The sequence below is a fragment of the Mesorhizobium neociceri genome (assembly GCF_013520985.1).
GTDB classification, from domain to species: domain Bacteria; phylum Pseudomonadota; class Alphaproteobacteria; order Rhizobiales; family Rhizobiaceae; genus Mesorhizobium; species Mesorhizobium neociceri.
Genome location: NZ_JACDTY010000006.1, coordinates 57,672 through 112,522 on the forward strand (window position 1 = coordinate 57,672; position 54,851 = coordinate 112,522).

Below are 54,851 nucleotides of genomic sequence, written 5' to 3' on the forward strand. Positions count from 1 at the left end.
CCGCAAGCAGAGCGACAATCGCCAGCACCCACAGGAAGGCCGGCGTTTCGACCAGTTCGAAATGATGGCCGGCCAGCACGGTCAGCAGCAGGACGAGAGCAAAAGCGCCCGTGCGCCGCGACCAGCCGGCCGCCTTCGATGTCTGCCGCTCGTCAACGTCCATTGTCTTTAGCACCGCCCCAACCCGCACAGAGGCTTAGAACGGTTCAACGGTTGATGGAACCGTTGAACCGTTCCAGCTCTTCTTTTTGCGCGCAATTCCGGACGGAAAACCGCTGCGCACTTTTCCTGGAATTGCTCTAGAGCAAAGGATGCTCAAATTGAACATCCCCTGCTCTAACGTTTTTGAGGTCAAGGAATCGCACGATCCCGGTCAATCCGTCGGCAGGCGGTAATCGCTGAACTGCTTGCGCAAGGTGATCTTCTGGATCTTGCCGGTGGCGGTGTGCGGGATTTCGCTGACAAAAGCGACGTCGTCGGGCATCCACCACTTCGCCACCTTGCCGTCCATGAAGGCCAGGATGTCGGCCTTGCTCGGCTCCCTGCCCGGCTTGGCGACCACGACCAGCAAGGGCCGTTCACCCCATTTCGAATGATGGACGCCGATAGCGGCTGCCTCGGCGACATCGGGATGACCGACGGCGAGGTTCTCCAGGTCGATGGTCGAGATCCACTCGCCGCCCGACTTGATCACATCCTTGGCGCGATCGGTGATCTGCATATAGCCACCCGGATCGATATGGGCGACGTCGCCGGTGTCGAACCAGCCGTCCTTGTCGAACTGCTCGGAGCCGACGCCGCCATAATAGGCTCTGGCGATGGCCGGACCGCGCACCTTCAGCCGGCCGAAGGTCTTGCCGTCCCAGGGCAGTTCCTTGTCGTCGTCATCCGTCACCTTCATCTCGACGCCGAAGGGCGGGTAGCCCTGCTTGCCCTGAATATCGAGCCGGGACTCGCCCTCGAGCTCCCGATATTGCGGCTTCATCGTGCACAGCGTGCCGAGCGGTGACATCTCGGTCATGCCCCAGGCATGGATGACCTCGACACCGTAATTGTCCTGGAATTTCTTGGTGATGGCGCGCGGGCAGGACGAGCCGCCGATAACGACTTTGCTCAGATGGGGAAGTTTCTTGCCGGTCTCTTCCAGATGCTGCAGCAGCATCATCCACACGGTCGGCACGGCGGCGCTGAAGGTCACTTTCTCGGTGTCGAGCAGTTCATAGATCGAGGCGCCGTCCATCTTGCAGCCAGGCATGACCAGCTTGGCGCCGATCATCGGCGCGCTCTGGCCAAGGCCCCAGGCATTGGCATGAAACATCGGCACGACGGGAAGAATCGTGTCTCGCGCGGAGATGCCCATGGCGTCGGGCATGGCGGCGATCATGGCGTGCAGCACGTTCGAACGGTGGCTGTAGAGCACGCCCTTGGGATCGCCTGTCGTGCCGGAGGTGTAACACATGCCGGCGGCGGTGTTTTCACCGAAAACCTTCCAGGCGAAGTCGCCATCGGCCTCGTTCAGCCAGTCCTCATAGGCGACCACATTCGGCAGCGTCGTCTCAGGCAGATGCGCCCTGTCGGTCAGCACGATCACCTTTTTCAGCGATTTGACCGCGCCGGCGATCTTTTCCAGCAATGGCATGAAGGTCAGGTCGACGAAGATCGCTCTGTCCTCGGCATTGTTCATGATCCAGACGATCTGCTCGGGAAACAGCCGCGGGTTGAGCGTGTGATAGATGGCGCCGATGCCCATGATGCCGTACCAGGCCTCGATGTGGCGCGCCGTGTTCCAAGCCAGGGTCGCGATGCGGTCGCCGAGCACAAAGCCGTCGCGTTCGAGCCTTTGGGCAACCTTCAGCGCACGGCGATGGATTTCGGCATAGGTTGTGCGCACGATCGGCCCTTCGATCGAGCGCGACACGATCTCTCGTGTTCCGTGCTGCCGCTCGGCATTGTCGATCAGCTTGTGGCAGAGCAGCGGCCATTCCTGCATCAGTCCGAGCATCTGGTTCCTCCCTTGGTTCCTCGTTCTCGCGTTTTTTATTCCATTGTGAGACGAACGGACAGATTGTCCAGCCATCATGTCTCCAACCGTTAACGGCTGAAGCAAGCAGTGATCGAAACCCCTGGAAAACCGCCACAATCCGGCCATCGTCGGTGTTAACGTTCGTTAATGGGGCAAAGGGTGCGATAGGCGACTGAAAGAGGTTCGCATGGACGCGCAGCTCGACGACAAGCAGCCAGAGAACGGGCAGTTGGACGACAGCCAGGCCGAAGACGTGCAGTTGGACGATATTCAACTCGACGACAAAGAGCTTGAAGATACGCTGGCCGCAAGCCTGGCCGATCTGGTGCCGGAGGCCAAAAAGGTTTCCGAAGACGAATTTGTCGAGGTGGTCGGCGGCGCCCTTGAGGCGGTCGGCGGCACGCTGCTGTTTAAAATGTGCGTCCAGAACGAAGGTGAGGGCCAGCATGTCGCGGCCGCATCCATCGGTGACGGCGGCAATCGGCAGTTCCTGCTGCTCACTTTGCCGACCGGCGGCGGCGCGCTGAAGGTCGAGACCACGTCAAGAAGCACTAATCCGGTGGCCGGTATTGCCGCAGCCTATGCCGGCCTCATGGACGTCTTCAAAACCGCAGCCTGAAGTTCTCGCATATGTGATCGTTTCAAGACCGACCAGGCACGCCTCGCCCGTTGCGACGGCCTTGCGCAACGGGTTCTCCGAACACACTTTAAAGACATGGGAAGCAATCCCCCGCGCTCCCAATCGGACAAGGAGAACCCCCGCATGGACCAGATCGCCAACCCCGCCCCCGGCTTCCAGAGCAATCCCGGCAAGGTCATCACCGTCGAGCCCTATCGCGGTGCCGTCGTCGTGCGCGCCGGCGATACGGTTATCGCAACGTCGACGCGGGCGAAGCTTCTGTCCGAACCGCCCTACCCCCAGGCATTCTACATCCCCTTCGAAGACATCGATTTCACCCAGCTCGGCAAAACCGCTCTGTCGACCCACTGCCCCTACAAGGGCGACGCCAGCTACTGGAGCGTGCTGCCGGCCGGCGAGACCGGCAAGGACGCGATGTGGGCCTACCAGCAGCCCTTCGACGAAATGGCCGAGATTCGCGATCACGGCGCGTTTTACGCGAATAGGGTCACAATCGAAGCCACGCCGGCTTGAGTAGACGGCTCAAGCGCCCATTGCTTCGTCATCCACGGGCGAAGCAAGGAGCGTAGCGACGCGGCGCAGACCCGAGGATCCATGCCGTCACGTCAGAGCGTTGCCACGGTGCAGGTCCTGCTCCGTGACGCTCTGGGTCGATGTCACGGCATGGATCCTCGGGTCTTCGCGACGGAGCTTCGCTCCTGCTTCGCCCGTGGATGACGAAGTTTGGAGGCCTCGGCTAATCTCCAATGTCGGCGATGGCTCTCTCACGTGACGATGAAAACCGCCTGCCGCGGCAACCTATTCGGTCGTCCCATCGTTGCCGATCCCATCCGCATCATCCAGCCTCACGAAGGTGAGACCCTTGGCTTTCAGCGCGAGCAGACCTTCCACAACGCCCTCGCCGGCGGCGTGAGTCGGCTGGTTGATGTGGGCGATGATGACGTCGCCATCCTTGGCGGCGGCGATGCGCCGGGCTGTTTCCTTGGCGCCAAGCAACGAGCCGCCATCGCCGTTGATCGAAAAGCCGGCGATCTTGAAGCCGAGCTTGCGGATCATGGCTATGGCCGACGGGCTGTATTCGGCGGTCGCGCCGCGGAACCATTTCGGCGCCGGCTCGCCGGTCCGGGCGAGAGCGGCCGCGCCCGACTCGACCTCGGCCTGCACCGCTTCAGGGCTGCCGGCGCTACGGATGCCGTAGATCTTGCGCGGCGTGTCGACGGCCGGGATGTGATGGCCGCCATGGTTTTCCAGTTCGAACAGATCGGGATGCGCGCGCATGATCTCGACGGCGGCGGCGTTGCGCTTCAGCCAGATGCCGGTGACGAAGATCGTCGCCGGAATCCGGTTTTCCACCAGGGCCGAAAGTATCCTCGTATCGGTCTGCCCGCCGCAGGCGTCGAGCGTGAGCGCGACGCGGCCGGCACTGCCACGGTCCTCAGCCTTCAGATGCAGCGTCGGCTCGACAAGCGGTGCGGCATGGACCGAGGACGCGGCCAAGATAGATAGCGCCAAGGCGCAAAGCAGCTTTTGCAAGGGATGCCTGTCTTGTCTGAGAATCGGCGCTGTCATAGCCGCATCCCAGGACCCGCAACAAGGCGGAAATCGGGATATCAGCCATGAGAAAAGCTGATATCCCGACAATGTGACCGCCACGCACCATCAGACAGCGTGTTCCAGCTCCACATGCGTCCGCGACAGGACTTCGCGCACCGCTGCGACGACCGGTTCGACCTCAAGACGCCAAACACAGCAGGCCTTGCTGGGATCGAGCGGATTGCACAGGCTGCCCGCCACGCAATTGCACGGCATGGACGGCTGCAAGGCGAGGCTGGGCACGCCGACCGGCCCCCAGACGACCGGGCTGGTCAGGCCATACAGGCCGACAACCGGCGTTCCCGCGGCTGCTGCCATATGCATGGGGCCGCTCTCATTGCCGACAAACATGCGCGCCTGCTGCAGCACCGCCAGCAGCGTTTCCAGCGACAGCGCGCCGACGAGGTTGACGATCGGCGACGCAACGCTGGCGAGGATCTGCTCGGCCGGCTTGCGTTCGTCCGGTCCGCCGACCAGCACAAAATCCAGTCCGGTCTCGCGCGCAATCGTGTCGATCACGGCGGCAAAGCGTTCCGGCTGCCAGCGCCGGCCGTGGAAGCTGGCGCCGGCATGCACGGCGATGAAGCCGTTTGGCCGCAAACGGTGTTTGTCCAGCAATGCCTGGGCCCTCGCCGTCTCCAGCGGCTGGGGCCGGATCGACGGCACGCGCACGCGCAGAGGGACGCCAAGCGGCTCAAGCGGCGACAGATAGCGGTAGAGATAGTGCTGCTCGCCAAAGCCGAACGGCCTGGCAAACAGATTGGCCGGCTGACGTTCATGCCAGCGCAGCGGCCTTTCCGAGGGATTGTAGCCGACACGGGTCCTGGCGTTGAGGAACCTGACGATGATGCGCGATGTCTTTGAATCGGTGAGGTCGATGGTCAGGTCGAACCGAAACTGGCGAAGCTTGCTGATCATCGAATAGAGTTCGCGCCCACGCTCGAGCGGGGTGCCGCGCATGGCCGCGCGGCGGAAGCTCACGACCTCTGAGGCGATGCCATGGGCGGTGACGAAACTGGCGAGGCGGGCCTCGCAGAGAAAAACGATCCTGACGCCGGGATATTCGAGCTGCAGGTTCCTGGCGAGCGTGGAGGAGAGAACAATATCGCCGATGAACTTGGTCTGGAGGATCAGGATCGAGCGGAAGGGTCTGGGCGAAATCTGCAACATGTGTTTCTCGGCACCGGGCGGGTTGGGGGACCGCAAAGGTGGGTAGAAACGATGTCCGGATTGCGTGTTAAAGCGGGCAAATCAGCGTGAATTTCCATACAAATTCGTAAGCTTAGCGCCAAACGGCTACCCTCGAGGTGGCCGTCTGTGCGGCGCGGAAAGAACTATGTCGAAATCAGGATGCCGCGGCGCTCTTTTTGGGGCGCGGCACAGCTGCCTTGGCAATCTGCACCGCGGCCTGCGCGGCAGCCAATCTTGCGATCGGCACGCGATAGGGCGAGCACGAGACATAGTCGAGGCCGACCTCTTCGCAGAACCGGATCGAGGCTGGATCGCCGCCATGCTCGCCGCAAATGCCGAGCTTGATATCGGGCCGCGTCGCCCTGCCCTTTTCGGCAGCCATGCGCACCAGTTCGCCGACGCCTTCGATGTCGAGCGAGACGAACGGATCCTGCTCGATGATGCCCTTCTGGCGGTAGGTCTCGAGGAAGGAGCCCGCATCGTCGCGCGAGATGCCGAAGGTGGTCTGGGTGAGGTCGTTGGTGCCGAAGGAGAAGAATTCGGCCGACTCGGCGATGACGTGCGCCCGGATCGCCGCGCGCGGCAATTCGATCATCGTGCCGGTGAGGTACTCGATCTTGACGCCGGTCTCTTCCATCACGCTTTTGGCCACGGCATCGATGCGCGCCTTGACGTAGTCGAGTTCCTTCACCAGGCCGACCAGCGGCACCATGATTTCGGGAACCACCAGCGCGCCGGCCTTCTTGCCGGCCTCGACGGCGGCTTCGAAAATGGCGCGCGCCTGCATCTCGGCGATCTCGGGATAGGAGACGGCGAGACGGCAGCCGCGATGGCCGAGCATCGGGTTGAACTCGTGCAAAGCCTCGGTGCGCTGCCTGAGCTTGTCCGGCGAGACATTCATGGCAGCGGCGACTTCCGCCACCTCGGCTTCAGTCTTTGGCAGGAATTCGTGCAGCGGCGGGTCGAGCAGCCGGATCGTCACCGGCAGGCCGGCCATGATCTCGAACAGTTCGAGGAAATCCGAGCGCTGCATCGGCAAAAGCTTGGCGAGCGCGGTGCGGCGGTCCTTCTCGGTGTCGGCCAGGATCATCTCGCGCATGGCGACGATGCGCTCGCCGTCGAAGAACATGTGCTCGGTGCGGCAGAGCCCAATGCCTTCGGCGCCGAAGGAGCGCGCCATGCGCGCATCGAGCGGCGTCTCGGCATTGGTGCGCACCTTCATGCGGCGCGCGCCGTCGGCCCATTCCATGATGGCTGCGAAGTCGCCGGACAGTTCCGGCTGCAGCATCGACACGGCGCCCTTCAGCACCTGGCCGTTGCTGCCATCGATGGTAATGATGTCGCCCTTGCGGAAAGTCTGGCCCATCGACATCAGGGTGCCGGCCTTGTAGTCGACGCGCAGCGAGCCTGCGCCCGACACGCAAGGCTTGCCCATGCCGCGCGCCACTACGGCGGCGTGGCTGGTCATGCCGCCGCGCGTCGTCAGGATGCCTTCCGAAGCATGCATGCCGTGAATGTCTTCGGGGCTGGTTTCGATGCGCACCAGGATCGCCTTGCGTCCTTGTGTCTTTAGTTCTTCTGCATCGGCTGACGAGAAGACGATCTCGCCGGTGGCGGCACCGGGGGATGCCGGCAGGCCGACGCCGATGACGTCGCGCGGCGCCTTCGGATCGATGGTCGGGTGCAACAGCTGGTCGAGCGAGGCCGGATCGATGCGGGCGACCGCCTCTTCCGTGGTGATCAGCTTGTCGCGCGCCATTTCGACGGCGATCTTCAGTGCCGCCTTGGCGGTGCGCTTGCCGGAGCGCGTCTGCAGCATCCACAATTTGCCGCGCTCGATGGTGAATTCGAGATCCTGCATGTCGCGGTAATGCTGCTCCAGGCGGTCGGAGATGTCGACAAAGGAGCGGAACGCGTCCGGCATCAGCTTCTGCAGCGACGGCTTGTCGGAGCCGGCGGCGATGCGCGCCGCCTCGGTGATGTTCTGCGGCGTGCGGATACCGGCAACGACATCCTCGCCCTGCGCGTTCACCAGGAACTCGCCATAGAGCATCTTTTCGCCGGTCGAGGGATTGCGGGTGAAGGCAACGCCGGTGGCCGACGTCTCGCCCATATTGCCGAACACCATGGCCTGGACATTGACCGCCGTGCCCCAGCTTTCGGGGATGTCGTGCAGGCGCCGGTAGGTGATGGCGCGGTTGTTCATCCAGCTCGAAAACACCGCGCCGATCGCGCCCCAGAGCTGCTCGTGCGGGTCCTGCGGAAACGGCTTGTCGAGTTCCTCCTCGACCTTGGCCTTGTAGAGCGCAATGACCCCCTGCCATTCCTCAGATGTCAGCTCGGTGTCGAGTTCATAGCCGAGGCTCGCCTTCTGGTCCTCGAGGATCTCCTCGAACACTTCGTGGTCGAGGCCCATGACGACATCGGAATACATCTGGATGAAGCGGCGGTAGCTGTCATAGGCAAAGCGGGCATCGCCGGAATCGGTGGCCAGCGCTTCGACCGTCTCGTCGTTGAGGCCGAGATTGAGCACGGTGTCCATCATGCCCGGCATCGAGGCCCGCGCCCCGGAGCGGACCGAGACCAGCAGCAGTTTCAACGGATCGCCGAAACGGCGCCCGGTCAGCGCGCCAATATGGTCCAGCGCTTTCACCACATCGGCTTTCAGCTGGGACGGATAGCTGTTGCCATTGGCGTAATAGGCGTTGCAGACGTCGGTGGTGAGGGTGAAGCCCGGTGGCACCGGCAGGCCAAGGCTGCACATCTCGGCCAGATTGGCGCCCTTGCCACCGAGAAGATTGCGGTCGCCCGCACGTCCCTCCGCGGCGCCATCGCCGAAGGTGTAGACCCATTTGGTCATGCTCGCCCTCCAAGTCCTTGGAAGATAGACAACACACCGGGGCCAAGGCCCGGTTCCCCCGCATTCCGACCCGAGCGTTATTATGCTGCAGTGCGAAAGGCAAGGCATGGTCAGCCAAGGCCGGCCACTACAATCGATTAAGCAAAAGCTGCGTCAAAAAGACTTGCCGAGCAGGCGTCTCCGATATAGAACATAAAGGGAACAAGTTGGGAGTAGCATGATGAAACTCAACGGAAAACTCGACTATCTGGAATTGCCGGCGACCGGCGGGACGCTGGACAGCGTCAAGGCTTTCTACAGCGCGGCCTTCTCATGGTCGTTCACCGATTACGGGCCGACCTATTCGGCATTTGGCGAAGGGCTCGACGGCGGCTTCCAGGCCGATGGCTCGGAGGCGCCTGCCAAACCATTGCCGGTGCTTTATTCGCAGGATCTGGAAGCAACCCTGGACGCTGTCGAAAATGCCGGCGGCACGATCGTCAAGCCGATCTTCTCGTTCCCGGGCGGCAGGCGGTTCCACTTCACCGATCCGGCCGGCAATGAGCTGGCGGTCTGGGGCGAATAGCGGTCACCGTGCCAAGCGGTGGATCAGTTTTGCACAGTGAGCAACTCGGCATTGAGCTTTCGTGCCGCTCGTCCTATAAGGCCGCGCGCAGCGGGCAAAGCTCGCCTGCTGGGGCGTCGCCAAGTGGTAAGGCATCGGTTTTTGGTACCGACATTCCCAGGTTCGAATCCTGGCGCCCCAGCCAATTCACATACCTTTTTAAATCAATGATTTACAGATGCCATGAATGGCTGCCGTCAGGGGCTATCTTGAACCCCACGCGACCCGACTCCATCCACAGAGCCGGGCCGTGCGAAGAGGATCAGTAGTCGTTGTCGTCCTGGATGATAACGCGATGATGCCGATGGTACCGATGATACCAATGATGGCGACTCTCGATCGAGCCGGTCACGATAACGGTATCCGGACGATGATGTCTGCGGCCGTGGTCGTAAAAGGCAACCGTGCCGTGTCTACGGTGATGAAGTCGTTGACCCTGGTCATTGATGATCTTGACGTTCTTGTGATGATGTCGATGGTGGGTTGTGATGATTACGTCGGCTTCGGCTGCCGAAGCTATCGCCGGCATCGCGATGAACAGCGCCAAAGCGCTCACGATCATTGTTTTCATTGCGATATCTCCATCTGCTAATATCCCTTCGCGGGGATAACCGCGCCCCATCTCTTTGGTTCCGGGTGGCGTCGTCGGTTCACGCGGCGCGATCAGTGGCGAATGCTCCCGCGCAACACGGCATGGCATACGCCTTCAGGATTTCCGGGAAGACGACCAATCAGGCCGTCTCAGATTCCGTAAGAAAGTGCAAAGTAGACCACCGGTGCCAAGACCAGAAAAATCGCCATTGCGATAACCACTATGATTCCCAGGCGCTCTGTTCGCCTGACGAGGTCAGCGACCTTGTCGTCGTCAGCCGACGGTATGAGGTCGAGGACCGAAGAAACTTCCGGGGTATGGGTATGACTGTCATTGTCGTTTGCTGGCCGGGTTGCGCCTTCACGCACTGATCTCTGGACAAAGGTCACTGTTAGCCTCGCTATTGAAACGCACGCCGTTTGGGGTGAACGGAAATCGGGTGCCCGCTAGTCTCTGAGGAATGGCGGGCACCCGATTGGCCGCCGATGAAGGGACTCACACTCGGCAGCCCGGTCCTAATGTATTGGGAGGGCATAGGTTGCCGCCATCAGACCTATGGCTCTGGCACCAAGACTTCAGTCATACCCCGTTCGGACCTTAGTCCGCCGGCGTAGGTGATGGCGGCCATTTGTTTCGACGCAGAAAAATGCGGGAACGTTAGCAGGCTCTAACGAGTTCACTCCCAGCAACAGATTTCGGGAGAGATATTATGAACAACATAATTTGGCTCGTCGGAGCAGTCGTCATCGTGATTGCGATACTGAGCTTCCTTGGCTTCCGATGAACGTGGCGTCTGCCGGTCGGCGACAAACACGAAATCGTTCGCGACACTTTTTTGGGTTGATAAGTTTGGGCTGGGCGCCATGCGTCCCATCATATTTCAGCAACCGAAGTTGCGCGTTGACCCGACAAGCGGCCGTCAGTTCGTCTTGCGGCCAAAGGCACGGGCGGCGCGTCCAAACAGGCCGAGGCCCGCTTCAGTCGGTTTGGCTGGCGAAGCTTGCACCGTCGTCTTCTCGTGCGCGCGATGATTTCTGGGGTCGGAGGCCATGGCCATCACCGCTTTGTTGGCGTCGAATTTCGATGCGGGCCGGGCGTTGCTCATTCTTTGCCTGGTCAGATCCGAGCATGTCGGCTTGCCGTTTGCATCGAGAATCTCGCCCATGGTCAGCTTCCTGGTGAAGAGATGCAGGTCATACACGGCGTAGCGGACGGCTTCCGCGCTATAAGCGCCACTGGCGGCCTTGGCATGGATTTCCATCGATTTGGGGATCAGGAAATGCGCCTTGCCGGCATCCGCTTCACCTTCATAAGGCAGTGTGCTCCAGTCCGCCTTTATGAACGACGATCTGAAGTCGGCGGTCTCTTGCCAAAGCGCAACGGCGGTTGCCGGATCGACAAAAGCGGCGACGTAGTTGCCTTTCATGTTGTGGGCGATCCCCTGCCCGTCGAGCAGCTCCTTGCACTCCGGGACAAGCCAGGCGGCTTTCGGAAAGATCGACTGCATTTCGAAGTCGTAGTTCAGGTCCACCGCAAGCCTCCCCGCGCTGTCGCCTTAACGCAGCGTCAGTCTCGCAGCTTGCGCTTAAATTTCCCTCTCTTCGGCCGCGAAAATCCCACCGAATGGACGGCGGGCAACTTGATGTTCCCGCGACCTGCCATTCCCGGCAATCAGCTCTTTGCCGACTTCACCATCCATTCCGAGCGGTACCAGTCGACGAATTTCTTCAGGCCGTCCTCGATCGAGACGCTGGGCCTGAAACCGAAATCGCGTTCGAGCGCCGTCATGTCGGCATAGGTCTGCTCGACGTCGCTGGTCTGCATCGGTTCGCTGTTGCGGATGGCAGTGACGCCGAGCAGACGCTCCAGCGTGGCGATGAAATCGTTTAGCCGCTCGGGCCGGTTGTTGCCGACATTGTAGAGCCGGCATGGCGGCGCCTCGACCGGCGGCTTGTCGAGCACGGCGACAATGGCGCGCACCACGTCGTCTATGTAGGTGAAATCGCGCCACATCTCGCCATCGTTGAAGACCCGGATCGGTCTGCCCTCCAGCATTGCCTGGGTGAACAGCCAGTAGGCCATGTCGGGCCGGCCCCAGGGACCGTAGACGGTGAAGAAGCGAAGGCCGGTCTGCGGCAGGCCGAAGAGATGGGCGTAGGTGTGGCTCATCAACTCGTCGGCCTTCTTGGTGGCGGCGTAGAGCGAGACCGGTCTGTCGACCTGATCGGTCTCGGCAAACGGCACCTTGCGGTTGCCGCCATAGACCGAACTCGACGAGGCATAGACCAGATGCTCGAAGCCGGCTGTTGCACGGCAGAATTCGAGCACTTCGAGATGACCGACGACGTTGGAACGGACATAGAGCCGGGGATTGTCGAGCGAATGGCGCACGCCCGCTTGTGCTGCCAGATGCACGACCTTGACGATGCCTTGTCCGGCCAGCGCATCAGCGAGCGCTCCGGGCTCGGCGATGTCGAGCTGGTGAAAGGAAAAGTCCTTGTGCGGCTTGAGGCGGGCGAGCCGACCCTCCTTCAGCGCCAGGTCGTAATAGTCGTTCATATTGTCGACGCCGACGACCGCCTCGCCGCGGTTCAGCAGATGATGGCAGACATGGCTTCCGATGAACCCCGCGGCTCCGGTGACGAGTACAGGCAACAACGTTCTCCAGGCACATGACCAAGCCAGCCATCAGGGGCGATTGGCTGCATTCCATTGCTGATATAATCGAAAGCCGAAATTGAGGCCACTGGCGACTAAATCAGTAGAGCATGATGTCGTCCGAAAACGGCTTCACACTTTTCGGCATCATGCTCTGACGCGTCAGCTCGCCTCGCGCATCGCCTCGGCGGCCTGCAGGTCGACCGAGACCAGTTGGCTGACGCCCTGCTCGGCCATGGTCACGCCGAACAGGCGGTTCATGCGCGCCATGGTGATCGGGTTGTGGGTGATGATAACGAAGCGCGTCTCGGTGGTGGCGGCCATTTCGTCCATGAGGTTGCAGAAGCGCTCGACATTGTGATCGTCGAGCGGCGCGTCGACTTCGTCGAGCACGCAGATCGGCGCCGGATTGGTCAGGAACACGGCAAAGATCAGCGACATCGCCGTCAGCGCCTGCTCGCCGCCGGACAGCAGCGTCATGGTCTGCGGCTTCTTGCCGGGCGGACGTGCGAGGATTTCGAGCCCGGCTTCAAGCGGGTCGTCGGATTCGATCAGCTGCAGCTCCGCCGTGCCGCCGCCGAACAGATGCGAGAACAGCCGCTGGAAATGGCCGTTGACGACATCGAAGGCGGCGAGCAGCCGCTCGCGGCCCTCGCGGTTCAGGCTCTGGATGGCTTGCCTGAGCTTGCGGATCGCCTCGATGATGTCCTCGCGCTCGGAAACGATGGTCTCCAGCCGGTCGGACAGTTCCTTCTGCTCTTCCTCGGCACGCAGGTTGACGGCGCCGAGCCGCTCGCGCTCGACCTTCAGCCGGTCGAGCTGACGTTCGATCTCGGCCATTTCCGGCATCGGGCTGTCGGCTTCCAGGCCGGTGTGGCGGATGACCAGATGCGGCGGCGTGTTCAGCGTTTCCTGGATGCGCGCCTCGACCTCCAGCCGGCGTTCGTCGGCAGCGGTCAGCCGCTCCTCGGCGCGGACGCGGGTTTCGCGGGAATCGGCCAGCGACTGGATCGCCGCGGTGGCCGCCTTGTCCAGCTCGGCCTGCTTGTTCTCGGCTTCCTGCAATCGGTCGGCCGCCGCCTTGCGTAGGGTCTCGGCCTCGGTCAACTGCGACAGCAGCGCGCGCCGCCTGGCGTCGATTTCGTCGGGAGCGTCGGCCAGCGTCTCGCGCTCGGCCTCGGCTTCGGCCCTGCGCTCGCCGAGCGAGGCGATCTGCGTCGAAGCATTTTCGGCCCGCTGCAGCCAGTTGCTGCGCTCGGCGCCGATGGCATCAAGCCGGCGCGCGCGCGCCTCGGCCTCGCGCCTCAGACCCTCATGGACGGCGCGCGCGTCGGCAAGGGTTGCGCGGTCCCTGCCGACATTGGCGGCGGATTGTTCGAGCTGCAATTGCAGGTCGCCGAGATCGGGCGCGTCTTGCAGCAGCATTTCGGCCTCGGCAAAGGCGGCGGCCGTCTCTTCATGGCTGTCGACGATGCGCGCACGCGCCTCGTCCAGAGCGGCGCGGCGGCTCGCCAACTCGCCGCCGGCCTTTTCGGCTTCGGCCAGCGCGTTGCGGGCGGCGTCCAGCCCGTGCTGGGCATCGCGGCCGGCCTGGCGGGCGTTGCGCTCGGCCTCGCTTGCCTGGCGCAGCGCCTGTTCCGCCTGGGCAAGGGCGGCTTCCGCCTCGCGCACGATCTGCGTCGCCTGCACCGCCTCGGCATCGAGCTCGGCCAGCCGGTTCTTCTGCGCCAGCCTTTGCGCGGCCGCGGTCGGTGCATCGGCGCTGGCGGTCAGTCCATCCCAGCGCCACAGCGCGCCATCGCGGCTGACCAGCCGCTGGCCGGGCGCAAGCAGGGCCTGCAACTTACGGCCGTCGCCGGCTTCGACAATACCGATCTGCGCCAGCCTGCGGGCAAGCTGCGAAGGCGCGCGCACGACACTGGCGAGGCTCTTGATGCCTTCCGGCAAAGCCGCATCGCCAGCCTGGACTTGGCTTTCGCCCCAATGCACCGGCGCGCTGCGGTCGAGCGGCACGTCGAGATCCTCGCCAAGGGCAGCACCTAGCGCCGTCTCATAGCCGCGCTCCACGCTGAGCTGTTCCAGCACCGATGGGAAAAGATCGCCGCTGGCGGCATTCAGGATCTTGGCCAGCGTGCGCGCTTCGGTCTCGATCCCAGCGAGTTCCGCCCTGGCGTCCTGCAGCGGCGGACGGGCGGCACTTTCAGCCGCGCGCGCCTCGGCAACCGCCTGTTCGGCAGCAATGGCGCCGGCCTCGGTTTCCTCCAGCCGGACGAGCGCGTCCTCAACCAGGGCACGCTTCTCGGCGGGATCGGGCAAGCCCGCGACCTTGGACATGATCTCCGACAGTTCGCGGTCGACGTCGGCCAATTGGCGGGCAAAACGGTCGCGGCGTTCGGCGGTCTCGCGCAGCGTGCGCTCGATCTGGTTGCGCGAGGCGGCGGCTTCGGCCCGTTCGGCGGTCAGCGCGGCGAGCCTGGCTTCACTCTGGGCGAGCGTGGCGCCGGCCTGCTCGAAAGCGGCCCGCGTGGTCGCTTCGCGTTCGGCGGCACCGGCATTTTCGGAATTGAGCGTGGCCTCTTCCTCGCGCAGGCGCTCAAGGATGTCGGCATTGTCGCGCACCATGCGCTCTTCGCGGGCGATGTCGCCATCGAGTTGCTGCAGCCGGCGCTCCAGCTCGGCCTGGCGGGCGCGAATACGGCCGGCCTCCTCCTCGATCTGCGCCTTGGCGATCGACAGCCGCTGGAAAGCGGCAGCGGCGGCGGCTTCAGCATCGCGCAGATCCGGCAGCCGGTGGGCGCCGATGCCTTGCTCCCTGGCGGCGTTCATCTGGGCCGAGGCGCGATCACCAACCAGAGCGGTCGCAACCGCCAGCGCCGAGCGCGCCTCGCCTTCCTGGGTCTTGGCCAGCGTCCAGCGCAGATGCAGCAGCGTGGCTTCAGCCTTGCGGATATCGGCCGACAGGTTCTTGAAGCGCGAGGCCTGGCGCGCCTGACGCTTCAGGCTTTCGATCTGGCTCTCCAGTTCGCCGACGACGTCGTCGAGCCGCTCCAGATTCTGCTCAGCCGCCTTCAGCCGAAGCTCGGCTTCGTGCCGGCGCGTGTGCAGGCCGGAAATGCCGGCGGCTTCTTCGAGCAGCGCGCGGCGCGCCTGAGGCTTGGCCTGAATGAGTTCGCCGATGCGGCCCTGGCCGACCATCGAGGGCGAGCGCGCGCCGGTCGACTGGTCGGCGAACAGAAGCTGCACGTCCTTGGCGCGGGCTTCCTTGCCGTTGATGCGGTAGAGCGAACCCGCCTCGCGCTCGATGCGGCGCGACACCTGCAATTCGTCGGCATCGTTGAAGGCGGCTGGCGCGGTGCGGTCGCTATTGTCGAGGAACAGCGTGACTTCGGCGGTGTTGCGGGCGGGCCGCGTTCCCGAACCGGAAAAGATCACGTCGTCCATGCCGGACGCGCGCATGTTTTTGTAGGAGCTTTCGCCCATCACCCAGCGCATCGCCTCGACGAGGTTCGACTTGCCGCAACCATTCGGCCCGACAATACCGGTCAGGCCGCGTTCGATGACGAACTCGCCCGGTTCGACGAAGGACTTGAAGCCGAGGAGGCGAAGGCGCGAAAACTTCATTCGCGCCTGCCTGGAAGACACAGAGGTGCGTAGACGCCAAAGCGCAGTCGCTCCGACGTCGCCTGGACGTCAGAGCAGAGGGTCGATGATGGCCGACATTTCCTCAATCGACATCGCACCTTTGTAGGTCTTTCCGTTGATGAAGAAGGTCGGCGTCGAGTCGACCTTGAATTCATCGGCGCCGCGCTTCTGGACCGATCTCACATCGTCCAGAAGTTTCTGGTCCGTCAAGCAGGCCTCGAAGGACTCCTGTGTAAAACCGGCGAGCTTGGAGATCTGCAGCAGGGCATCCTTGGTATTGTTGACGCCGACCCAGTTGGGCTGCTGCTTGAACAGCACGTCGACCATCGGGAAATAATTGTCCTTTGAACAGCGCGCCAGCATGAAACCGGCCTCGGCGCTCGGATCGAACGGGAATTCGCGCAGGATGTAACGCGCCTTGCCGGTGTCGATGTATTTGGTCTTCAACTCAGGGAAGGTGGTCGCGGCGAAATGCGCGCAATGCGGGCAGGTCATCGAGGCATATTCGACGATGGTGACCTTGGCGTCGTCCTTGCCGAGCTGCTTGTCGGGCAGAGCGCCGGGCTTCAGCAATTCCGCCATGTTGACGTCGCCCGTCGAGTCCGGCGCCTTGGCGGCGGCCGGCGTGGCAGGCGTCGCAGCAGGCACGGCTGGCGCCGCAGGCTTCACGTCCGCCGCCTTGGTGTCCTCGCCGGAATCGCTGCATGCGGCGAGCAGTGCCACTGCCGGAATAGCTGCCAGCGACGACAGGAGGTTTCTGCGGGACAAGCTACGGTTCATGCGAATCACCTGACAATGGTTGGATTTTGCAATGCAAAGGCTAGAAAAGGCGAGAGTTGGCGGGAATTAAGGCATCGCTGTCCCCATTCCAATCGCCTAACTCTATATGCATCATCACGAATGCGCGAGATTGGTGACGGGTTCATGACCGGCCGACTACCCTGGCCGCTTCCGCTCGCCGAGAATGGTGGCGCCGAGCCGCTCGAGCGAGGCGCGCAGGCCCTCATCCTCGATCTTGCCCACGGTATCGGACAATTTGGCCTTTTCGACAGCCGTCAGCGGCCTGGGAGCCGGTTTCGGCCGGGCTTTCTCTGACAGCACCGGCTTCTGCACGATCCTGATGCGGCCGATTGCGTTGAAGCCAAGGAAAGAATTGACGCGGTTGATGATTTCGCCCGTCTCGTGCTGCAAATGAAGCGCCGCCATGCCTTCGCAGGCGATGACCAGCGTCGCCGGCTCGAACGGGTCGTCCTCATGCATACGGCGCGGCCACTGGATTTTTTCCGGCCGTGAATGGTGGGCAAGACGCGGCCCGGCAATCTCTTCCCATGACTGCACCAGCCCGATCGAAATGCCCGCCCGCTTGCGCAGCACCGGATCGAGGATCTGGGTCGCGAGATCGCTCACCGGAACGGGATTGCCGTAAGGCGTTCTCCCTGCCATGTACGTCCTCCAGCCACGCTCCACACCAGCCTAGAGCCAGCCCGCGATCAATGGCACTGCACGAACAGACCCGCAAGGCCGCATCCGAAGACAGCGCTTCCCGCCTGCTTGCCTGGTACGACGCGCACCACCGCGAGTTGCCGTGGCGGATCACGCCGCGCGCGGCTGCCGGCGGCGCACGGCCGGATCCCTACCGCATCTGGCTGTCGGAAGTGATGCTGCAGCAGACCACGGTCGAAGCGGTAAAATCCTATTTTCGCGCTTTCGTCGGGAAATGGCCCGATGTGAAGGCGCTGGCTGCGGCGCCGACCGAGGATGTGATGAAAGCCTGGGCCGGGCTCGGCTACTATTCGCGGGCGCGAAACCTCAAGGCCTGCGCCGATCTCGTTGCGAGCCAAGGCGGGCGCTTTCCCGACAATGAAGGGGGATTGAGGGAATTGCCGGGCATCGGCGCCTATACGGCGGCGGCGATCGCGGCAATCGCCTTCGACCGCCCGGCGGCGGTCGTCGACGGCAATGTCGAACGTGTCATCACGCGGCTCTATTCGATCGCAACGCCGCTCAGCGAGGCCAAGCCTGAAATTCGCGCGCTGGTCGAAAGACTGGTTCCGCGGACAAGGCCGGGCGACCTTGCCCAGGCGATGATGGATTTAGGCGCCACGATCTGCACGCCAAAGCGGCCGCGCTGCATGCTGTGCCCGGTGCGCGAGGATTGCAGCGCCATTCTCTCGGGCGACCCCGAGCGTTTTCCGGTCCGCTTGCCCAGGGCCGACAAGCCATTGCGGCGCGGCGCTGCCTTTGTGGCCGAGCGCGCCGATGGCGCCCTCCTGTTGCGCAAGCGACCCGACAAAGGCCTGCTCGGTGGCATGACCGAAGTGCCGACCACCGGCTGGACTGCACGGATCGACGGCGCGACGACTGCGGACGCGGCGCCCTTTCCTGCCGACTGGCGGCGCACCGGCCAGATCGCGCATGTCTTCACCCATTTCGCGCTCGAACTCGACGTCTTTCATGCGCAGGTGAAAAGTGATGCGCCGGAAGGGCATTTCTGGTCGCTGGCCCATGACATTTCCGGGGAAGCGCTGCCAACCGTCATGAAAAAGGTAATCGAAGCGGCGATACCGGGCGCGACCAAAGCGCGTCCTAAATGACGCGCTTTGGATTCATTGTTTTATGCATGTCGTCCTCCCAAAACCGCTGCACACTTTTGGGCGACATGCAGCAAGCAGCGTCCGCATTGAAGGGATAAAAATGACTGAAATCCGCCACATCGTGTTCGACATCGGCCGCGTGCTGATCCACTACGATCCGAACATTCCGTTCAGCCGCCTCATTCCCGATGCGCAGGAGCGCAAGTGGTTCTTCGACAACGTCTGCACGCATGACTGGAACATCGAGCAGGACCGTGGCCGGACGTGGGAAGAGGCGGAAGCACTGCTGATTGCCGAGTATCCCGATCACGCTGAAAACATTCGCAATTTCCGCCGCCACTGGCACGAGATGGTGCCGCATGCCTATGAGGACAGCGTCGCCATCATGCTAGGCCTGATCGAGAGCGGCCACGACGTGACGATGCTGACCAACTTCGCCGCCGACACGCTTGCCGAGGCGCGGCAGCGCTTCGACTTCCTCAGCCGACCGCGCGGCGTGACGGTGTCGGCCGACATCCGCCAGATCAAACCGGACCGCGCCATCTACGATCACCACGTCGCCGCGTTCGGGCTCGAACCATCGGCCACATTGTTCATCGACGACAGCCCCAAGAATGTCGACGGCGCCAAGGCCGCCGGCTGGCACGCAGTGCTGTTCACCGACGCAAAAACGCTGCGGGCGGATCTTGAGCGATATGGCATCGCGGTGTGAACCGCGCAGAGGGCGGGAGGTAGCGCTCTACGGCGCCCCCCCTCTGGCCTGCCGGCCATCTCCCCCTCAAGGGGGGAGATCAGCAGCCTCTGCAGCCGCTCTCACCTTGCAACGTCAAAAATTGGCGAAAGCAATGATGACAGCTGATCTCCCCCCTTGAGGGGGAGATGCCCGGCAGGGCAGAGGGGGGCGCCGTAGAGCGCCGACTTTCACACCCTGGACTCAGGCCCCTGCCCGCTCCATGCCAAGCCTGGCGATGCGGCGCAGTTCGTCGATCGGGGTCAGGCCGCCGCTGCGCTCATAGTGCCAGAAGGTCCAGCCGTTGCAGGCGTCCAGCCCCTGCACTTCGGCGCCGATCTTGTGGATCGAACCGGCGCTGTCGCCGATCGCCACCGTGCCGTCGGCGCGCACCTTGGCTGACCAGCGTTTCTTGGCGTCGTAAAGCGTGGCGCCGGGCTGCATCAACCCGGTGTCGAGAAGGCTGACAAAGGCGACGCGCGGCTCAGCACGCTTGCCGGTGAGCACGGTGAGATCGGCGCTTTCCAGCGGCCGCACGGCGTCGATGCGCTCATTGGCGGCGTCGATATAGGCCTGCTCGCGCTCAATGCCGACGAAATGGCGGCCGAGGCGCTTGGCGACGGCGCCGGTGGTGCCGGAACCGAAGAACGGGTCGAGCACGATGTCGCCCGGCTTGGTCGAGGCCATCATGATGCGGGCGAGCAGAGCTTCCGGCTTCTGCGTCGGATGCAGCTTGTCGCCATTGTCGTTCTTCAGCCGCTCGCCGCCGGTGCAGATCGGAAACAGCCAGTCGGAGCGCATCTGGATGTCGTCGTTGGAGGCCTTCATCGCTTCGTAGTTGAAGGTGTAGCCCTTGCCCTTCTGATCGCGCGAGGCCCAGATCATCGTCTCATGCGCATTCTGGAAACGACGGCCGCGGAAATTCGGCATCGGATTGGTCTTGCGCCAGACGACATCGTTGAGGATCCAGAAGCCGAGATCCTGCATCTTGGCGCCGACCCGGAAAATGTTGTGGTAGGAGCCGATGACCCAGATGGTGCCATTGGGCTTCAGCACGCGGCGCGCCGCCAAGAGCCAGGCGCGGGTGAAGGCGTCATAGGCCTCGAAGCTCTCGAACTGGTCCCAGTCATCGTCGACGGCATCGACCTTGGACTGGTCGGGCCGGTGCAGGTCGCCGTCGAGCTGCAGATTGTAGGGCGGATCGGCGAAGATGATGTCGATGGATTTTTCCGGCAGCCGGTCGAGTGCGGCAACGCAATCGCCCTTGAGGATCGTGTCCAGCCATTCGGATTGCTGGGGGGCGTGGGAGAGGTCGTCGAGAAGACGCACGGCAGACATGTTTACACCCAAAGCACGCGTTACTGTTTACTCCCCGTTATGGTTACCGATCAGCGTAAATATTCCGTGAAGGTCGCAATCGAGTCGCCAGGTCCGGCCCGGTTCATTTGCGAAGCCCGGCCTGTTGGTGTATGCCGCGCCGCCTGAGCCCCTGTCAGGCTTGCCCCGCCCTCACCCAGTTCCGGATTGCCATGCCCCAGCCAGATCTTGTCATCTTCGATTGCGACGGCGTGCTCGTCGATTCCGAAATCATCGCCGCGCGCGTCGAAGCCGAATTGCTGACGCTCGCCGGCTTCGAAATATCGGCTGAGGAGATCGCGGAAAGCTATGCCGGGCTGACCTTCAAGGACATCATGATGCGGGTCGAGGAAAAATCCGCGATCCCGTTCCAGGCCTCGATGATCGACCGCGCCGAAGAGCTGGTCGACCGCAAATTGCGCAGCGATGTGCGCGCCATCGATGGTGCGCGCGAGGCGGTGGCCGCGGTGACGGCGCCGCGCTGCGTCTGCTCCAATTCACGCTCCGAGCGGATCGAATTCATGCTGGAAAAGGTTGGCCTGCTGCCGTTCTTCGCCGGCCGGATTTTTTCGGCGCTGGAGATCCCAAGCAAGAAGACCAAGCCGGCCCCGGACGTGTTCCTGTTCGCGGCGGAGAAACTCAACGCCAACCCGGCAAACACCTTCGTCATCGAAGATTCGGTGCATGGCGTCGCCGGCGCCAGGGCTGCCGGCATGCGCGTGATCGGCTTCACCGGCGCCGCGCACAGTTATCCCGGCCATGCCGATGCATTGACCGAGGCCGGCGCCGAAACGGTCATCCGCCGCTGGGCCGAACTGAAAAGCGTGATTGCCGCTTTGTCGGAGTGGTCGGACGCCTGACCTTACTCCTTGGCTTTGGCCGGCTTGGCGCGAGTCGGTTTCTTCTTCGCCTGGTTATAGGCGATGGCGGCGCGGACGAGCGCCTTCAGCGCGTCCGCATCGATCTCCTCGCCCTCGGAAACATCGATGGCGCGCCACACCTTGCCGCCAAAGCCGTTGTTGAACAGCTTGTCGGGGTCCGGCAGGCTGGCGCCGTGCGAAAAGGTCAGCTTCACCTTGTCCTTGTGGGCGTTGCCGACCGCGATCATGCCGTCGAGCGACCACACCGGGCTGCCCATCCACTTCCACTCCTCAACGATTTCCGGATCGGCGTCGAGGATGGTCTTGCGCAGGCTGGCCAGCATTTTCCCTCGCCAGTCATCCAGCTCCCGGATTCGGGCATCTATCCGCTCGGAGGGAGAGGGTCCTGCCTCTGACTTGTTCGCACCGCTGGTCTTCATGGTCTGCCTCCGTTCACATCTTCTCGCCGGGCAGTTTACTGGCCTGCTTCACCCAGGCGATAAAGCGGGCTTCGTCGATCTCCTCGCCTTCATGAATGTCGAGATAGCGCACGTCCTTTTGCCTGGAACCACCGGGAGGGACGGGATCCAGCGAGGCGCCGCGGAAGAAGGCGACCTTGACGTAGTTGGTGAAGCAATGAAGGCTGAGGAACCAGCCCTCGCCTTCGATGCCATAGAGCGGCGAGTTCCATTTGACGGCCTTGTAGACACCGGGGACGGTGTCGGTGATGAGCGCGTCGAGAAGGCGCCCAACATCGCTCTTCCAGTCCGGCATGGCCGCGATATAGGCCTGCACCGGGCCATCTCCATAGCCCTTGGCGATCTGCGGGTTGCCGCCTGAAAGCAGGGTCGGCTTGTCTGTCACCGGCTTGGCCGCCTTCGATTGCCCGGGCGCCTTGGCCATCGTCCCTACCCTTGCGCGCGCTGCTCGCCGCGCGGCCGGGCTACATAGGGCAGCACGAACATGTAGAGGCCGCTGAACAGCAGCAGGAAGAGCGGCAGCAGCGGCGAATAGACCACCCATGCCGGAGGCTCACCGAATGCCATAGTGGCGAAATTGGCGATGACGGTCGCCGAAAAGATGATCGACAGCCAACGGTGGGTTTGGCGTATCCATTTGCTCCAGTTCATTGCCACCTCCTCTTGAGCGCTTACCAGCGTGCCAGCTGGGTGATCTGGATGAGATTGCCGCAGCTGTCGTTGAGCTGTGCGATGGTCGAGCCGGTCACTTCGGTCGGCGCCATGGCGAACGAACCACCGCGCCCCTTGATACGCTCATAGTCGCTCTTGACGTCGTCGGTAAACAGCATGAGCGCTGGCTGGCCCTGCTTGAAGATGGCCTGCTGGTACGCCTTGGCCGCCGGGTTGTCGTTGAGCGCGAGCTGCAATTCGGTGCCGTCGGGCTCGTCGGGTGAGGTTACGGTCAGCCAGCGAAAAGGCCCATTACTGAAGTCGGCCTTCACGGCAAAGCCCAGCACGTCGGTGTAAAAACGCAGTGCGTTGTCCTGGTTGTCCACATAGACGCTGGTCAGCTTGATCTTCATTGATTTCTCCTTCGTGGTCGGTGGCCCCGCGATCAGGGCATGGCGTCGAATTGTGCCGACAGGCTCTCAATCAGGCTTCGCCAGAAGCTGCTCCAGCCTGGTGAGGAATTGCTGCCAGCCGACCCGGGCGCCGCCATAGGCCTGCTTCTGGCTCGGATGGAAGCCCGACTGCTCGACGCGCAGATGGGTTCCCGTGCTGGTGGGCGTGAGCGTGAACGTCACCACGCTCTTCAGATTGAAGGCGGCATCCTCATGGGCAAAATCCCAGCTGTAGGACAGCGTTCTGTTTTGCTCGATGGCGAGGACCTCGCAGTCGAGCACGCCGCCCCAGTCGCCGCGAAGATTGAAGCTGTGGCCGATGACAGGCTTGAAATCGTTCTTCATGAGCCATTCCTCCATCAGATGCGGCTGCGTCAGCGCGCGCCAGATCTTCTCCGCCGGCCAGGATATGTCACGTTCGACGACGACGGTGCGCAGCTCGGGATTGCTCACTGATCCATCCTTTTCAGCAGGTTCTCGAGATCATCGAAGCGGCTCTCCCAAAACCCAGTCATCTGAACTGTCCAGTCGGTCAGCGGACCAAGTGCCGCGGGCTGCGCGCTGTAATGGGTCTGGCGTCCGGCGTGGCGGTCGAGCACCAGGCCGGCTTGCTTCAGCACGCCGAGATGCTTCGACACCGCCGGCTGCGAGACGCCGGACTGTGCCGTCAGCGCCCCCACCGTCTGCTCGCCCTGGCGGCACAAGCGCTCGAAGATGGCCCGCCGGGTCGGGTCGGCAAGCGTTCTGAACAGAGTGTCGTGGGCGTCTGGCATCGGGATCAATAACCTGCGAGCTATTGATTGACGTATAACCGCCGGGATATGAATGAGTCAAGTGCGCTGGTGGAATAGATCAGGATTTAAGGCGCAAACGCCACCTGCCTGCAGGCGCATTCCTGCAGGGCCATGGCCAGATCGTCTTGATCTTTCAAAGAGTTAACAGTCGCAGCAGCGACGGCGTCCAGGCGACGCCTAGTTCGTCGCCGGAGCGCGCTTCTTTTTCTTGCCCGACTTCTTGTCCGCCGCCGCCGGCGCGGTGTCGTCATAGCCGGCATAGACCTGATAGTCCCTGGCGGAGGGCTCGGGCACGACGACATTGGAATCGGTGAAGACGAACTGGGTGGCGGTCGAGGGATCGCTGACCTGGATCTGATAGGGGTGGATCTGCGAATAAAGCACGTCGGCGCCATGCATGACGGCGACGCGGATCGGCATGGTGATGGTGCCGGGGGCGAACATCGGTCCCGGCACGATCTTGCCGGCAACGCCAACCTTCATCGTCAACTGGCCGTTTGCACGGCTGCAATCGCGGCTGACATCGCTGATCGAGGCCTGGTAGATGATCTTGGTGGGATCCTTGTTCGGGTCGACGATGGAGCCGTCAGGCGCCGTCTGCGCGGCGGCAGCGACCTCGCCATCCTGCGCGGCGTCAGCCTTTTTCTTTTTCGGTTGCGGCGCGCCCTTGGCGTAGGTGTTGAAATAGGCGGTGCCGTCGCGCACCGTCACTTTCGGGCAATAGGCCTGCAACTGGCTGGCGAGCACCTTGGGGTCCTGCGGCGGTATTGGCGCGTTCGGGTCGGTTTTCTTGCCTATTCCGAGGTTGAGGATGCCATTGTCGCTCGATTGGCAGCCGGCGGCGGCAAGCATAAAGCCGGTGAGCGCCAGACCCGCGACAAAGCGACGGTCGAACTTGTAAAACGCCATGAAACTGCACTTCCCTCTCGCAAAGCTGGTGACGTATAGCAACGGCGCGGCAAAAATGCGACTGAGCCAGCGCAGAAATTAACCACTCTGTGGTGAACGGAAACGCCAAGCGGCAACGGGTCTGTGACATGCAATATGTGAGTACTCGCGGGGAAGCGCCCGCGCTGGGATTTTCCGACGCGGTGCTGGCCGGACTGGCACGCGACGGCGGGCTCTATGTGCCGCGCGAGTGGCCGCAGTTTTCGGCAACCGAGATCCGCGCCATGCGGGGCCTGCCCTATCCCGACCTCGCCATCCGCGTGCTGACGCCGTTCCTCGGCGGCGAGATCGCCGCGCCCGTCTTCGAACGCCTGGTGCGCGAAGCCTATGCCACCTTCCGCCACCAAGCCGTCTGCCCGCTGGTGCAGACCGGCCCGAACACGTTCATCCTCGAGCTCTTCCACGGTCCGACGCTGGCCTTCAAGGACGTCGCCATGCAGCTGCTTGCCCGGCTGATGGACCATGTGCTGACCGAGCGCGGCCAGCGCGCCACGATCGTCGGCGCCACATCGGGCGACACTGGCGGTGCGGCCATCGATGCCTTTGCCGGCCGCGACCGCACCGATATCTTCGTGCTGTTCCCGCATGGCCGCGTCTCGCCGGTGCAGCAGCGGCAGATGACGACATCGACCGCCGCCAACGTCCAGGCGCTGGCCATCGAAGGCAATTTCGACGATTGCCAGGGCCTGCTGAAGGATATGTTCAACGACCACGCCTTTCGCGATGGCGTCTCGCTGTCGGGCGTCAATTCGATCAACTGGGCCCGCATCATGGCCCAGATCGTCTATTATTTTTCCTCGGCGCTGTCGCTCGGCGCGCCGGACAGGCCGGTGTCCTTCACCGTGCCGACGGGCAATTTCGGCGACATTTTCGCGGGTTACGCCGCCAAAAAAATGGGCCTGCCGATCGAGCGGCTGATCGTCGCCACCAACGACAACGACATTTTGGCGCGCACCTTCGCCACCGGCGAATACCGCACCAAGGGTGTGTTTGCGACGACGTCGCCATCGATGGACATCCAGGTGTCGTCGAACTTCGAACGGCTGCTGTTCGAGGCCTCGGACCGCAATGCCGAGACGGTGCGACGCTACATGGCCGGGCTCAAGCAGTCAGGCGCCTTCACCATCGAAACGGCTGAAATGGCCAGGATGCGGGCAGAATTCGACGCCGGCCGCTCTGACATGGATGAAGTCGCCGCCACCATCCGTTCGACGCTGGAATCAAGCAACTATCTGCTCGACCCGCACACGGCGGCCGCCGTGCATGTCGCCGCCGGCAAGGCTGACGGCGCGGTGCCGATGGTGGTGCTGGGCACCGCCCATCCGGCCAAGTTCCCGGCCGCCGTCGAAGCCGCTTGCGGCGTGTCGCCGGCCCTGCCCGCATGGCTGGGGTCCTTGATGTCAGTCGACGAAAAATACACGGTACTTCCATCCGACCTGAAAATGGTGGAAGATTACGTGAGCCGCCACTCAAGGGCAGCGCGTTAGGGAGTACTTGCCATATGGGTGTTGAGGTAAGCCGTCTGTCGAACGGCCTGACAGTCGCCACCGAAACCCTTCCAAGCCTCGAATCCGTTGCCCTTGGTGCCTGGGTCAAGTCGGGCGCTCGCAATGAGCGTGACGAAGAGCACGGAATGGCCCATTTGCTCGAGCATATGGCCTTCAAGGGTACGAAAAGGCGCAGCGCCTTCGAAATCGCCTCGGAAATCGAGGACGTCGGCGGCGAGATCAACGCCGCCACCAGCGTCGAGACGACATCCTACTATGCCAGGGTGTTGTCCGACGACGTGCCGCTGGCGGTCGATATTCTTGCCGACATCCTGCAGGAGTCGGAATTCGACCCGCAGGAGCTGGAGCGCGAGCAGCATGTGATCCTGCAGGAGATCGGCGCCGCGCACGACACGCCCGACGACATCGTCTTCGACCGTTTCACCGAAACCGCCTTCCGCCACCAGACGATCGGCCGCTCGATCCTCGGCACGCCGGAAACCGTCAAATCCTTCACCTCCAAGCAGCTGCACAATTTCATCGAACGCCAATATGGCGCCGAGCGCATGGTGGTTGTGGCGGCCGGCGACATCAAGCACGACAATTTCGTGCGCGAGGTGGAAAAGCAGCTCGGCGGCTTCCGCAGCAAGGCCGACAGCACGATGCCGCAATATGCGCAGTATGTCGGCGGCGATTTCCGCGAGGATCGCGACCTGATGGACGCGCAGATCGTGCTTGGCTTCGAAGGCCGCGCCTATCATGTGCGCGACTTCTATGCCTCGCAGGTGCTGTCGATGATCCTCGGCGGCGGCATGTCGTCCCGGCTGTTCCAGGAAGTGCGCGAAAAGCGCGGCCTGTGTTATTCCGTCTATGCCTTCCACTGGGGTTTTTCCGACACCGGCATTTTCGGCGTTCATGCCGCGACCGGGCAGAGCGATATCGCCGAACTGGTGCCCGTCATCATCGACGAGTTGCAGAAGGCCGGCGAGAGCATCCTGCAGGAAGAACTCGACCGGGCGCGTGCGCAATATCGCGCCGGACTGATCATGTCGGCGGAAAGCCCGGCCAGCCGCGCCTCGCAGATCGCCAGGCAGCTGCTTCTGTTCGGCCGGCCGATCGCCAAGGAGGAGTTGATGGAACGGCTGTCGGCGCTGACGATCGAGCGGCTGACCGACCTGTCGTCACGGCTGTTTTCGACCAAGCCGACGCTGACCGCCGTCGGCCCCGTGGGTACGCTCGCGCCCTATGAGGCGATCCTCGATTCACTTGCGGGCACGCACACCACGGCCCGCAAGCTCGCCGTCTAAGTCCCCCTAAAGGCGCCCCGTGTTCGCGCTCCCTTTCTTTCGCCGTGACCTGCCGGCACTGAAGGGCGACCGGGTCACGCTGCGCGTGCCCTACACCAACGACTATCGCGAATGGTCGGCGCTGCGCGGTGAAAGCCGCGGCTTCCTCGAACCGTGGGAGCCGCGCTGGACGCCCGACGAACTCGACCGCACCGCCTGGCGGCTGCGCATCGGCCGCTACCGCGAAGACTATGCACAGGGAACCGCGATCGCCTTCTTCATCTTCGAGAAGGCCAGCGGCAAGCTCGCCGGTGGCATTACGCTGGGCAACATCCGCCACGGCGTCTCCCAAAGCGGCCATGTCGGCTACTGGATCGGCGAGCGTTTCGGCGGCCGCGGCCTGATGACCGACGCGGTCAAGGTGGTCTGCCGCTTCGCCTTTGATACGCTGAGGTTGCACCGGATCGAAGCTGCCTGTATTCCCGACAATGCCCGGTCGATCCGCGTGCTTGAAAAAGCCGGATTCCGGCGCGAAGGACTTTTGCGATCCTACCTCAGGATCAACGGCATCTGGCAGGACCACTACCTCTACGCCCGGATCGCGGACGATCCGCCGGGCGGTGGAACGAAGGACTGATTTTTGACGAATTTCCTGCGAAACGGGTCGCTGTTGGCCTTCGTTCTGGCGGCTGTCGTCACGCTCTGCGCGGCGCTCCCGGCCTTCGCCGTCGAGCCGATCAAGATTGCCCGTGACGATGTCGCGCTCGACCTGTCGCGCGCCGTCGAAATCTACCGCAACCAGGGCGAAAACTTCCAGGTGTCGACCGCGCCCGGCCCCGACGGCATCGTGCGGCGCATCGAGGTCGAGGCCAATGACGCGCGCTCGAGCGGTGACTGGGCGGTGTTTGCGCTGGCCAACACCACCGACCAGCAGCTCGACCGGTTGATCGTGGCGCCGCATTTCCGGCTGGTGAATTCCGGCATCTTCTGGCCCGATCTCGGCGCCACCCGCATCGCCGCGATCACCCCCAGCGAGGGCTTCGCGCTCGACCGCCAGTCGAGCCCCGACGCCGACGTGTTCCGGGTGACGCTGAACCCGGGAACGGTGATCACCTTCATCGCCGAACTCGCCTCGCCCAAGCTGCCGCAGGTCTATCTCTGGGAGCCGGAAGCCTACAAAGACTCGGTCAATTCCTACACGCTGTTCCGAGGCATCGTCATCGGCATTGCCGGCCTGCTGGCGCTGTTCCTGACCATCCTGTTCGTCGTCAAGGGCACCTCGATGTTCCCGGCGACAGCGGCACTCGCCTGGGCCGTGCTCGCCTATATCTGCGTTGATTTCGGCTTTTTAAACAAGATCATAGAGATATCGCCCGGCAATGAGCAGATGTGGCGGGCGGGAACGGAGGTGGCGCTTGCGGCGACCTTCGTGGTGTTCCTGTTCGCCTATCTCAACCTCAACCGATGGCACGGCCATTTCAGCTATGGCGCGTTGGTCTGGATCCTCGGCCTGGTGCTGATTGCGGGTGTGGCGATCGTCGATCCGGCCGTCGCCTCAGGCATCGCCCGACTGTCCTTTGCCGCCACCGCGCTGACCGGGCTCGGCCTCATCATCCTGCTCGGTATTCGTGGTTATGACCGTGCGATCATGCTGGTGCCCAGTTGGGTGATGGTGCTGCTCTGGCTATGCGGCTCGTGGATGGCGATCACCGGCATGCTCGACAACGACATCGCCCAGCCTGCACTGGGCGGCGGGCTGATCCTGATCATTCTTCTGATCGGCTTCACCGTCATGCAGCATGCCTTTGCCGGCGGCGCGCTGCACCAGGGCCTGTTCTCCGACCTCGAGCGCCAGGCGCTGGCCGTGGCCGGCTCCGGCGACACGGTGTGGGACTGGGACGTGCTGCGCGACCGCGTCGTCACCAAGCCGGACGTCAGCATCCAGCTTGGCCTTGCGCCCAACAGTCTTGGGGGTGCGGCCCGCAACTGGCTGCCGGTGCTGCATGCCGACGACCGCGATACCTTCCGTACCACGCTCGACGTGGTGCTCGAACACCGGCGCGGCAGGGTCTCGCAGAATTTCCGCCTGCGCGGCGCTGACGGGCACTACCACTGGTTCTTGCTTCGGGCGCGGCCGGTGATCGGCTCGGATGGCGAAGTGATTCGCTGCGTCGGCACCATGGTCGACGTCACCGAGCAGAAAAAGTCCGAGGAAAGGCTGCTGCACGATGCCGTTCACGACAATCTGACCGGCCTGCCCAACCGCGAACTTCTGATGAACCGGCTGGAAGCCATCATCTCGATCGCGCGCACCGAAGAGAAGGTGCGCCCGACCGTCTTCGTCATCGACATCGACCGGTTCAAGCAGGTCAATGACGGGCTTGGCATCTCGGCCGGCGACACCATTCTGCTCACCATTGCGCGCCGCCTGCACCGGCTGTTGAAGCCGAAGGATTCGCTGTCGCGCTTTGCCGGCGACCAGTTCGCGCTGATGCTGCTTTCAGAACAGGACCCGTCGCGCATCGCCGCAGTGGCCGACGCTATCAAGCACGCGATCAACAACCCGATCACCTTCGCCAAGCGCGAGATCGTGCTGACCGCCTCGATCGGCCTGATCACCTGGACCTCGGCGCAGACGTCGGCCGAAGACATGGTCAAGGACGCCGAGCTTGCGATGCACCAGGCCAAGCGCTTCGGTGGCGACAGGATCGAGCCGTTCCGGCCGGCCTTCCGCACCGTCGGCACCGACCGGCTGCAGTTCGAATCCGATCTGCGCCGCGCCATCGAGCGGCGTGAATTCACCCTTGCCTACCAGCCGATCGTGCGGCTGGAGGATGGCAGCATTGCCGGCTTCGAGGCGCTGCTGCGCTGGGACCATCCGCGCCGTGGCATGATCCCGCCGGGCGATTTCATTCCGGTCGCCGAAAGCTGTGGCCTGATCGTGCAGCTCGGCCTGTTTGCCATGCAGCAGGCGGCCGAGGATCTCGCCGGCTGGCAAAAACAGATCGGCGACACGCCGCTGTCGGTGTCAGTCAATCTGTCCAGCCGCCAGCTGATCCGCCGCGATCTGGTCAGCGATGTCCGCTCGGTCATCGCGCGCGCCAATCTGAAGCCGCGCTGCTTCCGGCTCGAACTCACCGAATCGCTGGTGATGGACAATCCCGAGCAGACCTCGCATGTGCTGACGAAGCTGAAACAGCTCGGCATCGGCCTGTCGCTCGACGATTTCGGCACCGGCTATTCCTCGCTCGCCTATCTGACGCGCTTCCCCTTCGACACCATCAAGATCGACAAGAGTTTTGTCGACGACGCGACGCCGAAGCGCGCGGTGCTGCTCAAATCCATGGTCAACATGGCGCATGAGCTCGGCCTGTCGGTGGTGGCCGAGGGCATTTCGGATGAAAGCGATGCGCTGGAACTGCGGCAGATGGGCTGCGAATATGTCCAGAGCTTCATGTTCGGCGCACCGATGCCCGGCGACCAGGTGCTGAAGGCGTTGAAGGAACAGTATCCGATGACGCAGGCTTAGTGGGCCGACTCCAGCGTTTGGAGCCCTCTTGTTCGGGCTGCGACGATGGCGTCGGGTCTGCACGCCAAACGAATGGTTTTCATGCCCGGTTGTGCTCGGCGGTGGGTAGCCTGGAGGTCTGCAACGGACCGGAAGACGCTACGCTTGGGGAAGAATGGCCATGAAGCTCGGCTTTATTGGTGCGGGTGCAATCACCGAGGCCATCGTGCTTGGTCTGATGGAAGCGGAATTCCCACTTTCGGAGATTATCGTGTCGGCGCGTGGGGCTGCGACAGCAGCGCGATTGGCCGCATCTTTCGAAAAGGTGCGTGTTTGCAATGACAATCAGGAGATCGTCGATGTTTCCGATATCCTTTTTCTCGCGGTACGACCGCAAATCGCCGAGGAGGTCATTTCTCCTCTGGCATTCCCAGGGGGCACGGCGATCGTCAGTTTAATCGCCATGCTGCCGGCCGAGAAGATCGCAGAGTGGATCGAGCACCCGGTCGATGTCACGCGTGCGATACCCTTGCCGTCTGTGGCCAACCGATCTGGCGTGACCGTAATCTATCCCGCTTCCGACCGCCTTACCCAGCTATTCGGCGCCCTGGGCACAGTGGTCAACGCGACTTCGATTGAGGAATTCAACGGCTATAGCGCCGCAGGCTCACTGATGGCGACCTACTTCGGTTGTCTGGAAACCGCAGTCCAATGGATGGTGGACCACGGCGCAGAATACGGAAGGGCAAGAACGTATATCGCACAGCTCTTTTTTGGTCTGGCGCAAACTTCGATCAAAGGCCACGCGACGTTCGAGACTCTCGTCGGCGCTCATTCGACTCCGCAAGGCCTGAATGAGCAGGCCTATCGCGTCTTCGTCGAAAGCGGTGGCACGGATGCCTTGGCGGCGGCAATGGAAAGCGTTGCAGCCCGGATAGACTCATCCTTCGCTTAGTGTTGCGATCGTGCGCACTGCCTCCCCCGATCGGACTCTTTCGTCTCGGTCAAACCACCCGATCAGGCGTGCCCAGCCGCCAGGCTGAGATGCGCCAGGTCGATGCCGATGGACGCCAGGATGCGGTCGTATTTGCGTTCGATGTCGGCGTCGAACAGAAGCTCCGGCGTGGCCGGGCAGGTCAGCCAGCCATTCTCGGCGATCTCGGTTTCCAACTGGCCGGCGCCCCAGCCGGAATAGCCGAGCGCCATCAGCGCGCGCCGCGGGCCACGGCCCGACGAGATGGCGCGCAATATATCGACCGTCGCGGTCAGGCATATGTCGTCGGAGACGGTGAGCGAGGATTCCACCCGGTAGTCGCCCGAGTGCAGGACGAAGCCTCGGCTGCGGTCGACCGGGCCGCCATTGCGTACGACGAAGTCGCGGGCCTGCGCCGGCAGCCGGATCGCCTCCTGCTCGTTCATGATGCCGAGCTGCACCAGAAGATCGGGAAACAGCATCTGCTGCGTCTGGTTGATGATCAGGCCCATTGCGCCTTCGTCGCTGTGCGCGCAGATGTAGATGACCGAGCGCGTGAAGCGGTCGTCCTTCATGCCGGGCATGGCAATCAGGAACTGGTCGTCAAGAAAGCCGCGTCCGCCGGCCGTCTTTTTGTGGCGCAACAAGTCCATGGAAGGGAGCGTAACGCGTTTCCGACACGCCGAAAAGATGCGCCGCGCGCGATTCGCCCAAAGCCCAATGGCTGGAACAACGGATTCCTGATTACCAACTTCCCTCGGCTGATTGCTTGAACTCGACTGATCCTTGCCCGAAGGTCACGCAAATATGATACGCAGAGCGCCATGAAAACATTACGCGGCCATGAACTGACGATCAAATCACCGCCATGCAAAGCTTGAAAATCCTGCTGCTCGGCGCCGCCATCGGATGCGGAGCAGCCCTGCCCGCCGCGGCTTCCTCTTCGGACTGGTACAACAGCGAAGGCGGCAAGGTGCGCCTGGTGACCTCAGGGAAGGCCGATGAGGACGGGCGCATCCATGGCGTGCTCGACATTGCGCTCAAACCCGGCTGGAAGACCTATTGGCGCGATCCGGGCGATGCCGGCGTGCCGCCGCAGATCGATGTCTCGGCCAGCACCAACATCACCGATGCGGCATTTTCCTTCCCGCCGCCGCAGCGCCATGACGACGGCTACGGCAAATGGGCCGGCTACAACCATCCGGTTTCGCTGCCGGTGACATTCACCCTGTCGTCACCTGGGGATGCAGCCGTCATCGATGCCGACATCTTTCTCGGCATCTGCGAGACGATCTGCATTCCGGTGCAGACGCGGCTGAGCGTCGATCCCGCCGCCGATCCCGACAATGCCGAGGACGCGGCCCTGGTGAAGGCGGCCCTTGCCACCTTGCCCGCCCCTGCCAAGGCCGATTTCGGCATCAAGGTCCTGCCCGGCAACCATGAGACACTGGTCGTCGAGGCGACCTTTCCCGGCGATCCGGAGGCGGCGGATTTCTTCGTTGCCGGCGAACGCGACTATATGTTCGGCGCCCCGGCGCGCAGCGAAAAGGACGGCCGGCTGGTGTTTACCATTCCGATCCTCGACCGGCCGTCGACGACACCGACCGATGGCGGGTTGTATTATACGCTGACAAGTGCGGAAGGCGCGGTCGAGGGCGTCTTGCCTTTCCCCTGATACGGAACCCGATCCAGGCTTTCCCTTGATCCAAGCGCTGTCGGCGGTTGCGGGAGATGCCTGATTTCGCTATCGCAAGAAACCTTCCCTGCTTTTCACACGAGGACCATCATGACCATTGCCGTTGGCGACAAGCTGCCCGATGCGACCTTCAAGGAAATGACCGCCGACGGCGCCAAGGTGATCACCTCGGCCGAGATTTTTGCGGACAAGAAGGTCGTGCTGTTCGGCGTTCCCGGCGCCTTCACGCCGACCTGCAGCAACAACCATCTGCCGGGCTATCTCGAGAACCACGATGCCATCCTGGCGCGCGGCGTCGACACCATCGCCGTCGTCTCGGTCAACGACGCCCACGTCATGGGCGCCTGGGCGAATTTCACTGGCGGTGAAGGCAAGATCCTCTATCTCGCCGATGGCAATGGCGACTTCGCCAAGTCGGTCGGCCTCGATTTCGTAAGCAACGATATGGGGCTACGCTCGCGACGCTTTTCGATGATCGTCGACAATGGCAAGGTCACCGCGCTCAATGTCGAGACCAAGCCCGGTGTCGACACATCCGGTGCGGCTCACATTCTGAGCCAGCTCTAGACCGCAGCCGCCGCGTCGGGTCATGCTCGCCATGGCCTGACCACGGCGCGCTTGCTGCCGGATTGCCTGCTTTGGGGGACATCGACGATGTTTGACATCATCTGGCGCAGTGTTGCGATCGGCATCGGCGCCACGGTGCTGATGGATCTCTGGGCGATGTTCCTGCATCTGGCGCTCGGCCAGCCACGACCGAACTGGGGGCCGCCCGGCCGCTGGGTCTGGCATCTTAGGGAAGGCAAGGTCTTCCACGATGATATCGCCCATGCCGCACCCTATGCGCATGAGCAGGCGCTGGGCTGGGGCTTCCACTATTTCACCGGCATCGTCTACGGCTTCATCCTGGTGGCGCTGGTGGGCAGGGCATGGCTGGACGCACCGACCTTCCTGCCGGCCTTCATCCTCGGTATGGTCACCATTGGCGCCGGCTGGTTCCTGCTGGCGCCTGGCATGGGCGCCGGCTGGGCCGCCTCAAAGCGCCCCAACCCGATGCAGATTCGCGCCTTCAACGTGATCTCGCACACGGTGTTCGCACTCGGCCTCTATGGCACGGCGCTGCTGATCCGTTAGGGACAACTCTATTCAGCGACGGCGCGCGGCTTCATCGCGGCGACAGTGTCGATGATCTCCTGACGCAGCGCGTCTTTCTCCGCCTCGAACTGCTCTCGTGTGATGCCCTGGCCGCCGGTGGCGGTGACACCGAATTCCTCCAGCGCGGATTCGTAGCGCGCCTTCCATCGGACCACGTGCCCGGTCACGGCCTGGGTGAGCGCTGGAACCGGGCCCGGATGAGCCGGCAGGCCGCATGACTGCGCGGTCCGCGCATCCGCCGCCAGCATGACGACGTTCCAATCGTCGAAGCCGATGAGATCCATCTGGGCATAAAGGAACGCCCCATGCTCGCCGTCCCAGATCGACTGGTGGATGACCAGAAAGGGCATGGCGCGGCAATAGTCGTGGCGTGCCGCCATCTCGGCGTTGAAGGCCTCGGTGCGTAGTTGAAGCCGGTACCTGGCCGCGGCGAAGAGAGCGATGTAGTCGTTCGCCGTGCGCATGATGTTGCGCTGGTCGTCCGGCGCGAAGCCGGCCTCACGCAGGAAGGAGCCGATCTTCGGATCGTCCCAGAGCTCCTTTGAGAAAACGCGCGTCACCCCGTCGCGATCCGGAGTCGGCCGCATCGTTTGTTTCAGCTCCGCAAAGCTTTGCTTGTCCTTGCCGAAAGTCCTGCGTCCGAACATCGCCGCAACACCTTGTGCCAAGTCGATTGCCGCAGTCTATCGCGGAAGGGTGAAATTGACTCTAATCCAAAGCCTACAATTGCTTGCTTCCGGCCATCAATTGCCGTGGCCAGCCTTGTCGATCGGCCACCATCCGTGGACGACGCGACGCGCGCCGATGTCATAGGCGAAAAAGTTCCCACCTCCCGCCGGCTGGTCCGCCTCGCGGCTGATTTCGCGACCGCTGAGCGAGAGCAACAGCAGCGTTCCGACGCCGCCATGGCCGACGAAGGCAATATCGCCGCTGCGGGCGATCTCGAGCACCGTTTCGACCTCGCGGACAATGCGCTGCTGGGCGTCGATGGCGCGTTCCCAGCCGCGGATGCTTTTGTGCGGGTTGGCGAAGAACTGGTCGGCGACCGCCTCAAACTCCGGCGGCGGCAGGAAGCCTGTAGCCGAGCGGTCGTTCTCATGCATGGCCTCCCTCACCTCGACCGCAAGGCCGAGATGCCTGGCGAGGATCTCGGCGGTTTCGATCGCTTTGCGCTCGGCCGACGACACGACACGCCGGATCGAGCCGACCCATGGCTGATCGAGCATGGCCAACGCCCTCGCCCGTCCGATCGCGGACAGTCCCCACTCCGGCACGGGAACGTTGGCATCGATCTGAACCTGGGGATGGGTGATGTAGTATGCAGTCGGCACGGGTGAGATCTTCCTGCCGGTAGTCCGAACTCAATAGCTCTGGGTCGAGCGCCGTGCCTTTGGGACCGACGGCTGCTTCTCGGATGCTGCCGGCTTCAGTGCCGCTGCAGGCTTCGGCGCGGCAGGTTTGGCCGAGCCGTTCTTGAACGGCGCCATACCTTCCCGCGCGAGCTCATCGGCGCGTTCGTTTTCGGTGTGGCCGGCATGGCCCTTGACCCAGTTCCACGTCACCTTGTGGCGCCGGTTGGCCTCGTCGAGCGCCTGCCACAGCTCACCGTTCTTGACCGGCTTCTTGTCGGCGGTCTTCCAGCCGTTCTTCTTCCAGCCATGGATCCACTTGGAAATGCCGTCCATGACATATTTGCTGTCGGTATGAAGTTCGACCGAGCAACGTTCCTTCAGCGCGTTCAGCGCCGAAATGGCGGCCAGCAATTCCATGCGGTTGTTGGTGGTCTCGGCCTCGCCACCCGACAGTTCCTTGGTCTTGCCGTTGAAGCGCAGGATCGCGCCCCAGCCGCCGGGACCCGGATTGCCCGAGCAGGCGCCGTCGGTGAAGATTTCAACCTGCTTGATCATGTCAGTCCGTATTCCGAAGGAGACCTGATCGCGCGGTGGAAGCGCATGCGGCGGATATATTCGGTCGGATCGCGCTTCATGACCAGCCCGCCGTCAGGAACGGTCAGCCAGTCATAGAGCCGGGTCAGCATGAAGCGCAGCGCCGAGCCGCGCGCCAGAATCGGCAGCGCCGCCTTCTCGGCATCACTCAAAGGCCGCACGCTCTGATAGCCGGCCAACAGCGCCGTGCCCTTGGTGAGGTTGAAGGAGAAATCCTTCTCGAAACACCAGGCGTTGAGACAGGTGGCGACGTCATAGGCGTAGAGGTCGTTGCAGGCGAAATAGAAGTCGATGAGGCCGGACAGTTTCTCGCCGAGGAAGAAGACATTGTCCGGGAACAGGTCGGCATGGATGATGCCTGCAGGCAGGCCCTGCGGCCAATGCCGTTCGAAATCGGCGAAATCGGCATCGACCTCGGCCGCCAATCCCGGCTCGACCTCATCGGCACGGTCGTGCGAGTCGTTCCAGAGCTTGCGCCAACCATCGATGGCGAGCGCGTTGTCGCGGGTCATCGCAAAATCCTGGCCGGCCAGATGCAGGGCCGCCAGCGCCCTGCCGACCTCGCCGCAATGCGCCGCTGTCGGCCGCCGCAGCGACAGGCCTTCAAGGAAGGTGATGATGACCGCCGGTCGGCCGGCCAGCGTGCCGATGACGGTGCCGTCATACGCGGTCACCGGCAGCGGGCAGGAAATGCCTTTGCGAGCGAGATGGCCCATCAGGCCGAGGAAGAACGGCAGGTCGGCCTTGTCGACGCGCTTCTCGTAGAGCGTCAATATGTAGGCGCCGCTCGATGTGTGCAGCAAAAAGTTCGAATTCTCGGTGCCTTCGGCGATCCCCTTGTAGGACAAGAGTTCGCCGACCGGATAAGCCTTGAGGAACGCGCCGAGTTCGCCCTCGTTGACATCGGTGTAGACCGCCATGGGCTGTTCACGCGGCTCCGTTGACGAAGGCCATGTCGGCCCGCGTCAGTTCGACATCGCGCAGAACCCGCATGACTGGAAAATCCTCCGTTTCGGTCGCCGTGATCGCGAGATCGATGGTCACCTCGAAGCGCTGGCGGAAGGCATCGATGATCTCGTCGACAATGATCTCCGGCGCCGACGCGCCGGCCGACAGGCCGAGCGTCGAAATGTTGGTGATGTCATTCCACGGAATTTCGGCGGCGCGCTGTACGAGAAGCGACATGGTGGCGCCGGCGCGCTCCGCCACTTCGACAAGACGGCGCGAATTGGAGGAATTGGGCGCACCGACGATCAGATAGAGATCGGCGCCGGCGGCGGTTTCCTTGACCGCTTCCTGGCGGTTGGTGGTGGCGTAGCAGATCGATTCGGCGGCCGGCGCATGCAGTTGCGGGAAGCGCTCCTGCAGCGCCCGGATGATGCCGGCGGTGTCCTCGACCGACAGCGTCGTCTGGGTGACGAAGCCGAGCGCCTCAGGGTTGACCGGCGCAAAGGTTCCGGCGTCGGCTTCGGTCTCGATCAGCGTGACGGCGCCTTCCGCCAGCTGGCCCATCGTGCCGATCACCTCCGGGTGCCCGGCATGGCCGATCAGAAGCACGTGGCGGCCGAGCCGCTGATGGCGCATCGCCTGCTTGTGCACCTTCGACACCAGCGGGCAGGTGGCGTCGAGATAAAAGAGTTCGCGCGCCTGGGCGTCGGCCGGGACCGATTTCGGCACGCCGTGGGCGGAGAAGACAACCGGCGACTTGCGATGCTCGGCCGGGATCTCCGAGAGTTCCTCGATGAACACCGCGCCGAGGCTTTGCAGGCCCTCGACGACATAGCGGTTGTGCACGATCTCGTGGCGGACATAGACCGGCGCGCCGTATTTCTTCAGCGCCAGCACGACGATCTGGATGGCGCGGTCGACGCCGGCGCAAAAGCCGCGCGGCTGGCAGAGCCGGATCGTCAGAGGAGGCTTGGTCTTGGTGTGAAGCATGAATCCGGGCCGGTTGTTCAGAGGCGAAATGAGGTGTGCACCCCTGCCCTGTCAAGGGCAGCTGACATCATTCGGCTTTTGCCGGACAGCGCAGCCTGATGATCAGAACCGCCGCAAGGGCGGCTGCCAGGCCATACCAGGTGAAGGCATATTGCAAATGAGAGTTCGGCAGATCGATGATGGTGACACCACCGACAGGCAGCCCGCCAGGGTTCGGCGTCTTGTCGGCGTCGATGAAGATCGGCACGAGCGGGGCACCGGCCGGCAGGCCGGCGCTCGCCGCCATGACGTCGCGGTCCTTCCAGTAGAAGATGTTCTTGGCCACGTCATTGTCGGGCAGCATCATCGACGGCTTGGCCGGCAGCGGATTGCGCGCCAGCCCGGTGACCGTGACCTTGCCCGTCACCTGGCCTTGCGGGCGCCTGGCGGCATCCTTGAGATCATAGGGCACGAAGCCGCGGTTGATCAGCACGAAGCGGCCATCGTCGAGCGCCAGCGGCGTGTAGACATTGAAGCCGGCGTCACCGTCCCAGGTGGCGTAGAAATGCCGCTCGCCAGAGTGCAGGAACGTGCCGCTGACGGTTACCGGCGTGTAGTCGACATCGCCGGTGGCGGCGAATTCCTTCTCGACGTCCACCAGCGGCCGCGGCGCAGAGTGCGTGCGCTGGTCGATGGTCGCCAGCAGGTCTTCCTTTGAGTGCAGGCGCTGCATCTGCCAGGTGCCGAGCCCCAGCAGGATGACGAACAGCACCAGGCAGAGGCCGAGCAGCAACGCCGTCTTCGGCCGCGAACGGCCGGCGGTTTTCGCCAACGCCTTGCTCATTGCTCGTGGTCCAGCCGGCCTTCGGCCGCCTTGTTGGCGTATTGCAGCGTCAGCAGCACGCCCTTGATCAGCCTGAGCGCCGTCAGGCACAGCGCCACCGCCAGAGGTATCCAGAGGATGAAATGCAGCCAGAGCGGCGGGCTCAGCGTCACTTCCACCCACAGCGCCAGCCCGACGATGATGAAGCCGATGATCAGGATGACGAACACGGCCGGACCATCGCCGGCATCGGCATAGGAATAGTCGAGGCCGCAATTCATGCAGCGCTTGCCGACGGTCAGGAAGCCGGAGAACAGCCGCCCTTCGCCGCAACGCGGACAGCGGCCGTGCAGGCCGGCCGAAATCGGCTCGACGGGTGGCCAGATCGCTTTGTCTTCGCTCATGCTCTACGGCTCGATTTCAATCGGCGTTCCGTCCGGCACCATAGTCCAGATTTCATCCATGTCGGAGTCGGTAACCGCAATGCAGCCATCGGTCCAGTCGACCAATTGAAGCAGCCAGCCCCATCAGCCGAAACCGTAAGCTATGGATGGGCGCCAAAAAGAAGAAAGGCGGCCGCATTGCCGCGGCCGCCTCTCTGATTCCTTGGGCGCTGATCCCCCGATGAAAGCCGTCAGTGGCCTTCGATTAGCGCGCCGGACGATCCCCAGACATAGATCGCGCTGAACAGGAACAGCCAGACCACGTCGACAAAGTGCCAGTACCAGGCGGCGGCCTCGAAGCCGAAATGCTGCTTGGGGGTGAAGTCGCCCTTCATCGCGCGGATCAGGCAGACAGCCAGGAAGATGGTGCCGATGATGACGTGGAAGCCATGGAAGCCCGTCGCCATGAAGAAGGTGGCGCCATAGATGGAATCCTTGAAGCCGAACGGCGCGTGTATGTACTCATAGGCCTGCACCATGGTGAACAGCATGCCGAGGCCGACCGTCAGCACCAGGCCATTGATCAGCCCCTTGCGGTCGCCATGGATGAGCGAATGATGCGCCCAGGTGACCGTGGTGCCCGACAAAAGCAGGATGATGGTGTTGTAAAGCGGCAGATGGAAGGGATCGAGGACTTCGAGACCCTTCGGCGGCCAGACGCCGCCGGTAAAGGCGGTGCGGGCATATTGCTGCGCTTCGCTCGGAAACAGGCTGGCGTCGAAATAGGCCCAGAACCAGGCGACGAAGAACATCACTTCCGAAGCGATGAACATGATCATGCCGTAGCGCAGATGCAACGACACGACACGCGTGTGGTGGCCCTCATGCGCTTCCTTGATGGTGTCGGACCACCAGGCGAACATGGTGTAGAGGACGATGATCAGGCCGACGAAGAACAGCCACGGATTGGCGATGTTGTGGCCAAAGATCGGAAAATCGCCGTTCTTGAGATACTGCATCCAGGCAACGCCGCCGACGGCGGTCACCAGCGCGCCGATGGAACCCAGGAAGGGCCATGGGCTCGGGTTGACGAGATGGTAGTCGTGTTGTGGTTTTGCGTGCGCGTCGGCCATATCAACCCCCGAGATTTGCTTCGGTATCTGAAACTTTGGTGGTGGTGTCCGGCGCCGACAAGGCGACCGGTTTGTTCTTTTCGACCGGAAACATGGTGTAGGACAGGGTGATCGTCTTCAAGTCCTTCAGTTCCGGCACGTTGACGATATCAGGATCCACATAGAACACGACCGGCATGTCCAGCGTCTCGCCGGGCTTCAGCGTCGTGTCGGTAAAGCAGAAACACTCCACCTTGTTGAAGTATGGGCCTGCCAGTTCCGGCTGCACGTTGAAGGTGGCGCGGCCGGTGATGGCGCGGTCGAATTTGTTGGTGGCGCTGTAATGCGCTTGCGTGGTCTCGCCGATCTTGATGGTGACCGAGCGGGCGACCGGCTGGAACTGCCAGGGAATGCCGTTGGTGTTGGCGTCGAAGCGGACGGTGATGTCGCGGTCGAGCACGCGGCCGGCATATTGCTTTTCGGCGCGCTGCGTGGTGCCGCCATAACCGGTGGCCTGGCAGAACATCTTGTAGAGCGGCACGGCAGCGTAGGCCATGCCGATCATGCCGCCGAAGAAGGCAACGCAAACAGCGGCGACGACGCGGTTGGTGTTCTTCTTTTTGGGATCGGTCACGGTCTGGCGGGTCATCATCGGCCTCACATTCATCCGGTATGGCCGAATTTCACGATGGTCGCGGCATAGAAGATGACGACCAGCACCGCCAGGGCCACGCCGATGGCCGCCGAACGGTTGCGACGCGCCTTCTTCTGGCTCTCGGTCAGCGTGACCAGTTCAAGCTTCTTGTCGATCATGGTCATGCTCCACCGATGGCCAAAGCGCGCCCGACGACACAGTCGGCGAGGTAGATGGCGAAGATGGCGAAGAGGTAGAGCAGCGAATAGGCAAACAGGGCCTTGGCCGGCTTCATGGCGCGGTCGTCGTCAGTCATGCGCAGCACCTTCCAGGCATACCAGACGAAGCCGATGCCGAGCGCCAGCGAAGCGACGCCATAGAAGGCGGTGGTGAAGCCGAGCACCCAGGGCAGCACGCCGATCGGGGCCAGGATCAGCGCGTAGGCAAAGATCTGGCGCCGGGTCGAGGCCTGGCCGGCGATAACAGGCATCATCGGGATGCCGGCCTTGGCGTAGTCGTCGGACTTGAACAGCGCCAGCGCCCAGAAATGCGGCGGCGTCCACAGGAAGATGATCAGGAACAGGACGAGGCTTTCCAGGCTGACCGTCCCAGTCACCGCCGCCCAGCCGATCACTGGCGGGATGGCGCCGGCGGCGCCACCGATGACGATGTTCTGCGGCGTCGAGCGCTTCAGCCACATCGTGTAGACGACGGCATAGAAGAAGATGGTGAAGGCGAGCAGCGCCGCCGACAGCCAGTTGACCAGCACGCCAAGCGTCATCACCGACAGCACCGACAGCACAAGCCCGAAGCTCAGGGCTTCGCCGGGCAGGATGCGGCCGGAAGGCACCGGGCGGCTGGCGGTCCGGCTCATCACCGCGTCGATGTCGGCGTCGTACCACATGTTGAGCGCGCCCGAGGCGCCGGCGCCGATGGCGATCGCCAGGATTGCGACCATCGCTATCAGCGGGTTGATGGTCACGGGCGCCGCCACCATGCCGACAAAGGCCGTGAACACCACCAGCGACATGACGCGCGGCTTCAGCAGGGCGAAGAAATCGCCCGCGGTTGCTTCCGACATGCGAAAGCCCGCTTCGTCAATCATTGGGTCGTCGACCAGGGCCATGCGTAGTTGAGTCCAATCATTCCGTTGGCCAAAACCGCCGGCGGGCCGGCGGTTTCGTATTCAGCTGCCTTATTTGATCTTCGGCAGCTGTTCCCACTGGTGGAAGGGCGGCGGCGAAGGCAGCTGCCATTCGAGCGTCGTTGCACCTTCGCCCCATGGATTGGCGCCGGCGACCCGCTTCTTCTGGAAAGCCTCGAAGACGCAGTAGAGGAAGATCAAAACGCCGACGGCCGAGATATAGGAGCCAATGGACGACACATAGTTCCAGCCGGCAAACGCGTCCGGATAGTCGATGGTACGGCGCGGCATGCCGGCGAGGCCGAGGAAGTGCTGCGGGAAGAAGATCAGGTTGACGCCAACAAACGTGACCCAGAAGTGGGTGTTGGCGATCACCGGCGAGTACATGTAGCCGGTCATCTTCGGGAACCAGTAGTACCAGCCCGCGAAGATGGCGAAGACAGCGCCCAGCGACAGCACATAGTGGAAGTGCGCAATCACGAAATAGGTGTCATGCAGCGAGCGGTCGAGGCCGGCATTGGCAAGCTGGACGCCGGTGACGCCACCGATGGTGAACAGGAAGATGAAGCCCAGCGCCCACAGCATCGGCGTCTTGAACGAGATCGAGCCGCCCCACATCGTCGCGATCCACGAGAAGATCTTCACGCCTGTCGGCACCGCTATGACCATGGTGGCGAAGACGAAGTAGCGCTGCGTGTCGAGCGACAGGCCGGTCGTGTACATGTGGTGCGCCCAGACGATGAATCCGACGGCGCCGATTGCCACCATGGCGTAGGCCATGCCGAGATAGCCGAACACAGGCTTCTTCGAGAAGGTCGAGACGATGTGGCTGATGATGCCGAAGCCCGGCAGGATCAGGATGTACACTTCGGGGTGACCGAAGAACCAGAACAGATGCTGGAACAGGATCGGATCGCCGCCACCGTCCGGCGCAAAGAAGGTGGTGCCGAAATTGCGGTCGGTAAGCAGCATGGTGATGCCGCCGGCCAGAACCGGAAGCGACAAGAGCAGCAGGAAGGCGGTGACCAGCACCGACCAGGCAAACAGCGGCATTTTGTGCAGCGTCATGCCCGGCGCGCGCATGTTGAAGATGGTGGTGATGAAGTTGATGGCGCCGAGGATCGAGGAGGCGCCGGCAATGTGGATCGACAGGATCGCCAGATCCATGGCCGGTCCGGGCTGGCCGGAGGTCGACAGCGGCGGATAGAGCGTCCAGCCGCCACCGACGCCAAAGGCGCCGGGCGCGCTCGGCATGAACATCGAGGTGAGCAACAGGATGAAGGCCGGCGGCAGCAGCCAGAACGAAATGTTGTTCATGCGCGGGAAGGCCATATCAGGCGCGCCGATCATGATCGGCACCATCCAGTTGGCGAAGCCGCCGATCAGCGCCGGCATGACCATGAAGAAGATCATGATCAGGGCGTGCGCGGTGCCGAAAGCGTTGTACATGCTCTTGCCGCCGTCGATGGCGGCATCGCCGTTCATGCCGTAGACCATCTGCGCCAGGCCGGTGAATATCTGGATGCCCGGCTCCTGCAGCTCCATGCGGATGACGACCGAAAGCGCGCCGCCGACGATGCCCGCGAAGATCGCGAAGATGAGATAGAGCGTGCCGATGTCCTTGTGGTTGGTGGAGTAAACCCACCGGACCCAGCCATGATAGGGCTTGTGGTCGTGGTCGTCGTGAGCTGCAGCATCTGCCATGGTCGGCTCCGTTCCCTAATTCTTGCTAACCCGCGGCATCAATTGCCGGCGGCCGCTACCTTGTTGGTACCGTCGACCTCGGCCATCAGCGCCTTGTTGGCGCCGGGAAGGTCGGTCTTGGCTGCTGCCAGCCAGGTCTTGTACTGCGCGTCGGAGACGACGCGGATGGCGATCGGCATGAAGGCGTGGTCCTTGCCGCAGAGCTGCGAGCACTGGCCATAATAGAGGCCTTCCTTCTCCGCCTTGAACCAGGTCTCGTTGGTGCGACCGGGAACCGCGTCCATCTTGATGCCGAAGGCCGGCATGGCGAAGGAGTGGATAACGTCGGTCGCGGTGATCAGGACACGGGTCATGGTGTTGACCGGCACCACCAGCTCGTTGTCGACCGCCAGCAGACGCGGGTAGACCTTGCGGTCTTCCTTGCCGATCGCCGCGCGATCGGCATCCTGAAGGACGGCCGAGTTGAAGGAGAGCGTGTTCTCGGTCTGGTACTCATAGTCCCAGTTCCACTGATTGCCCGTCGCCTTGACGGTCAGCTTGGCTTCTTCCGGCGGCGTGTACTGCGCGGTCAGGAGCTGGAACGAGGGAATGGCGATGAAGAGCAGGATCACGACCGGCCCGACTGTCCAGATAATCTCAATCAGCGTGTTGTGGCTGGTCTTGGACGGAACAGGGTTGACGCTTGCCCGGAACCTGAAGATGCACCAGGCGAGAAGGGCCAGCACCAGGGCGGTGATCGGGACGACGAACCACATCGTGTAGTTACCGAACCACTCGATCTGCCGCATCATGTCGGTCGCCGGCGGCTGAAAACTGGTCTCCCACGGCTGCGGCTGGGCCGCATGGGCGGAGGCACCGGCGAAAAATGCGACGGCAGCACCTGCTGCTGCCATCAATTTGGCGCTTGCTGGGAATTTTCTCATCGCCCTCATCATCTCCCGGTTCCTCGCGATCGTGGCGCAGGAATAACGTACATCGCCGGGATGGGAATCCCGGACAGTCCCAAGGCTGGTTCAAACCATACTCTATTTCCCTCCGCAAGAAAGGAGCGGACAAAACCGTGCGGCATTTTTGCGCGCAAGCGCGACCACGCCGTTTCAGCGGCCTTTTGCCCCGCGCGGATCGTCGACAGATGGGCTATGCGGGCTTGCGGTCGGAATGCGCCCGACGGTCGCAATTCGGGCGAATTTGCTAGGGAAAAGCGCATTATTGCGCTTGCCGGGACTGACCGGCGGTCGCGCTATCCTTTACTTGGCCTTGGCGCGGCTTAAAGTGCCGTGATTCGCAATGGAGCCGTCATGACCTCTTGGCTTTCGAGAAACGCCTGGCATTCGAAAAGCGCTCGGCATTCGAAAAGCGCTTGGCTTTCGAGAAGCGGGGCGAAGGTCATCTTTCTCGCCGCCCTGATCGGTATCGGCTCGGCCGCAACCGGCATCGCCAATGCAGCGCAGCCGAGCGGCACGGTCAAGTCGACGCATGGCGCGTGGTCGATCATCTGCGACACGCCGGCCGGCGCCACCTCGGAACAGTGCGTGATGATGCAAAACGTCGTCGCCGAGGATCGCCCCGAAATGGGACTTTCGGTCGTCGTGCTGCGCACCGCCGACAACAAGGCCGAGATCCTGCGCGTGCTGGCGCCGCTCGGCGTGCTCCTGCCCAATGGGCTTGGCCTCAATGTCGACGGCAAGGACATCGGCCGCGCCTATTTCGTGCGCTGCTTCCAGGACGGCTGCTATGCCGAGGTCATTCTCGAAAAGCCGCTGCTCGACACGCTGAAGACCGGGACGTCGGCCACCTTCATCGTCTTCCAGACGCCGGAAGAGGGCATCGGTATCCCCGTCGACCTCAAGGGCTTTGCCGACAGTTTTGCCGCTCTGCCCTGAGCTTGTTGTCCAGGCGGTCGCCGGCTAGCGATTCTCATTGCGGATTGTGCAGGCGCGTCTTCGCGCCTACATCGTGGCAACAACCATTCCTCGCGTGAACGGACCTGCCATGAACAGCCTGATCGGCCAATTCGACATTTCAGACGATCGCATCAAGCAAATCGTCGCCGAGACCCTTAACGGCGCCGATGATGGCGAATTGTTCCTCGAATACAGCGAGAGCGAAGCGCTGATGTTCGACAATGGCAAGCTGAAGACCGCCAATTTCAACACCGACCAGGGTTTTGGCCTGCGCGCCGTTGCCGGCGAGGCCAGCGGCTACGCCCACTCCAGCGATCTGTCCGAAGCCTCGCTGCTGCGCGCGGCGGACGCCGTTTCGACCGTCAAGGGCGGCTATTCCGGCACGCTTGCCGCGGCCCCTGCGCGCACCAACCGCCATCTCTATGGCGATGAGAACCCGATCCCCTCGCCTTCCTTCGAGGTCAAGGCCAAGCTGTTGCAGGAGATCGACGCATGGCTGCGGGCAGAGGATCCGCGCGTGCGCCAGGTGACGGCCTCGCTCGCCGCATCGTGGCAGCATGTCGAAATCGTGCGCGCCGACGGCCAGATGGTGCGCGACATCCGCCCGCTGGTCCGCATCAATGTCTCGGTCATCGTCGGCGATGGCGACCGCCAGGAAAGCGGCTCCTACGGCATGGGCGGGCGCAAGGCGTTCGGCGAGTTCCTGGTCGAGGACAGCTGGAAGCATGCGGCCAAGGAGGCGCTGCGCCAGGCGCTGGTCAACCTCGAAGCCATCCCGGCGCCGGCCGGCACCTTCGACATCGTGCTGTCCAGCGGCTGGCCGGGCGTCATGCTGCACGAGGCCGTCGGCCACGGGCTGGAAGGCGATTTCAACCGCAAGAAGACGTCAGCGTTCGCCGGACTGCTGGGCCAGCAGGTGGCGGCCAGGGGCGTCACCGTGGTCGATGACGGCACCATGCCCGAGCGGCGCGGCTCGCTGACCGTCGACGATGAAGGCACGCCATCGGCCCGCAACGTGCTGATCGAGGACGGCAGACTGGTCGGCTACATGCAGGACCGCCAGAACGCCCGGCTGATGGGCATGAAGGCGACCGGCAATGGCCGGCGCGAAGGCTATGCGCACCAGCCGATGCCGCGCATGACCAACACCTACATGACATCGGGCGACATGGAGCCGGACGAGATCATCGCCTCGGTCAAGAACGGCATCTACGCCGTTTCCTTCGGCGGCGGCCAGGTCGACATCACCTCGGGCAAGTTCGTGTTCGGCTGCACCGAGGCCTACATGATCGAGAATGGCAAGGTGACGCAACCGATCAAGGGCGCGATGCTGATCGGCAACGGGCCGGACGCCATGCACCGCGTGTCGATGATCGGCAACGACATGAAGCTCGACAATGGCATCGGCATGTGCGGCAAGGCCGGCCAGGGCGTGCCCGTCGGCGTCGGCCAGCCGCATCTCAGGATGAACCAGATGACGGTCGGCGGCACCAGGGTTTGATAGTCATGGCTGCCAGAGAAAAGTCCATTGCCACCGGTTCGGCCGATGATCAGGCCACACCGCCTGTTCCGGTCTTTCCCTCAACGCGGCCAGAGGATGTGTTCGGTTCTCTGCCCAACAGAGGCAAGCCGAAAACGTTGAAAGATATGGAAAAAGGTATTCTTGCCGAAGCACGCCGCCGCCATACCCGCGACTGATTTAACGCCGTCTCTTCGGCTTCTCCAGCAGCGCCACGGCCTCGACATGCGGCGACCACAGGAACTGGTCGATGGGCGTCACGCTTTTCAGGACATAACCGCCGTCCATAAGGATACGCAGGTCCCGGGCCAGCGTCACCGGGTTGCAGGAGACGGCGGCGACGAACGGCACATCCGAGCGGGCGATCTGCTTCGACTGGTCCTCGGCGCCGGCGCGCGGCGGGTCGAAGACCACGCCGTCGAAGGCGTTCAGCTCCTTGAACGTCAGCGGCCGGCGGAACAGATCGCGGCGCTCGCCGGTTACCCGTTTCAGGCCGGTCGCGAAGCGTGATCCCCGGTCGAGCGCCGAAAGGGCGGCCGCGTCCCCTTCGACCGCATGGATCTCGGATTTCGCCGCAAGCCGAAGCGCAAAGCTGCCGCAGCCGGCGAAAAGATCTGCGACTTTCTTAGCCCGTTTCAAATGTCCGCCAACGAGGTCGGCCATCGTCTGTTCGGCGGCTTCGGTTGCCTGCAGGAAGGCGCCAGGCGGCACGGCGACAGCGACGGTGCCGAACATGACGATCGGTTTTTTCGGCTCGATGACGATCTCGTCGTCGATCGAAAGCCGGGCAAATCCATTGGCCATGACAAAGTTGGAGGCAACCCGGCGCTGGTTCTCGCCCAGCTTGCCCGACTCATAGACCGCGACATCAAGGCCCGAACCCGTAACCGTGACGGCCATCCGGAACGATTTGGTCGTGGCGCAAACCAGGTCGGCGATTGACCTCAAGCGATCGAGCGCGGCAACGATCTCCGGCAGCGAGATCGGGCATTCCTCGATGGGAATGATTTCCGGCGACAGATGGCGGTGGAAGCCAAGCAGCATGCCTGTGTCGGCGCGTCTGGCGGCAAGCACGACGCGGCGGCGTGTGTGTGGCGCACACGGCACCAATGCGCCGATGTCGCCGGCAATGCCTTTCAAGGCGTGCACCACCTTGTCGCGCTTCCACTGGTGGTAAGCGTCGGCTTGCAGATGCTGGACGGCGCAGCCGCCGCATTCGGTAAAATGCCGGCAGGCCGGCTCGATGCGCAGTGGCGAGGCCTCCAGCACCGCCATCAGCGTGGCTCGGTCCCTTTCGCGCGCCGCGGTGACGGTTTCGCCGGGCAGCGTGAAGGGGATGAACAGCTCGCCCGTTTCCGTCTCGGCGACGCCATCGCCTTGCGAACCCAATCTCTTGATGGTGAAGCGCGTGCTCATCGGTCCTTGATCCCACCGAGCAGGAATTCGCGGTTGCCGTCGCCGCCTTCGATCGGCGACATGTGCAGGCCCAGTGTACGCCAGCCAGGGACGCCTTCGAGCCATTCCTGCAGCAGGCCGGCCACACGGGCGGCGTCATAAGGGTCTTTCAACAGGCCGCCCTTGCCGATTGCCTCGCGGCCGGCCTCGAATTGCGGCTTGACCAGAAATACGGCACGAGCTCCCGGCTTGGCGATGGCGAGCGCCGGCGGCATAGCCAGTTTCAGCGAAATGAAGCTGACGTCGGAAACGATGAAATCCGGGACACGGCCGCCGAGATCGGCAGCCTTGAGCTCGCGGGCGTTCAAGCCCTCGATCGCCGTGACGCGCGGGTCGGACGAGACATCGGGATGCATCTGGCCGTGGCCGACATCGATGGCCGTAACGTGGGCCGCGCCGCGTTCGAGCAACACCTGGGTGAAGCCGCCGGTCGAGGCGCCGACATCAAGGGCTTCGGAGCCCAAGGGATCGAGACTAAAATGGTCGAGCCCGGCAATCAGCTTCAGCGCCGCGCGTGAGACATAGCCCTGCGCGGGATCGTCGATGGCGATGAGGTATTGTGGCAGAACCGTCTGGCCGGGCTTGCGGGCGATCGCTCCGTCGACCGTGACCGTACCACGTTCGATCGCGTCGCGGGCGCGCGAGCGGCTCGCAAACAGGCCGCGCTGGACGAGCAGTTCGTCGAGCCGCTGGCGTGCGCTGGCTGGCAGAGGGGAGTTCATTGGCCTTCATGGCGAAAGCCGGTCGCGAAGGCAAGGACATTGGGACGACAGAAGCTGGCCGGCCCGCCGCCAGTTGATAATCGCATCCAGTCCGGCAAGATGGCCGGGCGGGATGGCTCGGGCAATGCGGAGGAGGACGAATGCTGACCGGAACGTGCCATTGCGGCGCCGCCCACTGGACCCTGGAGGGCGACCCCGGCCCGATCACAGCCTGCAACTGCACGCTTTGCCGCCGCTACGGCACGCTCTGGGCCTATGATTTTGTCGATGAGCGCATCCGCGTCGTGGGACCCGTGCATTCCTACACCCGCGCTGGGAAAGATGAGCCGTCGCTCGAGATCCTGTTCTGCCCCACCTGTGCCTGTGTGCTTGCCTGGCGCGGCCTGCGCACCGGTTCCAGCGGCCGCACGCGGATCGCCGTCAATGTCAGGCTGGCGCCGCCGGAGGCGGTCGCGAACCTGCCGATCGATCATGTCGACGGGCTCGATACTTATGACGATCTGCCGCGCGATGGGCGGTGCGTGCGCGATATGTGGTTCTAGAAAATGGTGCGCGACACCGGCCGTTCGACGGCCGGCATCAGGGCATCACCCGCATCGCCGGAGGCCTGCTTGCGCGACGGCTCGACAGGCACGACAGGCGCATCCGGCACGACGACGAGCTGCGGCACCTGCTTGTAGGTGAAGCCGCCCCTGATGTTGCCCATCTTGCCGGCGACGATCTCGACCACCGCCCGTTCGAGCTTGCGGTCGTAGCGGGTTTCGGCCACGGCCGGCGCGGCGATGACGGCCAAAAGGGCCGCGCCGCACAGAAGCGTTCGCATTGTTTTAACTCCCTGCCTTGGTCGGGTTCTAGCAGGGCGGCGTTGAAAAACGGCCAAAAGACACGGTAAGCGAAACGCCAAACAGAAGCGTTAACAGAACGTTACGGAAGGAAGCCGGCAAACCGCTTCAAAGGCTTGAGATTTTGATTCAGGCGCGCTGCGCGTGGGCCGAATGGCCAAGCGCAACGAACACCGTGCGCACGATGCCGGCGGCATCGAGCCCGGCATCGGCATACATTTTTTCCGGCTTGGCGTGGTCGGTGAACTCGTCCGGCAGCACCAGCGGCCGCACCTTCAGGCCGCTTTCCAGCAAGCCTTCATGGGCGAGGAACTGCAGCACATGGCTGGCGAAGCCGCCGACAGCGCCCTCTTCCACCGTCACCAGCACTTCGTGCGAGCGGGCGAGCCGGCGGATCAGATCCTCATCGAGCGGCTTGGCGAAACGGGCGTCCGCAACCGTCGTCGAAAGCCCGGCCGCGCCGAGTTCCTCGGCGGCGATCAGGCAGTCCTGCAGCCGCGTGCCGAAGGACAACAGCGCCACCTTGGTGCCTTCCCTAACGATGCGGCCCTTGCCGATTTCGAGCACCGAACCGCGCTCCGGCATGTCGACGCCGACGCCATTGCCGCGCGGATAGCGGAAGGCGATCGGGCCTTCGTCATAATAGGCGGCGGTGCGCACCATGTGGCGAAGCTCCGCCTCGTCGGCGGCCGCCATCACCACGAAGCCCGGCAGCGTCGCCAGGAAGGTGGTGTCGAAAGCGCCGCAATGGGTGGCGCCGTCAGCGCCGACAAAGCCGGCACGATCGATCGGGAAGCGCACCGGCAGTTTCTGGATCGCCACGTCATGGACGACCTGGTCATAGGCGCGCTGCAGGAAGGTCGAGTAGATGGCGGCGAAGGGCTTGTAGCCTTCGGTGGCGAGACCGGCGGCAAACGTCACCGCATGTTGCTCGGCGATGCCGACATCGAAGGTCCGGGTCGGAAACGCTTCGCCGAACAGGTCGAGGCCGGTGCCGTTCGGCATGGCGGCGGTGACGGCGACGATGCGGTCGTCGGCGCGCGCTTCCTGGATCAGGCTTTCGGCGAACACCTTGGTGTAGGCCGGCGCGTTGGCCGGCGCCTTGGTCTGCGCGCCGGTGATGACGTCGAACTTGTTGACGCCGTGATATTTGTCGGGCGCGGCCTCCGCCGGCGCATAGCCCTTGCCCTTCTGGGTCACGACATGGATCAGCACCGGGCCATCGGCGTTGTCGCGGACATTCTTCAGCACCGGGATCAAATGCTCGAGATTGTGGCCGTCGATCGGGCCGATATGGTAGAAGCCGAGCTCCTCGAACAGCGTGCCGCCGGTGACGTAGCCGCGCGCATGCTCGACCGCCCGCTTGATGGCGCGATCGGCGCGCTTGCCGAGATAAGAGGTCAGCTTCTTGCCGAAATCGCGCAGGCCAAGATAGGTCTTCCCCGAGGCGAGCCGCGCCAGATAGGCGCTCATGGCGCCGGTCGGCGGCGCAATCGACATGTCGTTGTCGTTGAGGATGACGATCAGCCGAGCATCGAGCGCGCCGGCGTTGTTCATCGCTTCAAAGGCCATGCCGGCCGACATGGCGCCGTCGCCGATGACGGCAATGACATTGTTGCGGCCGCCTGAGAGGTCGCGCGCCATGGCCATGCCGAGGCCGGCGGAAATCGAGGTCGAGGAGTGCGCGGCGCCGAACGGGTCGTATTCGCTCTCGGCGCGACGGGTGAAGCCGGACAGGCCACCTTCCTGCCTGAGCGTGCGGATGCGGTCGCGGCGGCCGGTCAGGATCTTGTGCGGATAGGCCTGGTGACCGACATCCCAGATCACCCGGTCTTCCGGCGTGTTGAAGACATAGTGCAGCGCCACGGTCAGTTCGACGACACCGAGCCCGGCGCCCAGATGCCCGCCCGTATGCGAGACGGCATCTATCAGCTCGGCGCGCAGCTCCGAGGCCAGCTGCGGCAGCTCGCTTTCGTCAAGCTTCTTCAGGTCGGCGGGAATACGGACCTTGTCGAGAAGCGGCGTATGCAGCGTAGCGTTCACTGTTAAAGGACCTGCTCAGCTATGATGCGCGTCGATCATGGGCGAAATATGCCTGCGCCGCCCGAATGTAAATGCGTGTCAGTGACGCGGGTGAAGCTGGCGTTAATTGTCCGGTAACGGAATGAACTCTTCCTCATCTCCAGGAACGATATCGAAGCGGCCCGTCTTCCATTCCTGCTTGGCCTGCTCGATGCGCTCCTTCGACGACGAGACGAAATTCCACCAGATGTGGCGTGGGGAGCCGAGAGAAGCGCCGCCGAACAGCATGAAATGGGCGCCGCGCTCGGACGATACGACGATCTCGTCGCCGGGCCGGAACACCAGGAGCCGTTCGGCTGGAAAACGGTCGCCCGAGATCGAGATATCGCCGTCCAGCGTGTAGATGGCGCGTTCCTCGGCGTCGGCGGGAATTTTGATGCTGGCGCCGGGCGCCAGGCGCAGATCGGCGTAGAGCGTCTCGGTGTCGGCTCTTACCGGCGAGCGCAACCCTTGGAAATCGCCGATCACCACGCGGCCGCTGACGCCTTCGGCGTCGATTTCGGGCAGATGGAGCGCCGCGGTGTTCTCGAACACCGGCGCCACTTCCTCCTTGCCGTCGGGCAATGCCAGCCAGGTCTGCAGGCCGGAGACCGACATCGGCGCGCCGCGCAGTTCTTCGGGCGTGCGCTCGGAATGGACGATGCCGCGGCCGGCGGTCATCAAATTCACATCACCGGGCTGAATGACCATTTCGGTGCCGAGCGAATCTCGGTGCCTGATCTTGCCGTCGAACAGATAGGTGACGGTGGAAAGCCCGATATGCGGGTGCGGACGCACATCCATCGCCTGGCCGCCGCGCAATATGGCCGGACCCATACGGTCAAAGAAGATGAAGGGACCGACCAGCCGCCGCTTTGCCGTTGGCAGCGCCCGGCGAACCTGGAAGCCGCCAATGTCCTTGGCGTTGGGAATGACCATCAGCTCGATCTGGTCGCTGGCGAAGGCGTCGCCAGGCTCAGGGTCCTTGCCGGGGAAGAAGCTCATCTGGATTCCCTCAGGCGAAGCGCAGCGCCGATTTGGCTTTTGCCTTGGCCGCCACCTCTTCGCGATTGCGCGGATGATGCGTGGTTTCGAGCGAATGCAGCAATTCATGCGCCGATTCAGCGATCGCCTCGACGGCGCGGTCGAAGGCCGCCTGGTTGCGCTGCGAGGGCCGCGTCGTTCCGCTCAATTTGCGCACGAACTGAAGGGCGGCGTCGCGAATCTCGTCATGGGTTGCCGGCGGATCGAAATTGAACAGGGTCTTGATGTTTCTGCACATGCTTGAACTCCTTACCTGCTTTCTCTGCCCGCCCCGTTTGACAAATTATTCCGCGTCGAGCGGCTCCGTTCCCACCGGCTTGCCGTCGCGCGACAGCCGGATCTTCTCGACCTTGTCTTCGGCCGACTTCAACAGCCGGTCGCAATGGGCCTTCAGCGCCTCGCCGCGCTCATAGATCCTGATCGACTGATCGAGCGGTACATCGCCGCGTTCGAGATCATCGACGATCTTTTCCAGCGCGTCGAGTGCCTGCTCGAAGCTCATCACCTTGACGTCTTCATTTGCTTCGCCAGCCATACTTTATCCCTTCATCAGCCGCCCGACATGGGCGGCGACCGAAAATGCCAATCCCTGCAGATCGTAGCCGCCCTCGAGCAGGCTGACGAGCCGGTTGCTGCTATGGCGCCCGGCGCGTTCCAGCAACTGGCCGGTCGCCCAGTCGAAATCGTCCTCGCTGAGGTTGATCTCGGCCAGAGGATCGCGATGGTGGGCGTCGAACCCGGCGGAAATGATGATCAAATCGGGGGCGAAATTGTCGAGCGCCGGCAGGACACGCGACAGCAAGGCATCGCGAAACATGTCTGAGCCGGTCTGCGGCGCCAGCGGCGCGTTGACGATGTTGCCGACGCCG

The 54,851-nt window shown here is 63.2% G+C and carries 59 protein-coding genes, 1 tRNA gene and 1 pseudogene (2 of these 61 cut by a window edge); 19 read left to right on the plus strand and 42 right to left on the minus strand.

What is annotated here, in order from left to right:
* On the minus strand, positions 1-163 hold the start of the coding sequence (locus H0241_RS14135) for a DUF1499 domain-containing protein (RefSeq protein WP_181058282.1). The gene continues 620 nt to the left of window position 1, outside the view; only the first 163 of its 783 coding nucleotides appear in the window; its start codon is at positions 161-163; the stop codon falls past the left edge of the window.
* Positions 164-373: 210 nt separating this feature from the next.
* Positions 374-2,002, minus strand: a complete 1,629-nt coding sequence (locus H0241_RS14140; protein ID WP_181058283.1) for a fatty-acid--CoA ligase — start codon at positions 2,000-2,002, stop codon at positions 374-376.
* 208 nt (positions 2,003-2,210) lie between these two features.
* On the opposite strand from H0241_RS14140, the gene H0241_RS14145 reads away from it, so the two are divergent.
* Positions 2,211-2,642, plus strand: a complete 432-nt coding sequence (locus H0241_RS14145; protein WP_235984281.1) for a hypothetical protein — start codon at positions 2,211-2,213, stop codon at positions 2,640-2,642.
* A 144-nt stretch (positions 2,643-2,786) separates the two neighbouring features.
* Positions 2,787-3,176, plus strand: a complete 390-nt coding sequence (locus H0241_RS14150) for a DUF427 domain-containing protein (protein ID WP_181058284.1) — start codon at positions 2,787-2,789, stop codon at positions 3,174-3,176.
* 285 nt (positions 3,177-3,461) lie between these two features.
* Here H0241_RS14150 and H0241_RS14155 read toward each other — a convergent pair whose 3' ends face one another.
* The 3 genes from H0241_RS14155 to ppdK all read right to left on the minus strand — a co-directional run bounded on the left by H0241_RS14155 (position 3,462) and on the right by ppdK (position 8,307).
* Positions 3,462-4,232 (minus strand): polysaccharide deacetylase family protein, encoded by a 771-nt coding sequence (locus tag H0241_RS14155; RefSeq protein ID WP_181058285.1) that lies wholly within the window; start codon positions 4,230-4,232, stop codon positions 3,462-3,464.
* Positions 4,233-4,322: 90 nt separating this feature from the next.
* The gene (locus H0241_RS14160) at positions 4,323-5,426 is read right to left on the minus strand and encodes a glycosyltransferase family 9 protein (protein ID WP_181058286.1); all 1,104 of its coding nucleotides are present in this window, start codon (positions 5,424-5,426) and stop codon (positions 4,323-4,325) included.
* A gap of 175 nt (positions 5,427-5,601) precedes the next feature.
* Entirely contained in the window at positions 5,602-8,307 is a 2,706-nt protein-coding gene (gene ppdK / locus H0241_RS14165; RefSeq protein WP_181058287.1) for a pyruvate, phosphate dikinase, read from the minus strand.
* A 220-nt stretch (positions 8,308-8,527) separates the two neighbouring features.
* Here ppdK and H0241_RS14170 point away from each other — a divergent pair, with 220 nt between their 5' ends.
* On the plus strand, positions 8,528-8,872 hold the full coding sequence (locus tag H0241_RS14170; RefSeq protein WP_181058288.1) for a VOC family protein: 345 nt from the start codon (positions 8,528-8,530) through the stop codon (positions 8,870-8,872).
* A gap of 109 nt (positions 8,873-8,981) precedes the next feature.
* Positions 8,982-9,056 (plus strand) — tRNA-Gln (locus H0241_RS14175).
* 117 nt (positions 9,057-9,173) lie between these two features.
* Here the strand turns inward: H0241_RS14175 and H0241_RS14180 are convergent.
* From H0241_RS14180 to H0241_RS14205, 6 genes are all read right to left on the minus strand, one after another.
* Positions 9,174-9,482: a hypothetical protein gene (locus H0241_RS14180; protein WP_181058289.1), complete on the minus strand. Its 309-nt coding sequence runs from the start codon at positions 9,480-9,482 to the stop codon at positions 9,174-9,176.
* Between the two features lie 940 nt (positions 9,483-10,422).
* Positions 10,423-11,034: a hypothetical protein gene (locus H0241_RS14185; protein WP_181058290.1), complete on the minus strand. Its 612-nt coding sequence runs from the start codon at positions 11,032-11,034 to the stop codon at positions 10,423-10,425.
* A gap of 140 nt (positions 11,035-11,174) precedes the next feature.
* On the minus strand, positions 11,175-12,158 hold the full coding sequence (locus H0241_RS14190) for an NAD-dependent epimerase/dehydratase family protein (RefSeq protein WP_181058291.1): 984 nt from the start codon (positions 12,156-12,158) through the stop codon (positions 11,175-11,177).
* A 165-nt stretch (positions 12,159-12,323) separates the two neighbouring features.
* Positions 12,324-15,782 carry a chromosome segregation protein SMC gene (gene smc / locus H0241_RS14195; RefSeq protein ID WP_181058292.1) on the minus strand — a complete coding sequence of 1,153 codons (3,459 nt, stop codon included), beginning with the start codon at positions 15,780-15,782 and terminating at the stop codon, positions 12,324-12,326.
* A gap of 69 nt (positions 15,783-15,851) precedes the next feature.
* Positions 15,852-16,583, minus strand: coding sequence for a DsbA family protein (locus tag H0241_RS14200; RefSeq protein ID WP_181058293.1), 732 nt, complete (start codon positions 16,581-16,583; stop codon positions 15,852-15,854).
* A 156-nt stretch (positions 16,584-16,739) separates the two neighbouring features.
* Positions 16,740-17,246 (minus strand): DUF721 domain-containing protein, encoded by a 507-nt coding sequence (locus H0241_RS14205; RefSeq protein ID WP_181058294.1) that lies wholly within the window; start codon positions 17,244-17,246, stop codon positions 16,740-16,742.
* A gap of 50 nt (positions 17,247-17,296) precedes the next feature.
* Between H0241_RS14205 and mutY the strand changes: the two genes are divergently transcribed.
* Together mutY and H0241_RS14215 are read left to right on the plus strand one after the other, a co-directional pair.
* Positions 17,297-18,397 carry an A/G-specific adenine glycosylase gene (gene mutY / locus H0241_RS14210; protein WP_181058295.1) on the plus strand — a complete coding sequence of 367 codons (1,101 nt, stop codon included), beginning with the start codon at positions 17,297-17,299 and terminating at the stop codon, positions 18,395-18,397.
* A 100-nt stretch (positions 18,398-18,497) separates the two neighbouring features.
* Positions 18,498-19,109: an HAD family hydrolase gene (locus tag H0241_RS14215; protein ID WP_181058296.1), complete on the plus strand. Its 612-nt coding sequence runs from the start codon at positions 18,498-18,500 to the stop codon at positions 19,107-19,109.
* Between the two features lie 222 nt (positions 19,110-19,331).
* Here H0241_RS14215 and H0241_RS14220 read toward each other — a convergent pair whose 3' ends face one another.
* A complete protein-coding gene (locus tag H0241_RS14220; protein WP_181058297.1) occupies positions 19,332-20,465 on the minus strand; it encodes a site-specific DNA-methyltransferase in 1,134 nt (377 codons plus the stop codon).
* Positions 20,466-20,656: 191 nt separating this feature from the next.
* Between H0241_RS14220 and H0241_RS14225 the strand changes: the two genes are divergently transcribed.
* Complete coding sequence (locus H0241_RS14225; protein ID WP_181058298.1) at positions 20,657-21,343, plus strand: HAD family hydrolase; 687 nt, start codon at positions 20,657-20,659, stop codon at positions 21,341-21,343.
* A 2-nt stretch (positions 21,344-21,345) separates the two neighbouring features.
* Here the strand turns inward: H0241_RS14225 and H0241_RS14230 are convergent, their stop codons facing one another.
* The 7 genes from H0241_RS14230 to H0241_RS14260 form a co-directional block, all read right to left on the minus strand.
* Positions 21,346-21,783, minus strand: coding sequence for a DUF1801 domain-containing protein (locus H0241_RS14230; protein ID WP_181058299.1), 438 nt, complete (start codon positions 21,781-21,783; stop codon positions 21,346-21,348).
* Positions 21,784-21,796: 13 nt separating this feature from the next.
* Positions 21,797-22,246 carry a DUF1801 domain-containing protein gene (locus H0241_RS14235; RefSeq protein ID WP_181058300.1) on the minus strand — a complete coding sequence of 150 codons (450 nt, stop codon included), beginning with the start codon at positions 22,244-22,246 and terminating at the stop codon, positions 21,797-21,799.
* 5 nt (positions 22,247-22,251) lie between these two features.
* Complete coding sequence (locus H0241_RS14240) at positions 22,252-22,473, minus strand: hypothetical protein (RefSeq protein ID WP_181058301.1); 222 nt, start codon at positions 22,471-22,473, stop codon at positions 22,252-22,254.
* Between the two features lie 20 nt (positions 22,474-22,493).
* A complete protein-coding gene (locus H0241_RS14245) occupies positions 22,494-22,886 on the minus strand; it encodes a VOC family protein (RefSeq protein WP_181058302.1) in 393 nt (130 codons plus the stop codon).
* Between the two features lie 66 nt (positions 22,887-22,952).
* On the minus strand, positions 22,953-23,378 hold the full coding sequence (locus H0241_RS14250; protein WP_181058303.1) for an SRPBCC family protein: 426 nt from the start codon (positions 23,376-23,378) through the stop codon (positions 22,953-22,955).
* Positions 23,375-23,698, minus strand: coding sequence for an ArsR/SmtB family transcription factor (locus H0241_RS14255; RefSeq protein ID WP_181058304.1), 324 nt, complete (start codon positions 23,696-23,698; stop codon positions 23,375-23,377). The genes H0241_RS14250 and H0241_RS14255 overlap by 4 nt, the downstream gene beginning before the upstream one ends.
* Before the next feature lie 198 nt (positions 23,699-23,896).
* On the minus strand, positions 23,897-24,628 hold the full coding sequence (locus H0241_RS14260) for a hypothetical protein (RefSeq protein ID WP_181058305.1): 732 nt from the start codon (positions 24,626-24,628) through the stop codon (positions 23,897-23,899).
* A gap of 128 nt (positions 24,629-24,756) precedes the next feature.
* On the opposite strand from H0241_RS14260, the gene thrC reads away from it, so the two are divergent.
* The 5 genes from thrC (at position 24,757) to H0241_RS14285 (ending at position 31,903) form a co-directional block, all read left to right on the plus strand.
* On the plus strand, positions 24,757-26,154 hold the full coding sequence (gene thrC, locus H0241_RS14265) for a threonine synthase (RefSeq protein ID WP_181058306.1): 1,398 nt from the start codon (positions 24,757-24,759) through the stop codon (positions 26,152-26,154).
* A gap of 14 nt (positions 26,155-26,168) precedes the next feature.
* The gene (locus H0241_RS14270; protein ID WP_181058307.1) at positions 26,169-27,461 is read left to right on the plus strand and encodes a M16 family metallopeptidase; all 1,293 of its coding nucleotides are present in this window, start codon (positions 26,169-26,171) and stop codon (positions 27,459-27,461) included.
* 19 nt (positions 27,462-27,480) lie between these two features.
* Complete coding sequence (locus H0241_RS14275; RefSeq protein ID WP_181058308.1) at positions 27,481-28,077, plus strand: GNAT family N-acetyltransferase; 597 nt, start codon at positions 27,481-27,483, stop codon at positions 28,075-28,077.
* Between the two features lie 3 nt (positions 28,078-28,080).
* Positions 28,081-30,969 (plus strand): EAL domain-containing protein, encoded by a 2,889-nt coding sequence (locus tag H0241_RS14280; protein WP_181058309.1) that lies wholly within the window; start codon positions 28,081-28,083, stop codon positions 30,967-30,969.
* 160 nt (positions 30,970-31,129) lie between these two features.
* On the plus strand, positions 31,130-31,903 hold the full coding sequence (locus tag H0241_RS14285; protein WP_181058310.1) for a pyrroline-5-carboxylate reductase: 774 nt from the start codon (positions 31,130-31,132) through the stop codon (positions 31,901-31,903).
* Positions 31,904-31,965: 62 nt separating this feature from the next.
* On the opposite strand, the gene H0241_RS14290 is transcribed toward H0241_RS14285, so the two are convergent.
* On the minus strand, positions 31,966-32,574 hold the full coding sequence (locus tag H0241_RS14290; RefSeq protein ID WP_023668405.1) for a YqgE/AlgH family protein: 609 nt from the start codon (positions 32,572-32,574) through the stop codon (positions 31,966-31,968).
* 215 nt (positions 32,575-32,789) lie between these two features.
* On the opposite strand from H0241_RS14290, the gene H0241_RS14295 reads away from it, so the two are divergent.
* From H0241_RS14295 to H0241_RS14305, 3 genes are all read left to right on the plus strand, one after another.
* The gene (locus H0241_RS14295; RefSeq protein ID WP_181058311.1) at positions 32,790-33,596 is read left to right on the plus strand and encodes a protein-disulfide reductase DsbD domain-containing protein; all 807 of its coding nucleotides are present in this window, start codon (positions 32,790-32,792) and stop codon (positions 33,594-33,596) included.
* 111 nt (positions 33,597-33,707) lie between these two features.
* Positions 33,708-34,184 (plus strand): peroxiredoxin, encoded by a 477-nt coding sequence (locus H0241_RS14300; RefSeq protein WP_181058312.1) that lies wholly within the window; start codon positions 33,708-33,710, stop codon positions 34,182-34,184.
* A gap of 87 nt (positions 34,185-34,271) precedes the next feature.
* On the plus strand, positions 34,272-34,751 hold the full coding sequence (locus H0241_RS14305) for a DUF2938 domain-containing protein (RefSeq protein ID WP_181058313.1): 480 nt from the start codon (positions 34,272-34,274) through the stop codon (positions 34,749-34,751).
* Positions 34,752-34,759: 8 nt separating this feature from the next.
* Here H0241_RS14305 and H0241_RS14310 read toward each other — a convergent pair whose 3' ends face one another.
* The 14 genes and pseudogenes from H0241_RS14310 to coxB all read right to left on the minus strand — a co-directional run bounded on the left by H0241_RS14310 (position 34,760) and on the right by coxB (position 45,367).
* Positions 34,760-35,419, minus strand: coding sequence for a hypothetical protein (locus H0241_RS14310; protein WP_181058314.1), 660 nt, complete (start codon positions 35,417-35,419; stop codon positions 34,760-34,762).
* Between the two features lie 96 nt (positions 35,420-35,515).
* On the minus strand, positions 35,516-36,103 hold the full coding sequence (locus tag H0241_RS14315; protein WP_181058315.1) for a histidine phosphatase family protein: 588 nt from the start codon (positions 36,101-36,103) through the stop codon (positions 35,516-35,518).
* Positions 36,104-36,133: 30 nt separating this feature from the next.
* Positions 36,134-36,679: a ribonuclease HI gene (gene rnhA, locus H0241_RS14320; RefSeq protein WP_181058316.1), complete on the minus strand. Its 546-nt coding sequence runs from the start codon at positions 36,677-36,679 to the stop codon at positions 36,134-36,136.
* Complete coding sequence (locus H0241_RS14325; protein WP_181058317.1) at positions 36,676-37,638, minus strand: homoserine kinase; 963 nt, start codon at positions 37,636-37,638, stop codon at positions 36,676-36,678. Before H0241_RS14325 ends, rnhA begins: the two co-directional genes overlap by 4 nt.
* 7 nt (positions 37,639-37,645) lie before the next feature.
* Positions 37,646-38,656: a 4-hydroxy-3-methylbut-2-enyl diphosphate reductase gene (gene ispH, locus H0241_RS14330; RefSeq protein ID WP_181058318.1), complete on the minus strand. Its 1,011-nt coding sequence runs from the start codon at positions 38,654-38,656 to the stop codon at positions 37,646-37,648.
* 67 nt (positions 38,657-38,723) lie between these two features.
* On the minus strand, positions 38,724-39,479 hold the full coding sequence (locus H0241_RS14335; RefSeq protein WP_181058319.1) for an SURF1 family protein: 756 nt from the start codon (positions 39,477-39,479) through the stop codon (positions 38,724-38,726).
* Positions 39,476-39,862, minus strand: coding sequence for a DUF983 domain-containing protein (locus H0241_RS14340; RefSeq protein ID WP_181058320.1), 387 nt, complete (start codon positions 39,860-39,862; stop codon positions 39,476-39,478). Before H0241_RS14340 ends, H0241_RS14335 begins: the two co-directional genes overlap by 4 nt.
* A gap of 3 nt (positions 39,863-39,865) precedes the next feature.
* Positions 39,866-39,985: pseudogene (locus H0241_RS14345) on the minus strand (L,D-transpeptidase family protein); the annotation flags it as partial.
* A 107-nt stretch (positions 39,986-40,092) separates the two neighbouring features.
* The gene (locus H0241_RS14350; RefSeq protein ID WP_181058321.1) at positions 40,093-40,974 is read right to left on the minus strand and encodes a cytochrome c oxidase subunit 3; all 882 of its coding nucleotides are present in this window, start codon (positions 40,972-40,974) and stop codon (positions 40,093-40,095) included.
* A 1-nt stretch (position 40,975) separates the two neighbouring features.
* Positions 40,976-41,602 (minus strand): cytochrome c oxidase assembly protein, encoded by a 627-nt coding sequence (locus tag H0241_RS14355; protein ID WP_181058322.1) that lies wholly within the window; start codon positions 41,600-41,602, stop codon positions 40,976-40,978.
* Positions 41,603-41,616: 14 nt separating this feature from the next.
* Positions 41,617-41,766, minus strand: a complete 150-nt coding sequence (locus tag H0241_RS14360) for a hypothetical protein (RefSeq protein WP_181058533.1) — start codon at positions 41,764-41,766, stop codon at positions 41,617-41,619.
* Positions 41,767-41,768: 2 nt separating this feature from the next.
* A complete protein-coding gene (locus tag H0241_RS14365) occupies positions 41,769-42,713 on the minus strand; it encodes a heme o synthase (protein ID WP_181058323.1) in 945 nt (314 codons plus the stop codon).
* A 69-nt stretch (positions 42,714-42,782) separates the two neighbouring features.
* Positions 42,783-44,435, minus strand: a complete 1,653-nt coding sequence (gene ctaD, locus H0241_RS14370; RefSeq protein ID WP_181058324.1) for a cytochrome c oxidase subunit I — start codon at positions 44,433-44,435, stop codon at positions 42,783-42,785.
* A 38-nt stretch (positions 44,436-44,473) separates the two neighbouring features.
* Positions 44,474-45,367, minus strand: a complete 894-nt coding sequence (gene coxB / locus H0241_RS14375; RefSeq protein ID WP_235984292.1) for a cytochrome c oxidase subunit II — start codon at positions 45,365-45,367, stop codon at positions 44,474-44,476.
* Between the two features lie 366 nt (positions 45,368-45,733).
* On the opposite strand from coxB, the gene H0241_RS14380 reads away from it, so the two are divergent.
* From H0241_RS14380 to H0241_RS36375, 3 genes are all read left to right on the plus strand, one after another.
* Positions 45,734-46,318 (plus strand): invasion associated locus B family protein, encoded by a 585-nt coding sequence (locus H0241_RS14380; RefSeq protein WP_181058326.1) that lies wholly within the window; start codon positions 45,734-45,736, stop codon positions 46,316-46,318.
* 109 nt (positions 46,319-46,427) lie between these two features.
* A complete protein-coding gene (gene tldD, locus H0241_RS14385) occupies positions 46,428-47,840 on the plus strand; it encodes a metalloprotease TldD (protein ID WP_181058327.1) in 1,413 nt (470 codons plus the stop codon).
* 5 nt (positions 47,841-47,845) lie between these two features.
* Positions 47,846-48,037 (plus strand): hypothetical protein, encoded by a 192-nt coding sequence (locus H0241_RS36375; RefSeq protein WP_181058328.1) that lies wholly within the window; start codon positions 47,846-47,848, stop codon positions 48,035-48,037.
* A gap of 1 nt (position 48,038) precedes the next feature.
* On the opposite strand, the gene H0241_RS14395 is transcribed toward H0241_RS36375, so the two are convergent.
* Both H0241_RS14395 and H0241_RS14400 read right to left on the minus strand, forming a co-directional pair.
* On the minus strand, positions 48,039-49,274 hold the full coding sequence (locus H0241_RS14395; RefSeq protein ID WP_181058329.1) for a class I SAM-dependent RNA methyltransferase: 1,236 nt from the start codon (positions 49,272-49,274) through the stop codon (positions 48,039-48,041).
* The gene (locus tag H0241_RS14400) at positions 49,271-50,035 is read right to left on the minus strand and encodes a TlyA family RNA methyltransferase (RefSeq protein ID WP_181058330.1); all 765 of its coding nucleotides are present in this window, start codon (positions 50,033-50,035) and stop codon (positions 49,271-49,273) included. Before H0241_RS14400 ends, H0241_RS14395 begins: the two co-directional genes overlap by 4 nt.
* A 140-nt stretch (positions 50,036-50,175) precedes the next feature.
* Between H0241_RS14400 and H0241_RS14405 the strand changes: the two genes are divergently transcribed.
* A complete protein-coding gene (locus tag H0241_RS14405; protein ID WP_181058331.1) occupies positions 50,176-50,577 on the plus strand; it encodes a GFA family protein in 402 nt (133 codons plus the stop codon).
* On the opposite strand, the gene H0241_RS14410 is transcribed toward H0241_RS14405, so the two are convergent.
* The 6 genes from H0241_RS14410 to H0241_RS14435 form a co-directional block, all read right to left on the minus strand.
* Positions 50,574-50,858 (minus strand): hypothetical protein, encoded by a 285-nt coding sequence (locus H0241_RS14410; RefSeq protein ID WP_181058332.1) that lies wholly within the window; start codon positions 50,856-50,858, stop codon positions 50,574-50,576. The two genes, H0241_RS14405 and H0241_RS14410, sit on opposite strands and share 4 nt — an antisense overlap.
* 148 nt (positions 50,859-51,006) lie before the next feature.
* Positions 51,007-52,920, minus strand: a complete 1,914-nt coding sequence (dxs, locus tag H0241_RS14415; protein WP_181058333.1) for a 1-deoxy-D-xylulose-5-phosphate synthase — start codon at positions 52,918-52,920, stop codon at positions 51,007-51,009.
* Positions 52,921-53,022: 102 nt separating this feature from the next.
* A complete protein-coding gene (locus H0241_RS14420; RefSeq protein WP_181058334.1) occupies positions 53,023-53,943 on the minus strand; it encodes a pirin family protein in 921 nt (306 codons plus the stop codon).
* Positions 53,944-53,953: 10 nt separating this feature from the next.
* Positions 53,954-54,220 carry a DUF2277 domain-containing protein gene (locus H0241_RS14425; RefSeq protein WP_181058335.1) on the minus strand — a complete coding sequence of 89 codons (267 nt, stop codon included), beginning with the start codon at positions 54,218-54,220 and terminating at the stop codon, positions 53,954-53,956.
* 45 nt (positions 54,221-54,265) lie between these two features.
* On the minus strand, positions 54,266-54,517 hold the full coding sequence (locus H0241_RS14430) for an exodeoxyribonuclease VII small subunit (protein ID WP_181058336.1): 252 nt from the start codon (positions 54,515-54,517) through the stop codon (positions 54,266-54,268).
* Between the two features lie 3 nt (positions 54,518-54,520).
* Positions 54,521-54,851: the final stretch of a histone deacetylase family protein gene (locus H0241_RS14435; protein ID WP_181058337.1), read on the minus strand. Its footprint extends 596 nt past the window's final position; only the last 331 of its 927 coding nucleotides appear in the window; its start codon lies off the right edge, out of view; the stop codon is at positions 54,521-54,523.

What these genes read in the sequence shown, in the direction of transcription:
- H0241_RS14200 (WP_181058293.1), bottom strand. Translation starts at nt 16,583, where the DNA reads ATGAACCGTAGCTTGTCCCGCAGAAACCTCCTGTCGTCGCTGGCAGCT.
- H0241_RS14230 (WP_181058299.1), bottom strand. Translation starts at nt 21,783, where the DNA reads ATGAAGACCAGCGGTGCGAACAAGTCAGAGGCAGGACCCTCTCCCTCC.
- H0241_RS14160 (WP_181058286.1), bottom strand. Translation starts at nt 5,426, where the DNA reads ATGTTGCAGATTTCGCCCAGACCCTTCCGCTCGATCCTGATCCTCCAG.
- H0241_RS14245 (WP_181058302.1), bottom strand. Translation starts at nt 22,886, where the DNA reads ATGAAGATCAAGCTGACCAGCGTCTATGTGGACAACCAGGACAACGCA.
- H0241_RS14420 (WP_181058334.1), bottom strand. Translation starts at nt 53,943, where the DNA reads ATGAGCTTCTTCCCCGGCAAGGACCCTGAGCCTGGCGACGCCTTCGCC.
- H0241_RS14310 (WP_181058314.1), bottom strand. Translation starts at nt 35,419, where the DNA reads ATGTTCGGACGCAGGACTTTCGGCAAGGACAAGCAAAGCTTTGCGGAG.
- H0241_RS14150 (WP_181058284.1), top strand. Translation starts at nt 2,787, where the DNA reads ATGGACCAGATCGCCAACCCCGCCCCCGGCTTCCAGAGCAATCCCGGC.
- H0241_RS14220 (WP_181058297.1), bottom strand. Translation starts at nt 20,465, where the DNA reads ATGTCTGCCGTGCGTCTTCTCGACGACCTCTCCCACGCCCCCCAGCAA.
- H0241_RS14340 (WP_181058320.1), bottom strand. Translation starts at nt 39,862, where the DNA reads ATGAGCGAAGACAAAGCGATCTGGCCACCCGTCGAGCCGATTTCGGCC.
- H0241_RS14355 (WP_181058322.1), bottom strand. Translation starts at nt 41,602, where the DNA reads ATGACCCGCCAGACCGTGACCGATCCCAAAAAGAAGAACACCAACCGC.
- rnhA (WP_181058316.1), bottom strand. Translation starts at nt 36,679, where the DNA reads ATGATCAAGCAGGTTGAAATCTTCACCGACGGCGCCTGCTCGGGCAAT.
- H0241_RS36375 (WP_181058328.1), top strand. Translation starts at nt 47,846, where the DNA reads ATGGCTGCCAGAGAAAAGTCCATTGCCACCGGTTCGGCCGATGATCAG.
- H0241_RS14305 (WP_181058313.1), top strand. Translation starts at nt 34,272, where the DNA reads ATGTTTGACATCATCTGGCGCAGTGTTGCGATCGGCATCGGCGCCACG.
- H0241_RS14380 (WP_181058326.1), top strand. Translation starts at nt 45,734, where the DNA reads ATGACCTCTTGGCTTTCGAGAAACGCCTGGCATTCGAAAAGCGCTCGG.
- H0241_RS14240 (WP_181058301.1), bottom strand. Translation starts at nt 22,473, where the DNA reads ATGAACTGGAGCAAATGGATACGCCAAACCCACCGTTGGCTGTCGATC.
- ispH (WP_181058318.1), bottom strand. Translation starts at nt 38,656, where the DNA reads ATGCTTCACACCAAGACCAAGCCTCCTCTGACGATCCGGCTCTGCCAG.
- H0241_RS14225 (WP_181058298.1), top strand. Translation starts at nt 20,657, where the DNA reads ATGCCCCAGCCAGATCTTGTCATCTTCGATTGCGACGGCGTGCTCGTC.
- mutY (WP_181058295.1), top strand. Translation starts at nt 17,297, where the DNA reads ATGGCACTGCACGAACAGACCCGCAAGGCCGCATCCGAAGACAGCGCT.
- H0241_RS14295 (WP_181058311.1), top strand. Translation starts at nt 32,790, where the DNA reads ATGCAAAGCTTGAAAATCCTGCTGCTCGGCGCCGCCATCGGATGCGGA.
- ctaD (WP_181058324.1), bottom strand. Translation starts at nt 44,435, where the DNA reads ATGGCAGATGCTGCAGCTCACGACGACCACGACCACAAGCCCTATCAT.
- H0241_RS14325 (WP_181058317.1), bottom strand. Translation starts at nt 37,638, where the DNA reads ATGGCGGTCTACACCGATGTCAACGAGGGCGAACTCGGCGCGTTCCTC.
- H0241_RS14180 (WP_181058289.1), bottom strand. Translation starts at nt 9,482, where the DNA reads ATGAAAACAATGATCGTGAGCGCTTTGGCGCTGTTCATCGCGATGCCG.
- H0241_RS14350 (WP_181058321.1), bottom strand. Translation starts at nt 40,974, where the DNA reads ATGGCCGACGCGCACGCAAAACCACAACACGACTACCATCTCGTCAAC.
- H0241_RS14365 (WP_181058323.1), bottom strand. Translation starts at nt 42,713, where the DNA reads ATGGCCCTGGTCGACGACCCAATGATTGACGAAGCGGGCTTTCGCATG.
- tldD (WP_181058327.1), top strand. Translation starts at nt 46,428, where the DNA reads ATGAACAGCCTGATCGGCCAATTCGACATTTCAGACGATCGCATCAAG.
- thrC (WP_181058306.1), top strand. Translation starts at nt 24,757, where the DNA reads ATGCAATATGTGAGTACTCGCGGGGAAGCGCCCGCGCTGGGATTTTCC.
- H0241_RS14290 (WP_023668405.1), bottom strand. Translation starts at nt 32,574, where the DNA reads ATGGACTTGTTGCGCCACAAAAAGACGGCCGGCGGACGCGGCTTTCTT.
- H0241_RS14405 (WP_181058331.1), top strand. Translation starts at nt 50,176, where the DNA reads ATGCTGACCGGAACGTGCCATTGCGGCGCCGCCCACTGGACCCTGGAG.
- H0241_RS14270 (WP_181058307.1), top strand. Translation starts at nt 26,169, where the DNA reads ATGGGTGTTGAGGTAAGCCGTCTGTCGAACGGCCTGACAGTCGCCACC.
- H0241_RS14260 (WP_181058305.1), bottom strand. Translation starts at nt 24,628, where the DNA reads ATGGCGTTTTACAAGTTCGACCGTCGCTTTGTCGCGGGTCTGGCGCTC.
- H0241_RS14410 (WP_181058332.1), bottom strand. Translation starts at nt 50,858, where the DNA reads ATGCGAACGCTTCTGTGCGGCGCGGCCCTTTTGGCCGTCATCGCCGCG.
- ppdK (WP_181058287.1), bottom strand. Translation starts at nt 8,307, where the DNA reads ATGACCAAATGGGTCTACACCTTCGGCGATGGCGCCGCGGAGGGACGT.
- coxB (WP_235984292.1), bottom strand. Translation starts at nt 45,367, where the DNA reads ATGAGGGCGATGAGAAAATTCCCAGCAAGCGCCAAATTGATGGCAGCA.
- H0241_RS14360 (WP_181058533.1), bottom strand. Translation starts at nt 41,766, where the DNA reads ATGATCGACAAGAAGCTTGAACTGGTCACGCTGACCGAGAGCCAGAAG.
- H0241_RS14170 (WP_181058288.1), top strand. Translation starts at nt 8,528, where the DNA reads ATGAAACTCAACGGAAAACTCGACTATCTGGAATTGCCGGCGACCGGC.
- H0241_RS14255 (WP_181058304.1), bottom strand. Translation starts at nt 23,698, where the DNA reads ATGCCAGACGCCCACGACACTCTGTTCAGAACGCTTGCCGACCCGACC.
- H0241_RS14425 (WP_181058335.1), bottom strand. Translation starts at nt 54,220, where the DNA reads ATGTGCAGAAACATCAAGACCCTGTTCAATTTCGATCCGCCGGCAACC.
- H0241_RS14215 (WP_181058296.1), top strand. Translation starts at nt 18,498, where the DNA reads ATGACTGAAATCCGCCACATCGTGTTCGACATCGGCCGCGTGCTGATC.
- H0241_RS14140 (WP_181058283.1), bottom strand. Translation starts at nt 2,002, where the DNA reads ATGCTCGGACTGATGCAGGAATGGCCGCTGCTCTGCCACAAGCTGATC.
- H0241_RS14395 (WP_181058329.1), bottom strand. Translation starts at nt 49,274, where the DNA reads ATGAGCACGCGCTTCACCATCAAGAGATTGGGTTCGCAAGGCGATGGC.
- H0241_RS14285 (WP_181058310.1), top strand. Translation starts at nt 31,130, where the DNA reads ATGAAGCTCGGCTTTATTGGTGCGGGTGCAATCACCGAGGCCATCGTG.
- H0241_RS14155 (WP_181058285.1), bottom strand. Translation starts at nt 4,232, where the DNA reads ATGACAGCGCCGATTCTCAGACAAGACAGGCATCCCTTGCAAAAGCTG.
- H0241_RS14145 (WP_235984281.1), top strand. Translation starts at nt 2,211, where the DNA reads ATGGACGCGCAGCTCGACGACAAGCAGCCAGAGAACGGGCAGTTGGAC.
- H0241_RS14205 (WP_181058294.1), bottom strand. Translation starts at nt 17,246, where the DNA reads ATGGCAGGGAGAACGCCTTACGGCAATCCCGTTCCGGTGAGCGATCTC.
- H0241_RS14430 (WP_181058336.1), bottom strand. Translation starts at nt 54,517, where the DNA reads ATGGCTGGCGAAGCAAATGAAGACGTCAAGGTGATGAGCTTCGAGCAG.
- H0241_RS14400 (WP_181058330.1), bottom strand. Translation starts at nt 50,035, where the DNA reads ATGAACTCCCCTCTGCCAGCCAGCGCACGCCAGCGGCTCGACGAACTG.
- H0241_RS14335 (WP_181058319.1), bottom strand. Translation starts at nt 39,479, where the DNA reads ATGAGCAAGGCGTTGGCGAAAACCGCCGGCCGTTCGCGGCCGAAGACG.
- H0241_RS14300 (WP_181058312.1), top strand. Translation starts at nt 33,708, where the DNA reads ATGACCATTGCCGTTGGCGACAAGCTGCCCGATGCGACCTTCAAGGAA.
- smc (WP_181058292.1), bottom strand. Translation starts at nt 15,782, where the DNA reads ATGAAGTTTTCGCGCCTTCGCCTCCTCGGCTTCAAGTCCTTCGTCGAA.
- H0241_RS14235 (WP_181058300.1), bottom strand. Translation starts at nt 22,246, where the DNA reads ATGGCCAAGGCGCCCGGGCAATCGAAGGCGGCCAAGCCGGTGACAGAC.